Consider the following 54,637-nt stretch of genomic DNA (forward strand, 5'->3'; position numbering starts at 1 on the left):
TCTCCTCGTGTTGATTATTTTGGTTGGCTGACCAATATTTATTCTAGCACGTAGAGATGCATTTTTTGTGACAATGGTAGAACCTTTTCTGAACCATACGCATAGCGTATGGTTTTCTTTTTACAACAAAAACTTACCCGATTAAAATCAAGTAAGTTTTACATATATCCGTCACTTTTCAACTTTAAAATCAACAACTTGCGGGATGCGCATCAAATTATTATTTGATAAAAAATCAATAAGTAATTGTGCGCCTTCAACTTGAATATCTTTTACAACTGGCGCGTCGATATACATATCATACTGACCACCGCCAACTGCACGATAATTATTTACACAAATTGTATATGTCTGCTTTAAATCAACTGCGTGACCTTGAATCATCATATTACTCACACGTTGTCCCTTTGGTCTGCCAACATTAATGGTATAACTTACGCCACCATATATATCATAATTAAAGTGTTGTGGTTTGGGTTCAAGGAAGTCTGCGCTCACACTTACTTTATCATTTTTCACGTCAAAATATTCTGCTGATCGTTCAATGGCTTCTTTAAGTTTGGCACCACTTACAGCTAAAACTTTAAATGTATTTGGAAATGGGTAATTGTTAATCACATCTCGCATCGTCACGACTTGCTTGAAACCACTAGCAGAATCAAACAAAGCTGTACAGGCAACATCTGCGTCACTTTTTTCTAATAAAGCATAATTCATAAAATTTGTAAAAGGATGCGGTGCCACACGTGCCTCAAATGCATGATTAATCGTCATATCATATGGCAATGTAGTAATTTCGTAATCTAACCAGTCCTCTAACTGCTTTCGTAAATGTTGGTCATCTTCATCAATAGTAAATGTGGAATCATCTATAACAGGAAGTAATTCACATGATTCAACGGATAGATTTTCATATTCATCAGTACTCAAGACTACTTTGCCTACAGTTGTTCCTCTCGTACCAGGTTGAATCACAGCCGTTTGCTTAAACCTTTCAGCAATTTGTCGATGTTGGTGACCCGTAATAAAGATATCTATATCTTTAGAAAACGCTTCTAACATGGCATATCCTTCATTTTCACCCGTTAACACTTCGGTCGGCGTACCACTTTCTAAATCCTTTTCAAATCCACCATGGTAACAAACCACAATGATATCTGCATGTCGCTTCATTTCAGGCAAGTGTTGTTGAAGTGTTTCAAAAGCACTATGAAACGTAAGTGACTGAATATGCTCTGGTTGTTCCCAATGGGGAATAAATTGTGTCGTTAAACCTATCACACCAACCGTTTGATCTCCAACCTGAAAATACTGCACACCGTTATCAGTCAATGTACTATCATTTTCATAAATATTAGCGCACAAAACTGGATAATTGAGTCTGCGTAAAGTGTCTTTTAAGTATGGTAATCCATAATTAAATTCATGATTACCAAGCGTACCAAAGTCGAATGCCATTCGATTATAAAAATCAACTAAAGGCTGGCTACTGCCGCTATGCGCGATTAAGTAATTACAAAATGGTGACCCTTGCAAAAAATCACCATTATCTATTTTAAAACTTTGGTCATACTGCCTTCTGTCTTGTTCTATAACATGATTCGCTAGTAACAATCCCATAGGTTGATATTGATTTCTACTCGTAAAATCTGTTGGGAAAATATAACCGTGTACGTCACTCACGACATAAAATGCTATGTTTGACATCCTCACTCACTCCTTCAATCACAAACATCTTTCTTATTTCTATTATATATTTATTTGAAGTCTGTTGTAATCAAGGTTTTGTCACCGAGTTTTAAACGAATCTTTGAACCTTCCATACTTTCGAGTACTTTGGCATTGACCTTAATTGTGGCATTTCCGTTTTCATCTGCTTTAACTGTTGGCAAAGTACTGTAACCTGGCGGGTTATAATCGTTATCTTTACTTGAAAATTGTCCGATTTGACGTCCGCCTTCTTTGTAAATACCAACTCTAAGATTTTCAAGTGTTTGATTTGCTTCAAATCCTTTTAAATGTATTGTCACTTCAAATGGCTCATTTACAGAAACATTTTGCGGGATATCAAATGATACTTTTTCGTTCTGATTTGGTGGCGTATGATCATCTGGTGTGTTTGGCTGAGGATCTGCGCCTTTTTCGCTGCCATAACTACCTACTTTAAATGTTGTTGGATCATACCATTTATAACCACTCGGCGGTTGTGACCATGGCTCTTTTTCAGGCTCAGTTGAACGCTCTGGTCGTTCAAAATCAAGCAACTTAGTCTTTGTATCTAATGTTAGGCCACTCGCCTTAAGTGATTTCCCATCATTATCTTTAGACATCCAAACCGTTATATTATTTAACAGCTTACCGTTGTCTTGTTCTTTAAAACCATCATATGTTTTCTTCTTTTCTCCATTATCTTCTCTTACATATTTGGGCGAACTATCTTCCACAAGTGATGAATCACCGATAAATGCTGCTTTACCTTTTCCAACTTTAGAAATTGCTACATAGGGACCTTCTGCTTTACCGCCCCCATTATAAATACCTTGATCTACAGCATGTGACCATTTACTTTTCGCTGGCAATTGTTCTGGTGTATACACAATACCTTTTGCTTTCTCTGGATTAGTAATTGCTAATGTCGATCCGGCATGCATAGATACAGATTTCACACCTTCAGTAATACCGAAACTTTCTTTTGAAGAAACAATATTGCTCGTATTTAAATCACCTAGTGCATTATATCGAAAACGTACGCCAAAGTTTGTAGATAACCAATCTGAACTTTTCACACCTTGCATTGCAGTAGAACTTTTTTCTTCTGCATTCATACCTTTCGACATATCTTCATACGCTCCACGTCGATAACCATTCATTGCCTCTGATGAATCAATACGATTTAAATTTCGGTCAGCATTGTAATGATCTGAAATAAAGACAACATTGCCACCATGTTTCACATAGTTAACAATTGCTGCCTGTTCTGATTCTTTGAAAGGAATGTTAGCCTCAGGAATTACAAATATTTTGGAACTTTTCAAACTTGCTTCTGTTATGTTCGAATGACCATCAATAGCTTTAACGTCATAACCTTGTTTTTGTATTGAATCCGCATAATCTGAAAATGCACCATCACTAACCCAATCTGCAGCACCAGCTGTTTGACCATGAGAACGATCGAATAATACCGTTCGCTGTTGCTTTGTATGTTGCGATTCATGCGTTATAGCTAAAGATTGCGGTAGCACACTTAATGATATCGTTGCAACAATTGCAGAGACAGTTAATGACTTATATATTTTTTTCATTTTTTGAGGCTCCTTTTAAAATAAATTTGTTCTTGAATTATAAGATAAAAATTCATTGCATATGAGCAATTTAACGAAAAGTTTACAAAATCTTATCACACTCTTAAAGAAAGTTATTAAAATTCATTTTTATAAAATACTTTTTCGCATTTAAATGTGGTACGCTATAAGTGTAATTTCATTGCATACATATTACACGATTAAGAATGTGAAGGGGACAGTTATCAAATGAAAAATTTTAAGTGTTTATTTGTATTAATGTTAGCAGTCATTGTTTTTGCAGCAGCATGTGGAAACTCAAGTTCTTTAGATAATCAAAAGAACGCTAGTAATGATTCGGATTCTAAATCAGGAGGATACAAACCTAAAGAATTAACAGTACAATTTGTACCTTCGCAAAATGCTGGAACATTAGAGGCTAAAGCAAAACCATTAGAAAAATTACTATCTAAAGAATTAGGAATTCCAGTTAAAGTGTCTGTATCAACTAACTACAATACAATTGTTGAAGCTATGAAGTCTAAAAAAGTTGATGTTGGTTTCTTACCACCAACGGCATACACATTAGCACATGATCAAAAAGCAGCTGATTTATTATTACAAGCACAACGTTTTGGTGTAAAAGAAGATGGTTCAGCAAGTAAAGAACTTGTAGATAGTTATAAATCAGAAATTCTTGTTAAAAAAGACTCAAAAATTAAAAGCTTGAAAGATTTAAAAGGTAAGAAAATTGCCTTACAAGATGTAACATCAACTGCTGGATATACATTCCCACTTGCGATGTTAAAAAACGAAGCAGGTATTAATGCAACTAAAGATATGAAAATTGTGAATGTTAAAGGTCATGACCAAGCAGTTATCTCATTATTAAATGGAGATGTAGATGCTGCGGCTGTATTTAATGATGCACGTAATACTGTGAAAAAAGACCAACCAAATGTATTTAAAGACACACGAATTTTAAAATTAACACAAGCTATTCCGAATGACACAATTTCTGTAAGACCAGATATGGATAAAGATTTTCAAGAAAAATTGAAAAAAGCTTTTATAGACATTGCTAAATCAAAAGAAGGTCACAAAATTATTAGCGAAGTTTATTCACATGAAGGATACACAGAAACGAAAGATTCAAATTTCGACATTGTAAGAGAGTACGAAAAATTAGTTAAAGATATGAAATAATCATTATTTAACAAATGAATCATTAGCGAATTTGGTATTAAAAGCTTTCGTTCAATAGATATATTCTAGATTAATATTGAAAAGCTAGGCGCTAAACTGAAACAGATATAGAAAGGTGTCGCTGTACATTTGAAACCATTTGTACACAGAAACCCAATGTCTATGATATTTCAGTTTACCTTGGCTTTTCTTTATTAAAGAAAGGTGTCAAACATGAGTCAAATCGAATTTAAAAACGTCAGTAAAGTCTATCCTAACGGTCATGTAGGCTTGAAAAATATTAACTTAAATATTGAAAAAGGTGAATTTGCAGTTATTGTCGGACTATCTGGTGCTGGGAAATCCACGTTATTAAGATCTGTAAATCGTTTGCATGATATCACGTCAGGTGAAATTTTCATCCAAGGCAAATCCATCACTAAAGCCCATGGTAAAGCATTATTAGAAATGCGCCGAAATATAGGTATGATTTTCCAACATTTTAATTTAGTTAAACGGTCAAGTGTATTACGAAATGTACTAAGTGGACGTGTAGGTTATCACCCTACTTGGAAAATGGTATTAGGTTTATTCCCAAAAGAAGACAAAATTAAAGCAATGGATGCACTAGAACGCGTCAATATCTTAGATAAATATAATCAACGCTCTGATGAATTATCAGGTGGCCAACAACAACGTATATCTATTGCACGTGCGCTATGCCAAGAATCCGAAATTATTCTTGCAGATGAACCAGTTGCTTCATTAGACCCATTAACAACGAAACAGGTTATGGATGATTTAAGAAAAATCAACCAAGAATTAGGCATCACAATTTTAATTAATTTACATTTTGTTGACTTGGCAAAAGAATATGGCACACGCATCATTGGTTTACGTGATGGTGAAGTTGTCTATGATGGTCCTGCATCTGAAGCAACAGATGACGTATTTAGTGAAATATATGGACGTACAATTAAAGAAGATGAAAAGCTAGGAGTGAACTAACATGCCTTTAGAAATACCTACAAAGTATGACTCCCTTTTAAAGAAAAAGGTTTCTTTAAAAACGAGTTTTACCTTCATGTTAATCATTGTGCTTATCATTTGGAGCTTCATTTATACGGGGTTTAATTTTGGAGATTTAATGATAGGAATACCTCAAATAGGTGATCTATTCAAACAAATGATTCCACCTGATTTCGAGTATTTACAACAAATTACAACGCCAATGTTAGATACCATTCGAATGGCTATCGTAAGTACAGTATTAGGTAGCATCGTTTCAATACCAATTGCGTTATTATGTGCTAGCAATATCGTTCATCAAAAGTGGATTTCAATACCCTCGCGCTTTATTTTAAATATAGTTCGTACTATTCCAGATTTGTTATTAGCAGCAATCTTTGTGGCTGTATTTGGAATCGGTCAAATTCCAGGGATATTAGCATTGTTTATTTTAACTATCTGTATTATTGGAAAATTATTATATGAATCATTGGAAACGATAGATCCAGGTCCAATGGAAGCAATGACGGCTGTTGGCGCTAATAAAATAAAATGGATTGTTTTCGGTGTTGTACCACAAGCCATATCGTCATTTATGTCATACGTATTATATGCATTTGAAGTAAATATACGTGCTTCAGCTGTGCTTGGATTAGTCGGCGCTGGCGGTATTGGATTGTTTTATGATCAAACACTTGGTTTATTTCAATATCCAAAAACAGCAACGATTATTTTATTTACTTTAGTTATCGTCGTCGTCATTGATTACATCAGTACAAAAGTGAGGGCACATCTCGCATGACACAGGAAATAGCAAAATATAATGTTCACACAAAAGCACACAAACGAAAATTGATTAAAAGATGGCTTATTGCAATTGTCGTCTTAGCTATTATCATCTGGGCATTTGCAGGTGTACCAAGTTTAGAACTTAAAAGTAAATCATTAGAAATCTTAAAATCCATATTCAGCGGATTATTCCATCCAGATATTAGCTATATCTATATACCAGATGGCGAAGACTTATTACGTGGTTTACTTGAAACCTTTGCGATAGCCGTTGTAGGTACTTTCATCGCCGCAATTATCTGTATTCCATTAGCATTTTTAGGTGCAAATAATATGGTAAAGTTACGCCCGGTTTCAGGTGTTAGCAAATTTATTTTAAGTGTTATACGTGTCTTCCCAGAAATTGTAATGGCACTTATATTTATCAAAGCTGTTGGCCCAGGTTCATTTTCAGGTGTATTAGCTTTAGGTATCCATTCTGTAGGTATGCTTGGGAAACTTTTAGCTGAAGATATTGAAGGTCTAGATTTCAGTGCTGTAGAATCATTAAAGGCCAGTGGTGCGAATAAGATTAAAACACTCGTATTTGCAGTCATACCACAAATTATGCCTGCCTTTCTATCACTCATACTTTATCGCTTTGAACTAAACTTACGTTCAGCTTCTATACTGGGGCTAATTGGGGCTGGTGGTATCGGGACACCACTCATATTTGCCATTCAAACACGTTCTTGGGACCGTGTAGGTATTATATTAATCGGTTTAGTACTAATGGTCGCAATTGTCGATTTAATTTCCGGTTCAATCCGAAAACGTATTGTTTAACATTAAATCAGGATACTCCTAAATAAGAGGTCCTACCGTCTTACGTTTCTCTATTATAATAAAAACAGCAGTGAAGAAAACTATTGTTATAGTTAACTTCACTGCTGTTTTTATAATATCTAAATTTATTCTATTTCAATTCCTTTAAATAACTTTTACCGAACTCTGGTAATGTTACGTTGAAATTATCTGCTATAGTTGCACCGATAGAACTGAATGTAGTATCACTTTCTAGTGCATGACCACCTTTAAATTTCGGACTGTACATAATTACTGGGATATATTCTCTCGTATGGTCCGTACCTGGCGCTGTCGGGTCATTACCATGGTCTGCTGTAATAATTACTAAATCGTCTTCTTTTAAGTTGCTAAACAGTTCTGGCAAGCGATCATCGAAATCTTTAATTCCTTGTGCATAACCTGGTTTATCACGACGATGACCGTATAATGCATCAAAGTCTACTAAGTTTAAGAAGCTAATACCTGTGAAATCTTTCTTAACAATTTTCATCAATTGATCCATACCGTCCATGTTACTCTTCGTACGAACCGCTTCTGTTACACCTTCACCATCATAAATGTCATTAATTTTACCGATGGCAATAACATCATAACCACCGTCTTTCAAATGATCTAAGACAGTTTTACCAAAAGGTTTTAACGCATAGTCATGTCGATTAGATGTACGTGTAAAGTTTCCTGGTTCACCAACATATGGACGTGCGATAATACGACCAATTAAATATTTAGGGTCTTTTGTCAACTCACGAACCTTTTCACAAATATCATATAACTCTTCTAATGGGATAATGTCTTCATGTGCAGCAATTTGCAATACTGGGTCTGCACTTGTATAAACAATTAAGTCACCAGTTTTCATTTGGTGCTCGCCCCACTCATCGATAATTTGCGTACCCGATGCCGGTTTGTTAGCAACAACTTTACGACCTGTCATTTCTTCAATTTGTTGAATTAACTCTTCAGGGAATCCATTAGGGTATACTTTAAAAGGCTGCATAATATTTAATCCCATAATTTCCCAGTGACCAGTCATTGTATCTTTACCAACTGAAGCTTCACTCAATTTAGTATAGTATGCTTCTGGTTGTTCAACTGCATTTACTACTGGTAATTTATCGATGTTCCCTAGACCTAACTTTTCAAGGTTTGGTAAAGTTTGATCGAAGCCTTCTAAGGTATGTCTTAAAGTATGTGAACCTTCATCTTTAAAATCAGCTGCGTCTGGCGCTTCACCAATACCTACTGAATCCATTACGATTAAATGTACACGATTAAATGGTCTTGTCATAGCTATCACTCCCAAATTTTATATATATTAGTAATCTGAATCTGCTTCTAAACCTTGCATAATTTGAACACCTGCGCTCGCACCAATACGTGTCGCACCTGCTTCAACCATTTTATTGAAATCTTCTAAATTACGTACGCCACCTGATGCTTTTACTTCTACATCAGCACCTACTGTATCTTTCATTAATTTAACGTCTTCTGCAGTCGCACCGCCACCTGCAAAACCTGTTGAAGTTTTAACGAAGTCCGCACCAGCCGCTTTTGTTAATTCACTCGCTTTTACAATTTCGTCATGGTCCAACAATACCGTCTCAATAATCACTTTTACTGTGTGACCTTTCGCAGCTTTAACCACTGCTTCAATGTCTTGTTGTACATCATCAAAACGCCCATCTTTTAATGCGCCGATGTTGATGACCATGTCAATTTCATCTGCACCATTTTGAATTGCATCTTCTGTTTCAAATGTTTTCGTTGCAGTTGTCGACGCACCTAATGGGAATCCTATTACCGTACAAACTAGCACCTCTGAATCAGCTAGTCGCTCTGCTACATATTTAACATGCGTTGGATTCACACATACAGATTTAAAATTGTATGCTTTCGCTTCATCGATGATTTGATCGATTTGCGTACGTGTTGACTCAGGCTTCAATAAAGTGTGATCTATATATTTCTCAAATTTCATACTTACTACTCCTCGTGTTATATAATCTCTTTATTTAATTTTACTATAAATACGAATATATCTCGCGAATTTATATCTATTTATTTTTCAGATTGTGTCCAACGATTTAAGATGACGAATAAAACTAATCCGACAATACTCATTAAACCTAAAATAATTAAAATAATACCGAAATGTGAACTTAATGCATCATTGCCTGGGAAATTTAATGCTTTAAAATCGATTAGAGCCGCAGCAATTGCAATACCTACAGATACCGCCACATTAATAATTAAATTATAAAAACCAATAGCCACACCTGTCATATTAAGATCTATTGTTTTAATGGCTTCGTTAAGTAAAGGTGCATACATTAAAGCAAAGCTACCTGCAAAGAATATCATAGAAATGACGAAGATTGAAATGTGATTACCTACTGCAAATGCAGGTAAAATTAAGCTCAGTGCGATTAAAATAATTGCTGTGATAATCGCTTGTTTTGAATTAAGATATTCGCCGATTTTACCACTTAGTGCACCAACGATGACTGCTACAATATAACCCGGTACTAATAACAGTGATGTTGTGTCTAGTTGAAGATGATAAATTTGTTCCATTATGAATGGGAACGTAAAAATATAACCCAATTGGATAGCATACATTACGAATACTATAAATAAAAATGAAGCATAACGTTTATTTTGGAAAAATGATTTGTTTACTAATGGACGTTGCGCATTTTTAATATATAGCGCAAAAACGATAATCGCAATTAAAGCACCAATCATATATAACCAATTAAAGTTCGTAATAAACAGCATGACTGTTGTAGCAATAGTTGCCACTAGAATTAAGCCAACAAAATCTAAATGAGCTTTATTTGTATTATTTTCTTTTGGTAATAATTTAAATAGGAATGGCAACGTAAATACTACGATTAATGCAATTAAAAACATATTTGTCCAGTGTAAATACGTAGAAATAAATCCACCTGATAATGTACCGATAACTAATGACAAGGAATAACTGCTCGTACTTAAGCCAAGGTAAGTCTTCTGGTCCTCTTTAGAAAGATACTTTGCAACATATATCACATATAATGTCTCTGCAGCAGCTAAACCTGCAGTTTGAATAATACGTCCAACTAAAAGTAATGCGAATTGATGTTGGAAAATGTAACCAATAATTGATCCGATAATGATTAATATCACGCCATAAATAAATAGTGTGCGTATACTAATGGCATCAGATAATGAAGCGTATACTACAGCGCCAATACCAATTACTAAACCGGCTAATGTCGCTTGCCAACTTACTGTAGTTACAGAAATGTTTAAGTCATCAGCAATGGCTACAGAAATCAATTTGAATGAGTTGTCTATAACCAAACTGAATACAAATAAGAATAATAAAATAGGTACTGCTTTCTTTATTTTAGAATATTCAACATTCATAATCATCTACACCAATGACAGTGCAATTTCAATCATATCTGTAAATGCACGTTCCCTTTCCTCAGGTGTTGTTGACGTTTCATGAATTAAATGATCGCTCACTGTGAACACACCTAATGCTTCGACACCAGCGTAAATTGCATTCATGTATAATGCAGCTGATTCCATTTCTACACCTAAAATACCCATACGCATCCAACGTTCACTCGCTGTTGTATCCGCGTTATAGAAAATATCACTTGATAACACATTACCTACATGATGACGTACACCTTTGTCACGTGCTGTTTCAACTGCTTTTTCTAATAACTGATAAGAAGCAATTGGCGCAAAATGACCTGGTAATTGATATTGTTGAACGTAATTTGAATCAGTAGAGGCACCTTGTGCAATAATCACATCATATAAATCAATGTTTTCTTGCATCGCGCCACAAGAACCAACGCGAATTAATTTTTTACAACCAAATGTATGAATTAATTCATAAGAGTAAATGCCAATAGATGGCATACCCATACCTGAACCCATGACAGAAACTTTTTTACCTTTATATGTTCCGGTAAAACCAAACATGTTTCGCACTGTATTGAACTGTTCCACATCGTCCAAATATGTTTCTGCAATGAACTTAGCTCTTAACGGATCTCCTGGCAATAGCACCGTTTCTGCAATTTCGACGTCATTCATTGGCTTAATGTGTGGTGTTGATTTCATAAAATATTCCTCCCAATATTTGTATAGTGATTTGTCTATTTGTCTAACCATGTATATAATAATATTTTTTAAAAGCGCTTTCAAGCATTACATTTTGACAATATTAAGAACATTTTACAGTTATAGCTTCTAACCTTGTATAAAACTAATTTTCAAAGCCTATCTATGTTTAATTTTTATAATTTTTCCAATTCGAGTAAAAATTATTGTATGATGAGAGTGATTAAGTAACTTTATGGAGGTTGTCTACGTGACGCAAACACAACCAAAATTTTTAACGATTTATAATACGTTATATAAAGAAATTCAAATAGGAAAATATCCGAGTGGCCATGCATTACCTACTGAAAAGGAACTTTGTGCGCGCTTTGATGTCAGTCGTATGACTTTGCGCCAAGCTATAAAATTGTTGGCCGAAGATGGCATCGTAGAGAGTACAAGAGGGAAGGGACACTTCGTTATTCCACAAACAAATGCCCAACACGCTTCAAGTATGGATCAATTTAAGCATCCACTTGATCAAATATTGCTAGATCGTGTATCTATGTCATCAATTAATTATCGTGTTGATTTAGAAAGTGAATATACAAATCATTTGTTTGCAAACCATCCTTCTGCCGTCATTGCAATGGAACGCTATTATCAAAAAAAGGACAATCATTCTAAGCAAGCTGATGCATTTTGTTTTACCTTTATACCGTTAAATGTCATTGACACATTTAAAGTGAATACACAAAACGAAGACGACATGAAGACGTTCGTTGAGCAGACGATTTATAGCAATGCATATCAATCAGATTTAAAAATGTCTATTACCAAAGCGCCCCACTTCAAAAATCATAGTCACGTGTTTGATGGTGATACACATTGTTGGCTGATTATTGAAACATTGTACGCACAAACACCTTATCCAATTATGATTAATAAGTGGTATATTCCACAGGAAATATCTGAATTAACACTGACACGTATAAGACAATCGGATTATTAAAATTATTAAAATAAAAAATCATGTGATGACTGTTTAGCTATTGTTTAATCGACAATAACTTTCAGGTAATCACATGATTTTTTCTACTTTAAAACGTATGATGTTTATTTATTTGTTGAACGTTGTCTAAATAATTTTGTTATTCGATGTGCGCTCTTCTCGAAACATTGAGTTCACAAGCACAGAGAACACAAGTAAAGTATTCATCATTGTAAATGATTGTACTGTTTTACCTACATTTGATTCTCCAACCCATTATACAAAAAGCAAATTGATTACCTCATACATACAAAAAAGGTGAAACACCTTGTAGATGCTCCACCTCAATTATATTAAGTTATATTATTTTGCTGCTTGGTATAATTCATCAACTTTTTTCCAGTTAACAATATTCCAAAATGCAGTCATATAGTCTGGACGTTTATTTTGATATTTCAGATAGTAGGCATGCTCCCAAACATCAAATAGTAAGATTGGTGTTTTGCCTTCTGTTAATGGATTATCTTGGTTTGGCGTTGTCACAATTTCTAATTTTCCATCATTAACAACTAACCAAGTCCAACCTGATCCAAATAATGTTGTTGCTTTATTTGCAAATTCATTTTTAAATTCATCTAAAGTGCCCCACTGCGCTTTAATGTCGTCTATTACGCCACCTTTTTCTTCAGAATTAGGTGATAGTATTTCCCAGAATAATGAATGGTTAAAATGACCACCGCCATTATTACGGACTGACATCCTCATCGCTTCCGGTACCTTGTCTAAGTTAGCAATCATATCCGCTAGTGATTGATGCTCTAACTCTGTTCCTTCAACTGTTGCGTTTAATTTCGTCACGTACGTATTGTGATGTTTGTCGTGATGAAACTCCATTGTTCTTTGATCTATATATGGTTCCAATGCATCATATGCATATGGTAAATTTGGTAATTTAAATGCCATAAGTATATTCCTCCTTTTATGAATATACTTTTATAATAATTAATTTCGGGTGTGTTTTGCAATAATTATTATTTATTTGTTATATCCAATTATATAAAATTTAAATATTCGGAATTGATATAATATTTAATATTGAATGCAAAAAGGCATTTAACTGCTTTTGTTTCCCGCTTTTAAAAAGAATTAAAAAAGACAACTTCCATTTTTCAATAAGAAATTGCCTTTTCTTCTTAATCTTAAATTCCTAAAGTATAGCGTTACCGATACTTAAATTGTTTTATGTCGAAGATGCCTCAATATTTGCCATACGTATTGATTTTTCATAGTCATCATTAATAAAAGATAAACTACTATACCAATAGCAATTAATAGCAGCGTAGCGTACATTGTAGGAGGCAAATAATGATTGACCACACCAAGCACAATAAACATCATAACGGCAGCAATGACACATTGAATCGTACTTACAATATTCAACTTCACATTGATTTTAGTAATATCAATAAATCGCCAAATGAGCAAGAAAAACTCTGTAATTAAACGCGCAATAGCAGCACCGTAAATTCCATAAAAATATATCAAAACAAGACATAATACTAAATTCATTACCGCACCAATAGTGATTGACGCATTATATAATCTTATTTTATTCACTATTAATAAATATTGCCTGCTTATCAACATATTTAAAGGAATGATTAATACAAGTATCGCTAAAATGGTCATCAATGGGACAGTTGATGCGAATTCCTCACCAAAGAACCATAAATAAAATGATGGCATAATTGCAATCAAACCAAAGACCATAGGTATTGTTAATATCAATTGAATGTTCATATTATCTGCTAACGTCTTAGTTAAACTATGTGATTGATGTAAAGACATTTTAGTAATACGCGGAATCATTACAAGATCAAATGTATTAATCATTATGATTGCGACCGTTAAAATATTAAATGCGTTAGAAAAGATACCAACTTGTTGGTATGTGCCTACTAAACCAAGAACAACGCAAGAAATACTAGTATATAAGTTGAGCTGTCCATTTGGTAATAAGTATGCTAATGACGAACGAAACAATTGCCAGACGTGTATCCAATTAACCGAAACAAAGCTAATGTATCGTTTTAAATAGATAAACAAAGGTAATTGGTTTAATACCGTCACAATAGCAATAGTAAATACATACAATGATAAATCTGATTGATCTTTGACAAAGATAACAACGACACTTAATACAATACCAGACGCAACAATATTACTAAGGCTAGGTATTTTAAACTTTTCAGTTCCAGCATAAAACCATGAAATATCGAGTGCTGCACCTATAATATAGATACCTTGTAGTAGGAAAATAAGATAGTAATCATCTATAAAGATTGTAATCACAGCGATATACATCGCAAAAACTGTTAACGCTAATAATAATTTACTAACAAAGATATCCCAAAACTGCTGAGACAATTGCCGTTTGTCGTTAACGGACTTGGCGATAACTCTATTAAAATATAACTGAACGCCAACACTTGCAATCATCAAAAAGTATTGCACGATATTGAAAGAAAATGAAACAATACCCACACCACTGGGACCAAATGCACGTGAAATAATGGGTATTGTAATCAGTGGTGTCATCGTTCTAATCAATTGGTATAGCCCTTGATAAATAATATTTTCTTTTAGTGAATCACTCTTCATTACGATCCCTTTCCATCTTTTCATATTGAACAATAAAGACGATAATTCCTAAAATAAAAGCGACATATCTTGAGTTATTAAACGATACTGTTAAAAAGTAAATCAGCATCGTCAACATTACAACAATTGCTGTTACATTTTTACCAGAAATGTTAAATCTAAATAATTCAAACAGTAAATAAAGCATAAATATGATAAATAACGCACCGAATAAAATGCCCCATTCCGCAAAAATTTGCAAATATGTATTATGGGCAACAAGTAAAATACCATTAATTTGCGAGCCAATATGTACATAATCCACTAAGCCAACACCAAAACCTAATGTATATTTAATTACTGAAATGGCATTTATCCATACAACACTTCGCTCAGATCCACTATCATTTAATGATGCAAACCCCTCTTCAAAAATAGACGCCATTCGATCTAATGACGGTAAGGCATCAAGGTCGCTTAATTGGAATAAATAGTAGTTGATATTATAAAAGGTAAAACAAAGTAATATCAGCATAATCACTAACATACTCACAACACTTACCGCATTTCTGCTAAATAACTTTTTAATAAAGAAATAAATGGCTAAGACGATTAATATGATAAACGCAGTCTTAGATCCCGTTGTAGTTAAAGACCATAGCAGGATGCCACATGCAAGGACCTTGAATATGTAATTATGAATATACTTGTAAGCAAGTACCAATGTAATAATCTGTGTCATCGCGAAATAGTTAGGGTCATTCATTAATCCTTTTGAACGTATTTCATCAAAATATAACAATTTCATTAGTAAAGGGGACTTGTTCAAACCAGCTATAATACAAAATAGACCTATAGTCACACTGCTTATAATATAAGAGGTAACGATTACTTTTTTGCTATTACCTAACTTAAAGATGATCATCCCTAAATAGAAATAAATGACTACAAATGCATATTTAACTGTAGATGCAAGAACTTCCTTAACCGTAATAAATATCAAATCATCAAAAAATAGTAAACACAACGTAATAATCATACGGTATGTATACAAAATAATGAAAAACTGTAAAAAATGATTTGCCTTTAATAAATGGTTAGCAAAAAACAGTAAATAAACTAATATTAGTAATGTAATAAAGTCAGCTATAGATACATTCACACCAGCAACAACCGAAGATTGCTGAATAAAAACCGCTAAACCGATAAGTAACAATGTTAGATATTTACTATTGTGTTGATTTTCCATTATAAACGTCTTCCACTTCTTTAATCATTTTCTCCTCAGTAAAACATTCTAAATAACGTTTTCTAGATTGATTACTCATTTTGATGTAATCACTGTCTATTAAATATTTTTCCAGGACTTTGGCAATAGTTTCGGGTTGGTTGTTCATCATACATATACCATTATCAGTTACTAATTCTGAAATACCGCCAACATGACTGGCTATAACAGGCAAACCTGTAGCCATAGCTTCGATAATGCTAATTGGCAAACCTTCATGCTTACTTATTAAAATAAACGTATCGTATTGTGATAATAAATGACTCGCATTAATGACATTGCCCAAAAATGTGACATCATTTTCTAACCCAGCTTGTACAACTTGTTGCTGACAATCATTTAATGTAGGTCCATCGCCTATAAATGTAAAATGCGCATGATTACTGTTATGTAATTTCAATATCTCTATTGCCGCGATTAGATTTTGTGGCAATTTTGGATAAGCAAATCTTGCAATCATAACAAATTGATGCTTTGTCGGGGCATTAATCTGTAAATCTTGCTTATTAGGCAACATTCCAACTACTTCGCCAATATTGTTATGTGATTGGCTTTTTAGCGTTTGCTTAACAGCGGGAACATCTGCAATACCATTATGTATTGTGGTTAATTTCAATCGATTAAAGCGAGATTTTAACGCTAACTGTTTATCGAAATCTGAAACACAAATAATGCTATCTGTAATACGTGACATTAATTTTTCGATAACTAAATATAGAAATTTTTTAGCTGGTTTAACACCCTCTGTAAAAGCCCATCCATGTGCAGTAAAAACTACACGTGTGTCTTTCGATTTCGAAATGAACTTCGCAATTCGTCCGACCGTTCCAGCTTTGGAAGAATGTAAATGGATAACATCAGGTTTAATTTTCGAGAATAACTGTGCTAACACTTTGACAGCTAAAATATCTTGTTTAAAGTCAATTGGACCTACTAAATGTTCGAGAATAATTACATTAACTCTTGCATCTAGTTGTTCAATCATTGGTCCATGATTGCCTACAATGACATAAACATCATGGTGTACGCAAAAATGGTTGGCGAGTTGAATGAGATGTGTTTGTGCACCACCATTGTCTGCTTTAGTAATACAATATATAATTTTCAACTGTTACAAACCCCTTTAATGCTATACTTTCAATTTCTTAACATGGCTATCTCATCAGATGAATAGTATTTATAGCCACGCAAATCAATGATGGCACATATTTCTTAATGCCATTTGATACTGTCTCAAGGGATTCCTCGTTATACTGTAACAATTGGTCACAATCTTTAAAATGTAACTTTTATTTGAACTTATTAAGTAAATTAAGACTACCTTGAGCCTTCCCCTGTAATAACAACCATCAATGTTCTAATTGATATATATAGTTCCATCATTAAACTACCTTTATGTATATATTTCATGTCATATTTCAGTTTTTGTTGCGGTGTTAAGTCATATCCACCTTGAATTTGCGCAAGTCCTGTTAACCCTGGTGTAACAAGACATCTTTGCTCGAAACCTATCACTTCTGAACTAAATAATTCTACAAATTCCGGACGTTCCGGGCGTGGTCCAATAAAACTCATTTCCCCTTTAACAACATTAATTAGTTGTGGTAATTCATCAATGCGTGTTTTACGAATATACTTCCCGACATTTGTTATACGATCATCATCTTTATCAGCCCATTGCGCACCATTTTTCTCTGCGTTTTTACACATCGAACGTAATTTGTATATTTTAATTAATTTACCCATCTTCCCAACTCTAACCTGACTATAAATAGGGTTTCCTGGTGAGTCTATGACGATAGCAATGGCGAATATAACCATAATCGGTAAAGTTAAAAATAATAAAACAATGCTTAAAATTAAGTCAATCGCACGTTTAATTGGGTAATATCTTTTTCTCACTTCTTCTAGTTTGTCTAATTTTCTTTGATAGGCATAACCCTTATTATTATGGACAGCTTCAATGTTATTTTTTTGACATTTCCACTTCTTTAGCTGTAACTTCTTCAATATTATCTACCTCAAAATTAAAGTAATCCTTTAAACCTGTTTCTACTGTATATTTAGGAACAAATCCTAATGCCTTTAAGTTAGAAATATCTGCATAAGAATGCTTAATATCTCCTTTTCGTGCTTCTTTAAATTCATGCTCGACTGATTTTCCATATAATTCACCAATAATACGATAAACCTCTAATAAATTAGTAAAAGTGCCTGTACCAATGTTATAACCGTGTCCAATTGCATCTTTGTGTTCCATAATTAAGCGTACAGATTGAACAACATCATATACATATACAAAATCTCTAGTTTGCAGTCCGTCACCAAAAAATGTAAATGGCTTGTTATGCTCAAATGAATCGAACATCTTTGAAATCACACCTGAATATTGTGACTTAGGATCCTGTCTTGGCCCAAATACATTAAAAAATTTAACAACCGCTGTTGGTATGTTATATAACGAGCAATAATTTAATGTCGTCCGTTCGCCGTAATATTTATCTATTGCATATGGTGATAATGGTAGGATTAATGATTGATCACTTTTAGGTAAATCAGGAAGATCACCATAAACAGCTGCTGACGAAGCAAAGACAAAACGTTTTATATGACTATTATATTTTTTAATGATTTCTAACAATCTTAATGTTGCTACAACGTTTATTTCTTGAGATAAGATAGGTTTCTCAACCGACTCAGCAACACTAACTAATGCTGCTAAATGAATAACATAATCAAATTGATATGTCTTCATGATTTGTTCAACTGCATCATATTCACGAATATCTAATTCAAACACATGATCGTCAGCCAAATTTTTAATATTTTCTCGTTTACCTGTTCTATAGTTATCTAGAACATAAACATCATAATCTTGTTGTAAATCATCTACTAAATGCGACCCAATAAAACCAGCCCCACCAGTTATCAAAACTCTTTCCAAATCTTCCACCTCATTTATACATTAAAAATATATCATAAAAACATAAAGTATTGTAAGCTTTTTATCGATATTTTTTATTTATAAAAATAAAATGAGATAACTTTGTGAATTTTTATTGAGATAAATTAGATAGTGGCGTTTTTGTGTTGTTTTATAATATCTTGGGTGTGTTAATACTAGTAATGCTTTCAACTGATGCATTAGACTGTGACATCATAACTCACTTAAGAACTTCGCTTATTAATTTTCTACCAATACAATCCCTTCTAAGTGCACTAAAAAATCCTTACTGCTAAGTGATTAAACTTAACAATAAGGATTTATTTATCATTAGTGGATGATTATTAACGGAATCTCATACCACCATCTACAATAATTGTTTGTCCAGTAATGTAATCAGAGTCTTTACCGGCTAAGAAGCTCACTACATTTGAAACATCTTCTGGTTGAGAAACTCTGCCCAAAGCAATCTGACTTGTAAATTGTTCCCAGCCCCATGCTTCAGGTTTACCTGCTTCTTCGGCTGTTGCCACTGCGATACTTTCCATCATTGGTGTTTGAACGATACCAGGTGCGAATGCATTCACAGTAATACCTTCAGACGCTAAATCTTGTGCGGCTACTTGTGTTAAACCTCGCACTGCGAATTTTGTACTGCAATATAAAGACAATCCTGGGTTACCCTCAACGCCTGCTTGAGATGTTGCATTGATAATTTTACCACCATGATTGAATTTTTTAAATTGTTCATGTGCGGCTTGAATACCCCATAGCACACCTGCAACGTTCACGCCATATACTGTTTTAAACTGTTCTTCAGTAATTGTATCGATTGGTGTTGTTGGTCCAAGGCCGGCATTGTTAACCATGACATGGAAATCACCAAATTGCGCTGCAGTTTGTCTTACTGCGTTAAATACATCATCACGGTTTGATACATCTGCTTTGATAGCAATAGCTTTTGTACCATCACTTGATAATTTAAGTGCAGCTGCTTTTGCCCCTTCTTCATTAAAATCAACAACTGCTACTTTGAAACCATCTTCCACTAAACGTTCTGCAATTTTAAAACCAATCCCTTGTGCACCGCCAGTTACTAACGCTACTTTGTTGTTTGTCATAAAGATCACTCCTCAAATTACTTTCCTTTAATTACATTTTACTCCTCTTCATTTGAATAGTACAACAAAGATAACTCCATTTAACAAAATATTCAGATATTTAAGGTATAGTTAAACGCACTACCATTAGTGATTGGCAATGCGTTTAAATGTCGCTTTAAAAGTGCTTATGTTGAATATTATTTTTTAAGTCTCTCGATTAGTTTGTCATCAATCTTTTTTCGAGACATGGTCTTTTGATTCAATCGGCGGTTGCGTGTTATCACTGTCAACTTTAGTTGTAGCTTCATCTTTATGTATTTCTTCGTTTAATCCTTCTAGGTTTTTAGTCGTGGGATTTTTAAACTCAGGATGTTCCATCATGTCTTGACTATCAAGTTCCTTTTTACCCGTGTCTTTATGTGATGCTTGATTTGCGTTCCCTTTACTTTTTTGAATAGTGGTAGTATCTGCTGCAGCTACTAATTTTTTTCTACCTAAAATAGATATGGCTGAAACAAACCAGAGTATTGCAGATACAAAGTTGCATAATACTAAAGCGATAATAGCCAATACAATTAATATGACACCTTTTGAAATCCTTTCTTTAAATAAGTCAGATGCCAATACGATGACAGGTACGATTGAAAGTATAATTACAAATATAGAAATTATTGCCGATATAACTATTGTTACTATTAAATAATCAGCTCTGCTACCTGATAATAAATAGAAAAGGCCGAAAATTAGTCCATAGCAAATTACAAACCCACATAAAGTTATAGCCATGAGTACTATATAAGCTATTTGAAAATATAAACCTATCTTTATGAATGATTTTTCTACATTTTTTTCCATGTCTATTCCCCATTTATTTAATATTTATACTCCGCCTTAAATATTCTCTTTATTCTTTAGTGATTTTATCTTTAGATTCAAATTGATTCTCTGTACTTTCAATATCAACTTTTTCATTTTCGTCTGTCGATTCATCTTTTGAGTATTTATTCCAAATCAGCAAAATACCACCAATCAGCCATAAAATTGCCGAAAGGAAATTATATAAACACAGTGCAATAATCGCATAAACAATAAAAAGTGCACCTCCGATTACAGAGTAACTTTCCATATAAATCGCAGTAAAGATGGTTGGTAAAACAGTGAAAAGAGTCAATATTAATCCTAATAAAAAAATTGTTTCGTAATCAGAGCCTCCAGCAATATTAATAGATATCATCCTAACAAAAACGACACTAAAATATATTTGAGCTACGATGCCTATCCAAATTGTTATTCTTCCTATAATTGAGCTCATGCTCATTCCCCATTTATTTAAAATTTATACTTTACCTTAATATACCTTATTTTATTTAATTTTTATATGCAAAATACAAAAATGGAGAACTCCAATATTTATAAAATATCAAAAGTTCTCCACACTATATTGTTTTATTATATTTTCGCTATCAATACGCTAAATCATCATATTTCCCTCAACATCACAGTAAAACTATTGCTCCACCAAGTATACTTTTTCAGTATAGCATCTCATATTGGCAAACTTATCTGCTAAAAACTGCTTCCAATTGCGCAGTTGTTCAACATCATCATCTTGTTTAAGCAATGCCAGTGGTACTTGAAGATTAAGACATCGTCCTGAAATATTAAAGCGTGTCACACCTGCTGGCACAGTTTCCCCTTTATGAACAACCGCTTCAATTTCCTTATAACTCAATGGCTGATACTTCATGAGTACATCTTGTTGAGAAAGACAAGGATATGTACCTTGTGCAATTCTCTCTACAGAACAACAACCACTATAACTTGCGACAACCTTTTCCCATACTTGAAAATGTGCTTCGCCTAAATCTTTTGTATACAAATATTGTTCTGTATCACCATGACACATCGTAATAAATGGCGCTTCTTGTCTTGTCTCAGTAGTCCATGGCAAGCGATGTTCTTGTTGTAACGTTTCCCACCACACACCAAATGGAACTTTATGTTGCCACGTACTAATTGAATATTGTGTTTCATGGATTTCTTGCACTGGAACTTTCTTACATCCTAACGCTTTCAAACTTGTATACCGATGCACACCATCTATAACCATATATCTACCATGTTGCATCGCTGTCACTAAAATAGGATGACGTATAAAATCATCTGCTTCAATACTACTTTTCGTCTTTTCCAATCTTAAAGGTTCGAATGTTTCGTGAAGATCAATCTTATCTACTGGTACCAATTTTAAATGTTCATGAATATGATTCAATAGTTATTCATCCTCCTTTGTTTGCGTTAAATAAATAAATTCAGGATGTGGATGGCTTAAGAAATCGTGATGTGAAATAGACCATCCGTATGCACCTGCATATTTGAAAACAATAACGTCGCCTGTACTGATTGCGTCTATCTTTACTTCTCTAGCAAAGACATCTTTCGGTGTACATAATTGACCGACTAACGTTGTGTCCTGTCTCGAAATTGAAACTTTTTCAAATGAATATGGATTGTCCTTATAGCGATAAATTTCAAAAGGATGGTTATGCTGCCAAGATACCGGCAGTCTAAATTGTTGCGTACCTCCTCTTAAAATGGCATACCAAGCACCATGCACTTTCTTAATATCTAGCACTTCTGTCACATAGTAACCAATATGTGCCACAATAAAGCGCCCACATTCAAAGTTCAATGTCACATCTTCCATTTCTTGCTCAACGATAAGTGTTTTAAAACGTTCTACAAAATTATCCCACTCAAATTGGCTAGTTAAATCTGCATAGTTAACCCCTATACCACCACCAAGATTGATATGTTTGAGTGGAAATCGATGTTTTTCAGACCATGCCTTTGCTTTTTTAAAATAAAGTTTCACTACATCGACATGTAAATTCGAGTCTAAATTGTTAGAAATAGAATGAAAATGAAATCCATCTAGATGAATATTTGGCATTGCGAGCGCAGCTTCAATGACATCATCAACTTCGTCTTCAGAAATACCAAATTGTGTAGGGCGTCCTGCCATATGCAACGTTGCATTGGGAAATGGTCCTGCTAAATTAACACGCAATAAAATGTGTTGTGTCTTATCTTCATCTTCTAAGATGGCATTTAGCCTTTGTAATTCATGCATACTTTCAACATGAATACGCTGAACACCTTCACTTACTGCATATCTTAGTTCCTCGTCTGTCTTACCAGGGCCACCAAAAATAATATGATTTGCTGGTTTAAAAGCAAGACCTTTTGCTATTTCACCTTGAGATGCAACTTCGAATCCTTCAACATACTGACTAATTGTATCTAGGATTGTTCGTTCACTATTTGCTTTCATTGCATAGTACATTTGACAATTACTCGGCAATGACGATGTAATATGTTGCAAATGATGTTCCAGTCCGACTAAATCATAGATATAATGACAAACTGGATGAGATTGTGCTTTTAATTGTTCAATAACAGGTTGAACTATACGCATTAGCCTTCATCCCCTTTCTGTTTAGACGTCGCTAGAGATGCACTTAAATGGCGATATATTTTTCCGCGATCATCACCTAAAATAAATGTTTGTACACCTTGTGCCTGCCATTTTGCAATATCTTCATCTTCACGTGGTAATGCACAAAAATGTTTACCATGTGCATTCACAATTTCAAAAATATGTTGAACATGTGATGTTACTTGATCATCACGCGTTTGCCATGGTATGCCAAGTGACTGGGATAAATCTGCGGCACCTTCGACTATCATGTCTAAACCTTCGACTTGAGCTATATCGTCAATGGCCATAACCCCTTCAACATCTTCTATCATGGCAATCACCATAATATGCTCATTAGCCATCTCCATTGCATCAAGTAATGGTGTACGTCCAAATCTTGCCATGCGACCACCATTCAAACTTCTTAATCCTTGCGGGTAATAACGACTTAATTTCACAATATGCTCAACTGTCTCACGATCTTTAACGTGTGGCACAATAATACCTCTCGCACCCATATCCAACACTTTAATGATATCTCTATCTATCACTGCAGTGACACGTACAATTGGTATAATATGCGCTGCTTCAGCTGCACGAATTAAATGCGCTAGTGTCTCATCATTAATCGCCACGTGTTCTGTATCAATCACAACAAAGTCATACCCGCTTGCTGCGATAACCTCGATCATCAATGGGTCCGGTATAGAATTAAAAATGCCATAAACTGAATCACCATTGTTTAATCTATGTTTCAGAGATAGTTGTTGCATCATTTATACCTCCTACACCTAATGGATTTGTAACATGATGAATTCTTAACTCGGAGTCACTTAATAATCGACGTGTCGTTAACTTTTCAACTTGAATCGTAGGTTCAAACAAATCGAAATGTTGATAGTTATTCAACTCTGGAAATGCTTCTTGATACGCCTCGATAATGTCTTTAACCCATTTCCATTGTCGCTGCTCATCGATACCATATTGCTTTTCAATAAATAAGATGATTTCGGCGATATTAATAAAGAAAAATGCATCATGTAAAAAGTCGCGTACTAAACGTTCGTCATCTGTTTCAATAAATGAATTACTATTCACTTTTTTATGTGCTTCTGGCATTGGCTTTAATGTCAGGTGTGAAGCAGCTTCACTTAAATGCTCACGCTTAAAACGAACACCATCATGAAAATCTTTTAAGGCAATACGTGTAGGCCAACCATTTTCATGAATGAGCATCATATTTTGTGCATGCGATTCAAAGGCAATACCGTGATAATAAAGCATATGAATCATTGGACGAATCGCTACAGCTAAAAATTGCTTTGTCCAAGCTTCAGAACCATATTGTTTAATCCACTTTTCAATGAATGGTACACCATCCTTATCACTCGCATAAAGTGCATTAAATGGTATCGCATCCTCTTCATCGATTAACATATGATATATATTTTCACGCCATATAACACCTAACGCACCATAAACTTGAGTTTGTTTATAAGGCGAAAGTTGTGTATTTAAATAAGACTGTCCTAAGACTTCCCCTAGAAAAGCTGTCTTTAATTCATCTTTTAAATACGTATCTTGTTGCTGTATCTGCTTTAACCAATCCGTAATTTGCGCTGCATTTTCAATTGTATGAGGCGCCAACACTCGTTTCGTTGAAGTATTCGTTATACTTATTGGTACCTTTAAATAATATTTTGTCGTGTCTATTGGCGACATCGTACGAATCGATTGTTGAGGGTGATATAGCTCATCACTTTCCCCTAACCATAGTACTGTGCCATTAAGCCTTTCTTCAGCCAAATCAACTTGGATGACATGTTCAAACTGCCATGGGTGTACAGGTATCATCTCAACATCATTTACATGTTTGCCAGACGCTTCAATTTGCTGTACAAAATGTTCATAAGTCTTATCACCAACTTGTTGACGTAACATTTCTTTAACTACAACATTTCTTGATACCGTCGTTTCTACTTTATCTTTGTCGATAGCTAACCACTGCAGTTTAACGTTTGGTACAAAATCAGGTCCAAATTTCAAATTATCACTCAACGTAAATCCTAAACGTGATTTGTAACTTGGATGATACTGATGCCCTTCCATCGCATAAAATTCATAGTCGTTAAATGTCTCAGGTGTTGCTGGTGGGTTTGATTCTCGATACTGCATACTTTGTGTATCTTTTAATTCTGTCTGTAATAACTCAACAATAAATTGTTCTAGCTTTTCATCATTTTTAGGAAATGTAAATACAGCTTCTCTCAATAATTGTGTATAGTCTGTTGTTGTATCTGCCTCATCTCCTACGACACGCTCAATTGGTGATGTGATACGTATACGATCAAAGCTATGTGTCTTTTCAGCAGTAAAACGATACTCTGAATCATGTCCTTCTATTGTAAAATGACCGACACCGTCTTGATATGACGCTTTATACACAACAATATTCTCATAAATAAGTGATGATACCAGTTGGTGCATCACTCTAGTCTTTACACGATTAAGAATTGTTTGATTCACAATACGATACCTCCTTGTTATGACAAATTGGATTTGGTATATGTGTATAAATAGGGTTTGCACCACAATCATTCAATTTACTCATCAAATTCGCTTTAGCCGCAATGGTCGGCGTTTGATATAAATCTTCTACACAGTCAACAAATACTGCGTTATTCGCGTATTCTTTTTTCCATGTCATAAGACGATGCGCTACAAGTTGCCATAACACAACTTCATTTCTAGTCGCTTTACCAATAGTTGATACTAAATGTCCTAAGTGATTTACTACAACATAATATTTAAGACGATGCCATGCTTCATCGTGTGCATATACAACAGGGCTTGATGCTGCCACAACATTTGGCACAAGTTGTTTTTCAGTAGCAATCGTTCTAGATAGACAAATGCCTTCAAGATCTCTGACAAAGCATACGTCGGGTATGCCATCTTTTAATTCAATTAATGTATTTTGTACATGTGCTTCTAGACTAATGCCTGTGTTACTAAACAGCTTTAATATCGGCAATAATGTACGATCCAAATAACATTCAAGCCATGGTTCTGGTGCTAAACCACTTTGCTCAATCACTTGTGATAACTTAGACATCGATGAATCAGGCATCGTTTCAAATAATGACGCCAATACATGAATATCTTTATCAGCATGGTAATTCGGTATCCCTTCACGAACAATCATGGCACTATTTGTTAATAAATCCATTTCAGGTTCAACTGTTTGCCCTAATGGATTCGGTAACAATGCACGATATCCTTCTTCAAACATCAATTTAAAATGGGGTGTTTCAACCTCATCTTTGACTGATGCGATAACTTGCGCGGCATCAATTGTCCGTTCAATCTGTTCAAGGTCATTCGTACGTATAAAATTAGTAATTTTAACGTGTATCGGTAATTTTAAATAAATGTTTAATGCTTTTGAAAATACAGTTCTAACCGAAGACGTCGGGTACACTAAATCACCGGAAACGCCAAGGTCTTTTATTAAACCTTGTTCACTATATTGCATATACTGTGGATGCTGTCGCAACACATTGATTTGATAAGGATGTATTGGTAATAAAATAAAATCTTTAGGTATCTCTGATATATTTATATCTGCTAATTGATACAACACTTTCTCAACCTGATCTTCTTTACCTTCTACATAGCGCGTGAGCAGAACATTTTTATGCACAGCTAAATAATGCAATTGGAATGATGTATGACATTCGGGTGCATATTTCTCTAAATCTGCTTCTGAAAACCCACTTGCACTCTTAGGAGTCGGATGAAATGGATGACCTAAGTATAAAGATTGTTCTGAAACGATATAGCGATCCTCTACGTAGTCTATTGTGTTACTTTGCAAATAACGCGCCGTGCGATGAATGCTATTATCGATGTCAGACATAATTTGCGCCATATGTTGTTGCACTGCCGTTTGATTATCTGCACTTTGAGCCATATATTGCAAAATACGCGCAATTGCTTCTTTATAAGTTGTTATTTTTTTACTTTTTCCATCAATAAGCCATACCTCTGGATGATACATATGATGCCCCATCGCAGACCAATAGCGAAATTCACCCGTTAACGTTTCGAGATCTGATAATTGTATAGACCATTGATGATTTTGAGGTGGCACTTGATATAAATTTTCTTCTCTAAAATATTCATTTAAAATGCGTTCGATAGCCGCATACGCTGCATGTTGTATTAATTCTTTATTTTGCACTTTTTTGTTTCAACTCCCATAATTTCATTAATGTGTGCTCGTTGATTTGATTAGTGATGGTTGAACAAATTAAAAATAAACTACTTACTGCAAATACTACGCCCATAACGATAAACGTAGTAGCTGGTGTAGTATAACTAGTAATGGCAGCGCCACTAAGACTACCAATAATTTGGCCAATAACTAACATACTATTTGTCGTACCAACAAATGTGCCTTTAAGTTGTTGATGACACGCATTCACGACAACAAACATGACACTTTGAATCAATGCACTATATGTTAATCCTTGAAGTATCCTTGCAGCCATTAAAAACTCTATATTCGTCGCTAAACCTTGCAGTATCGCACTACAACCACATGCAATCGTTGCAAATATATATACTGATTTAACATATGATTTATCATTAAAGCGACCCCATAAAGGCGCGCTTAATATCGAAGCCGTCCAAAATGCGGACTGTAAAAATCCAATCACACTACGGTCATCTATCGCTGTATGATTCACTGATGAAGCAAGTGGTGATAATGCAGTTAGCATGCCATACATAGCAAAGTTTGCTAAAACGCCAACGATAATAAATCGACATGTTTGTTGTGTGCATAATAGACATTGAAATGAACGGCGAATACCTTTATTAATATTTGGTGTTTGTGATTTTGACATATGTGTCGTTTCAATCAATTTTAATGCACCGAAAATACAGACAATAAAAGTAATAACGGCAATACTCATCAGTAACGCACTAAAACCTAATATCGAAGCTGTAACACCGCCAATTAATGGCCCCACAAGAGACCCTGCGCTGACTGAACTTTGCAGTCTTCCTAATACCTTGCCACGATCTTCAGCTGGCGCCTCTGCACTCGCAAACGCACTTGATGCATCAACAACACCACCAAATAGTCCCTGCAATAACCTCACAAGTACAAACTGTAATGGTGTCGTACACAATGCCATTAAAAATAAGCATACCGCCAAACCAAGTAACGCTCTTAACACCATCCATTTTCGACTGATCTTATCACCTAGCTTCCCCCATATCGGCGAAGCTATCATCGTCGTTACAGCAGGAGCAGCAATCGCTATACCACTCCACAACTGTATTTCTACGACTGATAGATTTTGTAGTGATGCCATATAAATTGGCAATAATGGCACAAGTACTGTCAGTCCAGCAATCGCTATAAACTGACTGAGCCATAAAATGCGAAAGTTACTGCGCCATATAGACTGATTAATCATATGTCACCATTGGATTTGGTACGGTAGTTAAACCTGAAGGCATACTACCTCCACCACTATCACGTTGATATAGCAATGGTAATAAAATTTGTTTGAATGGCCACGTCTGTTTATCAAATAAAATGTGTCTGACAGCTAGCTGATCAGTTGTAACCCAGGAAATAGTTGCCACTTCATTTTTTAAAATTTGTTTTAACAACGACATAAGTTCATGCTCACTTACACCAAATAAATCTTGAATTGCATCAATAATGGCATATAGATTTACCGATACAGCTAATGTTTGAAAATAAGCAAAGAATGTTTCCAAATCTTCATTAATTAGCGTATTAGGTGTATCTTCTCTGACGACATACTTCGGCAATGAAAGCTGATGTGCTGTTAGCCATGGTTTATAAATTCTGACAGTATCATGATCACGTAACACGCATTTTTGTACACGTCCATCTTCAAATGACAACAATATATTTTGACCATGCAACTCTGGTAATGCGCCGTATTGCATAAATGATAGTGTTACCTTTAAAAAGACTTGCGCGATATCTTCAAATAACGTCATGACATCATTTTTAGAAATATTATCTTTTCCACAAATCATTTGATATAAGGTGCGATTATTTGCCGCGAGTGCTGCCATTGACACTAGCTGTTGCGTATCATTTTTGGCTAGCACTTCTGGATATTTCCTTAGCTGAACAGTTAAATGACCTAATTGATCTTTGAAAATATCATTGTCTTGACCCATATATGACCACCAAGCTGTCTCATCGCAAACTGTGACATACTTAGCTAGTGCTTCATCTTTTTCTATAAGCTGACGTAATAATTGTTCTGCTTGTTCTCCGTTTTTCATGTAACGCGTAGGCGTTAGTCTTAATGCGCCTAATGACTGCATTGCAAATGGTACTTTGACATGGTTATACGGTGCGCCAATATCAATTAATGAACGCATACTTGAAGACGACAGATAATCTCCAAATTTTAACGGTAATAGTACAACCAATTTTTCACTAATCTCTTTCGCAAAGACGTTCGGCAAAATATGTTGATATTGCCAAGGATGTACAGGAAATAGTACATAGTCATCTATTGATAACCCTTGATCATGTAACATATCTGTCGCTTGTTCTTTTATAGGGGCTGTCAAATTTTCTAATTCATCAATATTTGCAGTATCGCCATGAATCATATGTGTCTTTTTAACTGCTGCAACCATTAAAGGAAATGATTGATTTAATTCAGCTTGATACACTTGATAATCCGCTTCTCTTAATCCTCTTTTTTCTTTAGCTAATGGATGAAATGGACGATCTTTTAAACTTGCAAACTGCTCTGACATCACAAAAGGATGTGACGCTAAATCTAATTCTGATAATTGTTTAGCAAGCTGTGTGGCAGCAGTAGTCAGTCCTTCTTCAACGCGAGCCACTTCCCATTCATGACTTAAATCACAATTCATATTAGCAATTGTTTGCCAAAATTCATCTGCAGTTAGTGGTTGCTTAGACGCCCTTCCCTCTATCGTAATTGGTTGTGAACTTTCATAACGAAACATATTTAAAGCACTAAAATAAACAGGTATCTTTATTTGTTGTGTTTCACGTTCGTATATCAAAAGCGTTTGTCCATTTTCTTTAGTAATATCACTATTCGATACAATTCCGGCTATATCTTCAAATAATAATGCATCAACTAAATCCCTTAATATTATCGTTTGTGCTGTATTGACTGCTGTATGATTCTGCAATGTTCAGACACCTCGCATTCTTAATATAGGTTCAATGTTGTCCCAATATTTTGTTGTTGTGCCTGTTGATAAATAAAATAAGCACTTGAAATATCTTCGATAGCCATACCCATCGGATTAAGTAATATGATTTCATCATCGTCTTCACGTCCTGGTATGTCACCTGTCACAAGTTGCCCTAGTTCAGCATGAAGTGCTTCTTTGCTGAATTTACCTTCTAACACCAATTGGTTAATAGTTTTCTTTTCTCGATTACATTGTGACCAGTCATCTACTACGACTTTGTCAGCTTTAATAAAGACTTCTTTATGCACATCCATGATAGAAATGTTGCTAATAAATGCACCCTTTTGTAACCAATCATATTCAATGTATGGTTGATCCGTTACGGTACATGTAATGACTACTTCACCATTTGATACTGCTTCTTTAGCATTTTCTGTCGCAATAAAATTAATTTCCGGACGCTGTTGTTGCCATCTATCAACAAAGCGTGCACATGCTTCAGAGAATTGATCGTAAACAAACACGCGTTCAATATGATCGAATTGCTCTAACATACTTTGTAATTGCTTGTCTCCGATTAGCCCGCATCCAATGATTGTTAAGTCTTTAAATCCTTTTTTAGCCAAATGCTTAGCTGCAATCACTGAAACTGCTGCAGTACGCATACTACTAATTAAACTTGCTTCCATAACTGCAATTGGATAATTCGTTTCCGGATCATTCAAAATAATGACACCACTTGCACGCTCCATATTACGTTTCGATGGATTGTCGTGCTTACTACCTATCCACTTAATACCTGAAATTGCGTGTTCTCCACCGATATGGCTTGGCATTGCAATAATTCGATCTGCGATGTGTCCATTTTCAGGATCCTGTCTTAAATACGGCTTAAGCGGTTGTACAAAATCATTGTGCGCATGCGCTGTTAATGCTTCTGTTAATGCGTCCACATAAACTTGTGAATGATTTCCTCCCGCTTGTTCAATATCTGATCTATTTAAATACAACATCTCTCTATTCATTCTGATTTAACTCCTTGTCTTGATTTCATTTTTTCTAACCATGTATCTGAATAAACTAAATCTAAGTAACGATCGCCTCGATCTGGTAAAATCGTGACAATTGTTGCACCTTCTTCAATTGACGTTATCAACTGCTCAATCGCTGCAATAATCGAACCTGTTGAACCTCCGGCAAATATGCCTTCATAATCAATCAGTTTTCGACAGCCCAAAGCAGATTGATAATCATCTACATGGATCACTTGATTAATTTCTGATCTATTCAATATTTCGGGTACACGACTAGCACCGATACCAGGTAATTCTCTATTAATAGGTTTGTCACCAAAAATGACTGACCCTTTCGCATCAACAGCAACAATTTGTGCGTTTGGATGCACTTCTTTTATTTTTCTACTCATACCCATAATGCTACCTGTCGTGCTGACTGGCGCGACAAAATAATCTATAGGTTGCTTAATTGTTTCAACAATCTCTGTGCCTGCACCATGATAATGGGATTGCCAATTTAACTCATTCGCATATTGATTAATCCAATATGCATCGTCAATAGTGGCTAACAGTTCTTGCACCTTTGCAATACGAGTCATTAAATAACCCCCATGTGCATCAGGTTCTTCAACCATTTCTACATTGGCACCATAACTTTTAATAATTTTCAAATTTGTTGGTGATATTTTAGGATCAACAACACACGTGAGTTTTAATCCCTTGATTTTAGCTATCATTGCCAACGCAATGCCTAAATTACCAGAAGTACTTTCAATTAAATGTGTATTCTCAGTGATTAAACCATGTTTAATACCATGTTCAATGATGTACTTGGCAGGTCGATCTTTCATGCTGCCTCCAGGATTCATATACTCTAACTTTGCAAACACTTCATGTTTCGGAAATAGTTGATGAAGTTGAACCATAGGTGTTTGCCCTACAGAATCTAACAATGAATCGTGACATGCTTGACTTTTTTCAATCAAAAGCGCTTCCTCCTCAAATTTAAAATTCTATAATATTGTGTGTTACCTAATTGATAATGATTCTCACTATCAAGTAATTAGGATTATATTTTTTATGCATTTATATGTCAAATAATTATAAGTTGCATGTAAATCATAAATATTTTATTGACTTAGGAAAAATTTTAATTCATACTAAATCGTGATAATGATTCTCATTGTCATACATCACGAAGGAGGCTAATTAGTCAATGAATAAAGTAATTAAAATGCTTGTTGTTACGCTTGCTTTCCTACTTGTTTTAGCAGGATGTAGTGGGAATTCAAATAAGCAATCATCTGATAACAAAGATAAGGAAACAACTTCAATTAAACATGCAATGGGTACAACTGAAATTAAAGGGAAACCAAAGCGTGTTGTTACGCTATATCAAGGTGCCACTGACGTCGCTGTATCTTTAGGTGTTAAACCTGTAGGTGCTGTAGAATCATGGACACAAAAACCGAAATTCGAATACATAAAAAATGATTTAAAAGATACTAAGATTGTAGGTCAAGAACCTGCACCTAACTTAGAAGAAATCTCTAAATTAAAACCGGACTTAATTGTCGCGTCAAAAGTTAGAAATGAAAAAGTTTACGATCAATTATCTAAAATCGCACCAACAGTTTCTACTGATACAGTTTTCAAATTCAAAGATACAACTAAGTTAATGGGGAAAGCTTTAGGGAAAGAAAAAGAAGCTGAAGATTTACTTAAAAAGTACGATGATAAAGTAGCTGCATTCCAAAAAGATGCAAAAGCAAAGTATAAAGATGCATGGCCATTGAAAGCTTCAGTTGTTAACTTCCGTGCTGATCATACAAGAATTTATGCTGGTGGATATGCTGGTGAAATCTTAAATGATTTAGGATTCAAACGTAATAAAGACTTACAAAAACAAGTTGATAATGGTAAAGATATTATCCAACTTACATCTAAAGAAAGCATTCCGTTAATGAACGCTGATCATATTTTTGTAGTAAAATCAGATCCAAATGCGAAAGATGCTGCATTAGTTAAAAAGACTGAAAGCGAATGGACTTCAAGTAAAGAGTGGAAAAATTTAGACGCAGTTAAAAACAACCAAGTATCTGATGATTTAGATGAAATCACTTGGAACTTAGCTGGCGGATATAAATCATCATTAAAATTGATTGACGATTTATATGAAAAGTTAAATATTGAAAAACAATCAAAATAATTAAGGAGTTTTACGATGCTACTTAAACCAAAATACCAAATCGTTATTGCTGGTTTATGTCTTGCAATAGTAGCTATCTTAAGTTTAATGATTGGAAATACGCTTGTGTCACCAGGTACGGTGATACAGGCGTTATTCAACTTTGATAGTGAAAACGATTTACATGATGTTGTCACTGGTGCACGGGCGTCGAGAACAATCATTGCGTTATTGACTGGTGCTGCCCTTGCTGTCTCAGGTTTGTTGATGCAAGCACTTACACGAAACCCAATAGCATCACCAGGCCTTTTCGGTGTCAATGCAGGCGCAGTATTTTTTGTCATCTTTAGTATTACATTTATCCAAATTCAATCTTTTAAAATGATTGTTGTCATCGCATTTTTGGGGGCTATTGTTGTTACAGTCTTAGTCGTTGCGCTAGGTATGTTTAGACAAACACTATTCTCACCTCACCGTGTCATTTTGGCAGGTGCTGCGATTGCGATGCTATTTACAGCCTTTACTCAAGGCATACTTATTATGAACGAAACAGACTTACAAGGCCTATTATTTTGGTTGAGTGGCTCCGTTTCATTACGTAACATTTGGGATATCCCATGGATTATTCCGCTTGTATTGATACTTATTTTAATTGCATTTAGCATGGCTGCACACATCAACATCTTGATGACAAGTGACGACATTGCAACCGGCCTCGGTCAAAACATAAAATTAATCAAATGGATGATTATTATGCTCATCAGTATGTTAGCCGGTATTTCGGTAGCCGTAGCTGGATCAATCGTCTTTGTGGGTCTTATCGTACCGAATATTAGCAAACGATTATTACCACCAAACTATAAGTATTTAATTCCTTTTACTGCATTAGCTGGAGCAATCCTAATGATCATTTCAGACATTGTTGCTCGTATAATAATTAAGCCACTAGAGTCGCCTATCGGTGTCGTTACCGCTGTCATTGGCGCTATTGTCTTAATCTATATTATGAAGAAAGGACGTCAACGCTTATGACCGAAAAGATTAATAAAAAAGACAATTACCATCTCATCTTCGCGTTAATCTTTTTAGCCATCGTTTCAGTGGTAAGTATGATGATTGGTTCAAGCTTTATACCATTACAACGCGTACTGATGTACTTTATAAATCCAAATGACAGTATGGATCAATTCACTTTAGAAGTATTACGCTTACCTCGCATTACACTTGCGATTTTAGCAGGTGCCGCACTAGGAATGAGTGGTTTAATGTTGCAAAATGTATTAAAAAATCCAATTGCCTCACCTGATATTATCGGTATCACAGGTGGTGCTAGCTTAAGTGCTGTTGTCTTTATTGCATTTTTCAGCCATTTAACGATACATTTACTTCCACTATTCGCTGTATTAGGTGGCACAATTGCAATGATGATACTATTAGTGTTTCAAACGAAAGGACAAATACGCCCGACAACACTCATAATCATCGGTATTTCGATGCAAACGTTGTTTATTGCGCTTGTCCAAGGATTACTCATTACAACGAAGCAATTATCTGCTGCCAAAGCTTATACATGGCTAGTCGGAAGTCTTTACGGTGCTACGTTTAAAGATACAATCATTTTGGGTATGGTTATTTTAGCTGTTGTGCCGTTGTTATTTCTTGTTATACCAAAAATGAAAATATCTATACTTGATGACCCTGTAGCGATTGGCTTAGGCTTACATGTACAACGTATGAAACTAATCCAATTAATCACTTCTACTATACTCGTATCTATGGCAATCAGTTTAGTAGGTAACATTGGGTTTGTCGGTTTAATCGCACCACATATCGCGAAAACAATCGTTCGCGGAAGTTATGCTAAAAAGTTACTAATGTCAGCAATGATTGGTGCCATATCAATTGTTATTGCAGACTTAATTGGGCGTACCTTATTCTTGCCTAAAGAAGTGCCAGCAGGTGTATTTATTGCTGCTTTTGGTGCCCCATTCTTCATATACTTATTATTAACCGTGAAAAAGTTATAAAGATATTATCAAAACAAAATGACCTCACAACGAAGTTAGCTAAATGATTCAGTTAACTAACAGTTGCGAGGTTTTTTTATACATATAGTTGTTGTTAATGTTAACAAGCGTCGACTTTCTTAATTACATATTAATACTTTATATACAAATAACACCGACTCATATTCTATAATATCAATCAATATTCTTCGATTTTTCAAATATCGATAACTATTTCTTATTTAAATATAGTGTTTGATAATGTCATTTATTCAAAAACACAAATTTTAATAAAAATATCATATTATTTTTAATTGTAAATTATGGATTATTTTTCTTATTATATTGTGTTATATTAAAATAAAGTGCATATACAAGGAGATAAAACAATGAAATATAATAACCATGACAAAATTAGAGATTTTATAATCATTGAAGCATATATGTTTCGTTTTAAGAAAAAAGTCAAGCCTGAAGTCGATATGACTATAAAAGAATTTATATTACTGACTTATTTATTTCATCAGCAAGAAAACACACTTCCATTTAAGAAGATTGTTTCAGATTTATGTTATAAACAATCGGATTTAGTACAGCATATAAAAGTACTTGTGAAACATTCATATATTAGTAAAGTTCGAAGTAAAATTGATGAGCGTAATACTTACATTTCAATATCTGAAGAACAACGAGAGAAAATTGCAGAACGTGTTACATTGTTTGATCAAATCATTAAACAATTTAATCTTGCAGATCAAAGTGAATCACAGATGATACCAAAAGATAGTAAAGAATTTCTAAACTTGATGATGTATACAATGTATTTCAAGAATATTATCAAAAAGCATCTAACATTAAGTTTTGTAGAATTTACAATTCTAGCTATTATCACTTCTCAAAATAAAAACATCGTTCTTCTTAAAGATTTAATTGAAACAATCCACCATAAATACCCTCAAACTGTTAGAGCTCTCAATAATTTAAAAAAGCAAGGCTATCTAATAAAAGAACGCTCAACTGAAGATGAAAGAAAAATTTTAATTCATATGGATGACGCGCAGCAAGACCATGCTGAACAATTATTAGCTCAAGTGAATCAATTATTAGCAGATAAAGATCATTTACATCTTGTTTTTGAATAATATCTCTATTACGCAAGTGTGCTGTATTCTAAAGTACACTTGTGTTTTCTATTTTTTAATAAAACCTCAGCACATTATGAACAACTTTCTATTTTCTATATCTCTTAAAACCATTTCCGAAATTAAACCTCAGCACATTCAAAGCCCCACTTTATTCTTAAAAATATTTTTTAACTTATACGTATTAAACCGCTTTCATTATAAAAAATATCTCTATATTTTATCTGTTTTTATTAATCGAAATAGCGTGATTTTGCGGTTTTAAGCCTTTTACTTCCCGAATAAATCTTTGAGCAAAATATTTATTTTATAAGTTGTAAAACTTACATTTAAATTTAATTATAAATATAGATTTTAGTATTGCAATACATAATTCGTTATATTATGATGACTTTACAAATACATACAGGGGGTATTAATTTGAAAAAGAAAAACATTTATTCAATTCGTAAACTAGGTGTAGGTATTGCATCTGTAACTTTAGGTACATTACTTATATCTGGTGGCGTAACACCTGCTGCAAATGCTGCGCAACACGATGAAGCTCAACAAAATGCTTTTTATCAAGTCTTAAATATGCCTAACTTAAATGCTGATCAACGCAATGGTTTTATCCAAAGCCTTAAAGATGATCCAAGCCAAAGTGCTAACGTTTTAGGTGAAGCTCAAAAACTTAATGACTCTCAAGCTCCAAAAGCTGATGCGCAACAAAATAACTTCAACAAAGATCAACAAAGCGCCTTCTATGAAATTTTGAACATGCCTAACTTAAACGAAGCGCAACGCAATGGTTTCATTCAAAGTCTTAAAGACGATCCAAGCCAAAGCACTAACGTTTTAGGTGAAGCTAAAAAATTAAACGAATCTCAAGCACCGAAAGCTGACAACAATTTCAACAAAAAACAACAAAATGCTTTCTATGAAATCTTGAACATGCCTAACTTGAACGAAGAACAACGCAATGGTTTCATCCAAAGCTTAAAAGATGACCCAAGTCAAAGTGCTAACCTATTGTCAGAAGCTAAAAAGTTAAATGAATCTCAAGCACCGAAAGCGGATAACAAATTCAACAAAGAACAACAAAATGCTTTCTATGAAATCTTACATTTACCTAACTTAAACGAAGAACAACGCAATGGTTTCATCCAAAGCCTAAAAGATGACCCAAGCCAAAGCGCTAACCTTTTAGCAGAAGCTAAAAAGCTAAATGATGCACAAGCACCAAAAGCTGACAACAAATTCAACAAAGAACAACAAAATGCTTTCTATGAAATTTTACATTTACCTAACTTAACTGAAGAACAACGTAACGGCTTCATCCAAAGCCTTAAAGACGATCCTTCAGTGAGCAAAGAAATTTTAGCAGAAGCTAAAAAGCTAAACGATGCTCAAGCACCAAAAGAGGAAGACAACAAAAAACCTGGTAAAGAAGACGGCAACAAACCTGGCAAAGAAGACAACAACAAACCTGGTAAAGAAGACGGCAACAAACCTGGCAAAGAAGACAACAAAAAGCCTGGCAAAGAAGACGGCAACAAGCCTGGTAAAGAAGATGGCAACAAACCTGGTGAAGAAGACGGCAACAAGCCTGGTAAAGAAGATGGCAACAAACCTGGTAAAGAAGACGGCAACAAACCTGGTAAAGAAGATGGTAACAAACCTGGCAAAGAAGACGGCAACGGGGTACATGTCGTTAAACCTGGTGATACAGTAAATGACATTGCAAAAGCAAACGGCACTACTGCTGACAAAATTGCTGCAGATAACAAATTAGCTGACAAAAACATAATCAAACCTGGTCAAGAACTTGTTGTTGATAAGAAGCAACCAGCAAACCATGCAGATGCTAACAAAGCTCAAGCATTACCAGAAACTGGTGAAGAAAATCCATTCATCGGTACAACTGTATTTGGTGGATTATCATTAGCGTTAGGTGCAGCGTTATTAGCTGGACGTCGTCGCGAACTATAAAAACAAACAATACACAACGATAGATATCATTTTATCCAAACCAATTTTAACTTATATACGTTGATTAACACATTCTTATTTGAAATGATAAGAATCATCTAAATGCACTAGCAACATCTTTTGTTGCTCAGTGCATTTTTTATTTTACTTACTTTTCTAAACAACTTCTGAAACGCCTCAACACTTTCTACTCTAATTACATATACGACATTTTTAGACATTAAAAAATCGAACTAGACAAGATGCTCAATGCATTTCGTACTAGTTCGATTCATGAATAATTAGATTTAAAATGTCATTTGAATCCAAGTGACAACATTATTTATATTTAGAATATTAACGTTAGTATAAACGTCCAAATACAAATAAAGGCAACAAATATAATACTGTATTTTAGCGTCATTTTTAATAATGCTGATTCTTCACCAACTTTTTTAACAGCTGCAGTCGCAATGGCAATTGATTGTGGTGAAATAAGTTTCGCTGCTACACCACCTGCAGTGTTAGCTGCCACAAGTAATGAACCGCTTGTTGAAATTTGTTGTGCCACTGTCGCTTGAATAGGTGCGAATAAAGTATTGTTATTTACAACTGAACCAGTCATAAACACACCAATCCAACCTAATACTGGAGAGAATAATGGGAAAATTGCTCCAGCTTTAGCAATACCTTGTCCAATTGCTACAGTCAAACCACCGTATGTCATAACTTTAGCAATAGCTAGGATAGCTGAAATTGTAAGGATCGGTAACCATAATTCTTTAATTGCTTCGACCAATAAAGCACCTGCACTTTTCCATTTTAACTTCGTAATTAAAATTGTAATAATTACTGTTAATAAAATCGCTGTCCCAGTTGCACCAATTAAATCGAGACGCAACGCAATTCCTTTAGGCGATAAATCACTCACAGTATTTGGAATTGGCATTTTTAATACTAAACTTTCAAGCGCACCTCCAGGTTGGAATAATTTTTTAAAGAATGGTGCACTCCATACTAATACAAAGGCAGTTAAAATTACGAACGGACTCCAAGCAAAGACAATTTCTTTAGGCGTTCGTTTTTGAATTTTATGTTCAGACGCTTCCAATCTGAAAATGTTTTTCGGTTTAAATTTACGACAAACAAATGCTAACACCACCATTGTTGCTAGTGATGGAATAATGTCTGCTAGTTCTGGACCATGGAATATTGTTAATAATAATTGTAATCCAGTATATGTACCACTCACTGTTAAAATGACAGGTAAAATTTCTTTAATACCTTTCATACCATCTACAATGAATACTAAAACAAATGGAATAATAAAGTTTAAAATTGGAAGTGTTAATGCTGAGTATCTCGCAACATCTAATGTTGTAACGCCTCCACTTAAGTTAAACGTATCAATAATACTAACTGGTAAACCAATTGCACCAAAGGCACCCGCCGCACCATTAGCAATTAAACATAACATCGCTGCTTTTAATGGTTCAAATCCAAGTTGAATTAATAATACTGCACAAATCGCAATTGGCACACCAAATCCTGCTGCACCTTCTAAAAATGCGTTGAAACAAAATCCAATTAATAATAGTTGGATTCTTTGGTCCTCTGAAATACTAGCAATACTATCTTGAATAATAGAAAATTGTCCTGTTTTAATAGAAACTTTATATAACCAAACTGCCATTAAAACGATATATCCTATTGGAAAAATACCGGCAACAACGCCTTCTGTAATCGCACCTGCTGATACACGCGCTGGTAATTCAAATACAAATAAAGCCACAATCAATGTAACAACCAAAGTTGTCAATGCTGCATAAATGCCTTTCATTTTAAAAACGGTTAAGCATAATAAAAATAAAATAATAGGTACTGCTGCAACTAAGGCTGATAATCCAACATTATCGAATGGATTTACAGTAAGTAGTGTCATAATGACTCCCTCTCTTTATATAAAATATTTATCATTCTGATTAATCTACAACCTATTTCAACTTATATTTTGCGATGATCACATATTTAAAATGTAACACTCCTATATGTGACAGGCAATCGAATTTTTACAAAAAGTTCACAAAATATACACAATATTTAACTATAATAAATAATATATCATTTTAATTATAAATACTAGATATTATTTATAATAATTTCAGGAATCCGCTTCAAAACTGCATCATGACAGTTTATATTTTTATTGAGAATCTCTCATTTTATGAATTGTAGGAAGTAAACAAAATATGACAAGCGTCAAACCAATGATAATGATAAATATCATATTAAACCATAGTAAATTGAATTGATGATGGTGTTGTATTTGCCAAATTTCTAATACTGTGAAGATAGACATATAGCTCATAATCTCTAAATTTAACGTACTTAAAAATAATTTAATCGCTCGAATTTCACGTGGTGTATGATTATAATGTGACCATTTGGCAAATCGTTCATAGTATCTACCTGCAATGAAAAATATAAGCCAAATCACTATAAATGCACTATTAATCAAAAGCAGTACCCATTTATCAGCAAAGTTATCAGCATCCCCTGCTAAATTATAATGAATAGGCACTTTGGTTGGTAATTTTGGATAGGTCACTACTGTATAGCACGTCATAGCTAAGTAAATAAGTAGACTTAATATTGTAAAAGACCTGATTTTAGACATTCTATCGCCTCTTTCTTTACATTTTATGTATAACACTCTGCCTATTTTACCTTTTAATTACATTACCCCAAACGATTAAACAATATGTAATGATACTATAATTGCGTCAGGAGTATCCGCTTGTTAAATGTGCATAGCTTATATTTAGCTGTTTAACATGCCACATAATGATTCGAATTATTCCAAGTCCCGCACCTCAGAATCCAAAAACATTCGAGTGATAAAATTTTTAAAATCAAAAATATAAAAATGATCTAATTTCGTCAAATTTACCAATATAAATACTAATATTTGCAATTCACAAAGGGGTATAGTCTGAGTGTATTCTAATACGAAAGGACTTGGTGGATATGTATTACAGTTATGGAAATTATGAAGCATTTGCGCGCCCTAAAAAACCTGAAAATGTAGAAAACAAATCTGCTTATTTAATCGGGTCTGGGTTAGCTTCACTTGCGGCAGCTTGTTTCTTAATTAGGGATGGTCAAATGGAAGGTTCGAAGATTCATATTTTAGAAGAGTTACCTAAAGCAGGTGGTAGTCTTGATGGTGAAAATATGCCTTTAAAAGGCTATGTTGTCCGAGGTGGTCGTGAAATGGAGAACCACTTTGAATGTTTGTGGGACTTATTCAGATCTATCCCTTCATTAGAAATCGATAACGCGTCTGTATTAGATGAGTTCTATTGGCTAAACAAAGAAGACCCTAACTATTCTCGCTGTCGAGTTATTGAAAAACAGGGTCAACGTTTAGTTACCGATGGAGACTTCACTTTGACCAAAAAAGCGATTAAAGAAATTTTAGATTTATGCTTAACGAATGAAGAAGATTTAGATGATGTCAAAATAACAGATGTATTTTCCGATGACTTCTTTAATTCAAACTTTTGGATTTACTGGAAAACGATGTTTGCATTTGAACCGTGGCATTCTGCAATGGAAATGCGTCGCTATCTAATGCGATTCGTTCATCATATTGGTGGTCTCGCAGACTTTTCAGCTTTAAAATTCACTAAATATAATCAATATGAATCTTTAGTATTACCTATGGTTGAATATTTAAAATCGCATGGGGTTCAATTTGAATACGATGTAAAAGTAGAAGATATTAAAGTAGATGTTACGACAAGTCAAAAAATTGCCCGAGAAATATTAATTCACCGACATGGCAAAGCAGAGTCAATTAAACTGACTGTAGATGATCTTGTCTTTGTGACAAACGGTAGTATTACGGAAAGCTCTACGTATGGTGATAATGATACACCAGCACCACCAACTGACGAATTAGGTGGTAGTTGGACACTATGGAAAAATTTAGCGCGACAAAGTCCTGAATTTGGTAATCCTGATAAGTTTTGCCAAAATATTCCTCAAAAAAGTTGGTTTGTTTCTGCAACATCGACAACTAACAATAAAGATATTATCGATACAATAGAAAGCATTTGTAAACGTGATCCACTTGCAGGCAAAACGGTTACTGGTGGAATTATTACAATCAATGATTCTGCATGGCAAATCAGTTTTACAATCAATCGTCAGCAACAGTTTAAAGACCAACCTAAAAATGAAATATCTACATGGATTTATGCCTTATATTCAGATGTAAATGGCGATTATATTAAAAAGCCAATCACAGAATGTAGTGGTAATGAAATATGTCAAGAATGGCTGTATCACTTAGGTGTACCAACTGACAAAATTGAAGACTTAGCAAAACATGCATCTAATACGATTCCTGTTTATATGCCATATATTACCTCTTATTTCATGACGCGTGCTATCGGCGACAGACCTTTAGTCGTTCCGCATCAATCACAAAATTTAGCATTTATTGGTAACTTTGCAGAAACAGAGCGAGATACTGTATTTACAACAGAATATTCGGTTCGTACTGCCATGGAAGCTGTTTATCAATTACTAAATATAAATCGTGGTATTCCAGAGGTCATCAATAGTACATTTGATCTTCGTGTCTTAATGGATGCCATATACGAACTGAATGACCATCAAGATTTGCGCGAGATTACTAAAGATTCGAAAATGCAAAAACTCGCATTAGCAGGATTCCTTAAAAAGATAAAAGGTACGTACATTGAGACATTATTAAAAGAACACAAATTGTTATAACGAGGCACATTAAATAATTTTATTTGGTGATTTCGAATCATGAGACTGGGACAGAAATGATGTTTTCATAAAAATTATTTCGTTGTTCCACTCTCATGATTTTTTATTGCCAAAACATTGTCACATGATTGATTGCATCATTTTGTTAAACAAGTGATTGCAAACCTGCCATTTCACACTGAAAATTTACATAATAAGTGATGATATTTTACAAGTCATATACAAATAACATATATTGTTAAATAATTTTACCTAATCTTAACATTAAATTTACAATTATAAGCGATAATCTAAATATAAAGCTTATTTGAGGTGAAATAATGGAAATGTCGGTTACAGAAGTCATTTTCTCCTTTTTAGGTGGTTTAGGTATTTTCCTTTACGGCTTAAAAATCATGGGAGACGGGCTTCAAGCATCAGCAGGAGACAGGCTACGAGATATTTTAAACAAATTTACATCAAATCCAGTATTAGGTGTTATTGCAGGTATCGTTGTAACTATTTTAATACAAAGTAGTTCAGGTACGACAGTTATCACAATCGGACTGGTAACAGCTGGATTTATGACATTGAAACAAGCCATTGGAGTGATAATGGGTGCTAATATCGGAACAACGGTAACTGCATTTATTATCGGTATAGATTTAGGCGAATATGCAATGCCAATTTTAGCATTAGGTGCATTTTTAATCTTTTTCTTTAAGCGCTCTAAAATCAATAACATTGGCCGCATACTATTCGGTTTCGGTTCTCTATTCTTCGGTCTAGAATTTATGGGTGATGCCGTTAAACCTTTAGCATCATTAGATGGATTTAAGCAATTAATGCTTGATATGTCTACAAATCCAATACTTGCTGTCATTGTCGGCGCAGGGTTAACAGCACTAGTTCAAAGTTCAAGTGCGACGATTGGTATTTTACAAGAATTTTATCAACAAGATTTAATCAGCTTAAACGCAGCAATCCCTGTGTTACTAGGCGATAATATTGGTACAACGATTACAGCTATCTTAGCTAGTTTAGCCGGCTCAATCGCTGCAAAACGTGCGGCGCTTGTACACGTCATCTTTAACTTAATCGGGGTAATTATCTTCACAATTTTCTTGCCAGTTGTGATTCATTTGATTAGTTTGTTACAAGATGTATGGCACTTAAAACCAGCGATGACGATTGCAGTATCACATGGTATCTTCAACATAACAAATACTTTGATTCAATTACCATTTGTAGCAGGTTTAGCATGGATAGTTACAAAGCTTGTCCCAGGTAAAGATATTGCTGATGACTATAAACCTCAGCACTTAAACAAAGATCTTGTTTATCACGCACCTGGTGTTGCATTACAAGAAACTCAAAAAGAATTACAAAATGTTGGTCAGATTGTCTTATCAATGTTTGAAGACATTCGCGAAATTACAAAAGACGATAAAAAATTGATCAAAAAGCTTGAACAAAAGCACCAAGCTGTTGAAACAATCAATGATAGTATTCGAAATTATTTAGTTAGAATTTCTACAAAAGCCATTACGAAGGCAGACGTTGAGCGTTTAGCAGTTATGTTTGATGTCAATCGCTCTATTTTAAAAGTAGCAGAGCTAACAGAAGAGTATGTCGCTCAATTAAAACGCCAACATGATGAAGATATTCGCATTACAGAAGATGCACAACGCGGTATGGATAAATTATTCAACCATGTTGCCGAATCATTTGATAAAGCCATCGACATGTTAGATGTTTATGACAAAACGAAAAAAGATGAAATTGTAGAACGTAGTAGAGAATCATTTAATATTGAACATAAACTACGCAAAGGTCATATTAAACGCCTTAATCGTGGTGAATGTACAACAAAAGGCGGATTACTATATATCGACATGATTGGTGTTCTTGAACGTATCGGTTATCATTCACGAAATGTTTCTGAAGCACTTGTTGGCCTTAACGATGATGTACCTACAGATGAAGAAATTGCAACAACTGAAATTTAATTTTTACTGTCTTATTTATATTCATATTTTTTTAAAATTAGAGATTCAGATGCATGTAAAAAGCCAATCCAACATTCATGGGTTGGCTTTTTTGTTTAGCAAAATTTATTATCTTAAATCGGCTATAAACACTGATATAATGATGCTTCATTAGTATGCGGTAAGCATGACGGACACTGTTCTCGGAGTCTGACCTCGAATCATTTAATATACACTTTTACACGTCGCCTTCATTGAAGCGAATTGCCATAACCTTCACATTATATATATTTCTTTCCATATAAGTGTCAAAATTTTTAGAACAACGCAATAAATAACCATCCACCTAACTTATTAAAAGTTTAAGTGGATGGTTTTTCATTTATATTTATATTAGTGTTAATCCAATCATAGATTTATCTATATGCACTGCTCTATACATTTCCTCATTTAATTTGCTTTACTTTCATTTAAATTATTATCAAAACACTGGGCGTGTCATCGTTATTATTTCGCATCTTTGACACGTTTATCATCATTAGGAATCGCGAATAAAATTGCGATAAATGCCATGATCCCCATTAATACGTTAACCCAAAGTGCAATCATCGCACCTGTATGAATGCTCGTTGCAGCAACTGCACCGGCATATACTGCACCACTAATTGCGACACCGAATGCACCACCAAGTGATGAAGCCATTTTATAAATACCTGAAGCAACGCCAACTTTATCTAACGGTGCATTCGAAATAGCTGTATCTGTAGAAGGTGTTGCATAAATACCTAAGCCTAGTCCGAAACATAAATATCCTACGACACAACTGATAACATAAAATATGCCTGGTAAGAATACTAATGAAATAAGTGCAATACCAATGACCACAATGAATGTACCTAATAACATTGGTCGCTTAGAACCCATTTTTTGTAATAATTTTTCACCAACTCGAATCATCAATAACACCATAATTAAATAAGTGATTGATAAGTATCCTGCCTGCAATGCTGTATAACCTAAACCTTGTTGCACGAATGTATTCGCTACAATTAATGTACCTGCAACACCGTTTAATAAGAAGTTCGAAATCGTTGCACCTGTATATGGTTTATTTTCAAATAATTTAAAATCAATAAGCGGATTATCTACTTTTTTCTCAACTTTTAAGAAAATAAAGAATGCTACAATTACGATTGCAATCAAACCAAAGAACCATAATGATGTGTAACCAAGTGCTGCACCTTTAGTAATGACAACGTTTAAACTTAGCAACATAACTACTAGAACAATTAGCCCTGCAACGTCAAATTTATGTGTATTGGTAACTTCTGATTTCGTTTCAGGCGTCCCTTTGATGAGTAACATTGAAAGTACGGCAACGATAATTGAGAAGATGAAAATCCATCTCCAACCCATAGTTGTCGCAACTGCCCCACCGAAGAGTGAACAGATACCACTTCCACCCCAAGAACCGATAGACCAGTAGCTTAAGGCGCGCTGACGTTCAGCACCCTCATAATAAGTTTTCATAATGGCCAATGTGGAAGGCATAATACACGCTGCTGATACGCCTTGTATAATACGACCTAAAATTAACAATGCTGGTAAATTTGTAATAATAATTAATGCTGAACCAATAATACTTAATAATAAGCCGATATTTGTCATTTTCACGCGTCCAATTTTATCTGCTAGGCCGCCTGCTCCAACAACAAACATGCCTGAAAATAGTGCGGTTAGACTTACCGCAATACTAATTGTTCCCATGTCTGCACCAAAACTTTGTTGTAAATTTGGTACAACATTTACAAGTGATTGTGCAAACAACCAAAATGTAATAACACCTAATACAATACCTAAGATTAACTTGTTGCCCCCGCGATACGTTTCATTCATGTTAGTTATCTCCTTTAAGGTAATCTAAAACAACTGTCCCTACAGCTTCTGCCGAAATAAGTAATGATTTTTCTGAAATGTTAAATTTAGGATGATGATGTGGGTAAATTTCACCATCTTCCACCGCTGCACCTGTATAAATAAAGGCACTTGGACGTTCTTTAGCATAGTATGCAAAGTCTTCTGAAGGTGGTTGTGGTTCACATATTTCGACACCAAATTCAAGGTCTGCTTCTTTTAACGTCTTAGCCACGTACTCAGTAAACTCTGGATCATTATATAATGCAGGATAATCATCGTTATATTCTAAGGTGCAAGTTACACCATACATATCCTCTAAGCCTTTTGATAAACGGTTAATTTCTTTTTCAATTGTTGCTTTTGTAGCATCTGTTAATCCACGTACATCACCTTCAATTTCAACAACATCTTTAATGACATTGAATTGACCTTTACCGTCAAATGAACCGATTGTGACAACACCGGTTTCAAATGGACTTAGTCGTCTAGATACAACTGTTTGTAACGCTGTGACGAAGTAGCTACCTGCAACAATGGCATCATTGGCCATATGTGGTGATGAACCATGACCACCTTTACCTTGAACTTTCAATTTGAAGAATGCGCGTCCTGTTTGAACATAACCAGGTCTGTAATACACATTACCTGTTTTCATTGTGCTCATGACGTGTACACCTAATACATGATCAACACCGTCTAATGCACCATTTTCAATCATTGCTTTAGCACCACCTGGTGGTACTTCTTCAGCTGGTTGATGTATCACAACGACTTTTCCTGTAAAACTATCTTTCATTTCAGCAAGCGTCTCTGCTAATACAAGCATGTATGCTGTATGTGCATCGTGACCACATGCGTGCATAACACCTTTATTTTGTGATGCAAAAGATAATCCTGTATCTTCAGTAATAGGTAATGCATCAAAGTCTGCACGGATTGCTAATGTTTTACCAGGTTTCCCTGAATCAATCGTTACTTTAATTCCACGTGGTCCGACATTCGTTTCTACTTCCACATCTTTACCTTTGTAAAATTCAGCGATGTATTTCGCCGTTTCATCTTCATGAAAAGATAATTCTGGATGCTGATGTAAATAACGTCTGATCTCAATCATTTTGCCTTCTTTAGATTTTAAAGTTTCAATTAATTGTTGATTCATATCCTTCATCTCCTTAGTTACATCATAAATGATTAATCATTATTTATATTGACAACAACAGAGATGTTAACCATTAATTTTTTGCAATTTTAGCTTTGAATATAAAAAATCACAAATTATGTATATCAAAATTTGTGATTTGTGATCATTTTATGAACTTGGGTAACGTTTTACTTCAATTAAGTGAATCCCATTCGTAATCATTTTAATGTTTAATGCCAGTGTCTCCGTGATATCTATATCATATACTTCTAATTTCGGAAAACTCATTCGATTAACGTAATCTATAGAGTCCTTGTCCATGCCATGTATCGTATGATGTTTGCGCCAAAGATTAAATAACGCACCATTTTCTTTATCTAAGGTAAAATGTTTAATCTTATACATACCGTCTTCTAGGGCGTTAATGTTCAAATGGATCATTTCCGTTGCACGCATATTCATTTGATTGTCCAACGCTAAGTACGGATTAAAATGCTTTGCATCATATAACAATATTTGAAAATTTGAATCAGTCCCCGTGACAATACATGTATCATCAGAATACAAAATATTGCTTGTTAATTTATTAAATAGCAATGCCGTGAAATAGACCGGACGTTTTCCATTATATTGATGAAACAGTTCAATAGAATTCATATAATCCCGTTCATTTCTACAATGACTGACGTGCAAATCATAATTCAACCAATACCCGATACCCTCTACTTTAGAACTTAATTTTAATAATTGCTCAATGATGATACCACCTCTAAAATATTCGCCGTTTGTAATAAATGTATCACCCGTCAATGTATTCCAATTGAGTAAAATAAGTGGTCTCTTTAGGTTATGGCGATGCATTAAGTCGATAAGGTAATTCGTTTTATTAATAATTATTTGACTCGCGGTTTTAAATTCATCATCATTCATTTTATTAAAATCAACAGCATCATTTGAATTGGCATCAAATACAAAATGGTTGATGTGTGGCTCAAGTCGTTTCAACAATGGTAGATGTCTTTCCGTAGCTTGATCTAAGTGAATGTACAAGCCACCATTAGGGAATAACGCTTTAAAATAATCAATCATTTCAATCAAAGAAGTGTGCAATGTCGTCACATACAAGTTGAACTTCAAATCTTTTCTATGACTGACATGCAGGGCAACGTGATGGATAAATACTTTGAATGCATCGATATAATCACGTGAGTCATACTGATCCAAATGCATTGTCAAACTAAAGTTATGATCTAATAAAAAGTCTAAACACAAATCGATATCATAAAATATATTCGAAATCTCTGCATCATACGTGAATGGCGCATTGAGCTTTTTCATAATATATGGCATCACATCATATGCTAATACTTCATTGACATGAAAATCATGATGGCATGTAAGTAACTGTGATTGATACTGTGTATTGAGCAAATTCCTCAAATAGCCCACTTGAATAATATGATTAAATTGATTTAGTTGTTGATTAGTTGGTTTAAAGGCAATCTCTTTATAGTTCATCTTTTCAATATCTTCAATGAAATGATTCATTTCTTCAATGTAGTCATTTAAAAGTAATATCAATTCACGGTCGTGATAATTATGTTGTGCCGATTGTTGATTTTCAGTGATTGCCGGACGATCACCTCGATATTGTTTAGGCGTTTGATGCGTAAAGTGTTTAAATGTTCTCGCAAAGCTCGCTGCACTTGAAAAGCCATTTTGCAATGCAATATCAGTAATCGTTTCATCTGTGTATGTCAAATCGAGTTTCGCATGCTCAATTCGCGTCGTATTTAAGAAATGCTGGAATCCTACACCTAGCGATTCTGCAAACTTTTTAGACAGATGGCTCTCTGACCACCCAACATATTCGCTTAATTCCGAAAGGCTTAAGTCTTCATGAAAATGTAACTCGATATAGTCGCATACTTGATTCACTTTATCATCATTTAAGATACTTTGGTTCGAATGATATGTACGCGGGACATAATGAATCATATGCATAAGCAACTGAATCACAAGTTGTTGCTCAGTCAATTTAGACAACTCATTATGTCGAATATGTGTTGAAACCAGTCTTGCCATTATATTTCTCAGTTGATGTATATTTTTGGTTGTGGTCGCATCTGTTAAGTGAAAATATAGACAATGCACATCATCAAACTTGTCTGCTAAATATTTCATTTGGAATTGGATATAACATATGATGCCATCTTGTTGAAGTTGAAATCGATACAAGTCGCGGTGGTTAATGATGAAAATGTCGCCACTGTTGCATTGCGTCATATTATTTTCATCATAAATGTGCGCCTCACCTTTAATAACAAAACCAATCATTAAACCATTGAGCCTTTTGAAATCTGACATACTCTCAGTTTCTACTCGAATTAAATAATCACGTTGCATACTATCCCTCAATTCAGTAATATGAATACGTTTATTTTACATTATTTTACAGCAACATATTTGAATTTCATATTGAATCGTGTGGGAGGCAGTGAGGTTATTTATCCTCACTTGGGTTAAATTGTAGCCCATCACTAAAATATATATTTTCTCCCTTTTTCTCTACGAAAGTAAATTCAATTTTTTTGTATCCGACTGATGAACCTTTTAAATTTCCAGAGCCTTTCAACAATAACTTTGGTGCTTTATTCGTCGGTATATCATATCTTTTCCGTAATTGCTTTACGTTATAATCATTATTAGTTAATTGATATTTAGCTGAATAAATCGGCGCTTCTGGATTATATGAAATGTCTCCATCTTTGTACTTCGACAAATCTTTAAAGTTGCCATATTGCGCGAAGAACTTAAAGTTTTCGATTTCTTTTTTTATGTTTTCGTCTTTGATACCTTTAGTTGGAATGATTTTATTGTCTACCATTTTAACGGGATATTCTTTATCTTTACTCTTAGGTCTACCATCTTCATCATGAAGTGTTTCACTCACTATATACTTCCCGGTTGTAGTCTTAGTGTTTCTATTCATATATAGAACCATACCTTTTGATTTCATACGTTCCCCTTTAGGTTGAACAACCATTTCAGAATTAATAATCCATGTGCCTTTATCATTTTTATCAAACTGATCATCACGATAGCCTTCTTTATCGTATAAATCCTCTAGATTTTTAATTGGATACATACTCAATGTCTTTTCAAAACTTTTCTTTATTTCCGCTTCTTTACCTATGCCACAACCAGCAGTAATACTAATGACTAAAAATAAGAAACTAATACCTAACACTAATTTATTTAAACGTTTCATCACCTTACAACTCTCTTCTTTTTATTTTGTTTCCTTGAATCGATTTCATACTCTTTATTAGTCACGATTATTCATCCTCACTCGGTTTAAAATGTAGGTTAGCTGTAAAGTAAGTGTTTTCTCCTTTTTTCTCTACGAAAGTAAATTCAATTTTTTTGTAGCCAACTGATGAACCATCTAAATTTCCTGAACCTTTCAATAATAACTCCGGCGCTTTATTCGTTGGTATATTATATCTTTTACGTAATTGCTTTACATTATAATCATCATTAGTTAATTGATATTTGGCTGAATAACTCGGCACCTCTGGATTATATGAAATATCTCCATCTTTGTACTTCGATAAATCTTTAAAGTTGCCATACTGCGCGAAAAACTTAAAGTTTTCTATTTCTTTTTTTATTTTTTCATCTTTGATATCTTTAGTTGGAATGATTTTATTGTCAATCATTTTAACGGGATATTCTATTTGATTATCCAGAGGTCTGCCATTTTCATCCTTCTTTATCGCATTAACATAGTAAAATCCTTTTGCACTTCTTGCATTTCTATTTAACTTCAAAACCATACCTTTTATATTTAAGGCTTCTCCCTTTTTCTGAATTGCCATTTCAGAACTAATAGTCCATGTTCCTTTATCATTTTTATCAAATTCGTCATCACGATAGCCTTCTTTATCGTATAAATCCTCTAGATTTTTAATCGGATACATACTCAACGTTTTTTCAAAACTTTTCTTAATTTCCGCTTCTTTACCCATGCCACAACCAGCAGTGATACTAATGACTAAAAACAGAAGACTAATACCAAGCACTAATTTGTTTAATCGTTTCATCATCTTACAACTCTCTTCTTTTAAAATGATTTACTTTTGCAAATTACACATTAATTTCAATTTATAACACTTTTTCACTTTAATATTATCAAAAATTCCATAAACAATCTGTTCAATTTATAATATTGTTGAATTATTACTTATTTTCAAAATAAAAACGAGTAGTGAAAATAATTAGAATCTAACTATTTTCATACTCGTCTTAATATCATTATTGAATCCTTATTTATTACTATCTATAATTTCGCTTACGATATCATCATATCCAGACCACGTATATCCTGCATAGTCAACAATCAGCCAACCCGTTCTAGCTTTCCCATTTGCTTTAATCGTTTTTGCAATTTCAGGATTTATATGTGATGCATAGTTATAAGTACTATTAAATGCGCTGCCTCCAGACGCTACACTCAAGAAATTCACATATACATTGTCTTTGTTACTATCCGTTTTAGCTTTAGCCAATAAATTTTTAACAGCTTCAACTTTTTTATCATAGTAATCTTTATACTCATCTTGTACTTTTAAATTTAAGCTACCATTATTAATTTTCGTTTCAAATGTCGCATTGTCTGCCCATTGAATGCCAGACGTGTCAGCACCATAACCACTCTTTATGTATGTACCACCCATTCTATTGAATAGGACAATTTTACCTTTTGTCTCTTTTAAAGTAGGATTCGCGTTACTTCCTGTGTAAAAAAGATTCTGATATTGTGGGTTATTATAATAATATTCTCTAAAAATCTCTTCAAATGTCTTCGTAACTTTAGAATCGCTATCGTAGTCCTTTTTCATAGACATCACAATTGTTTCGTTTGGATAAGCACTCAAGTAATATTTAGCATCATCTAAAAATTTCCCTAGTTCATGATGCAGATAAACCATGCCGTGATGAACTGAAATCATATTATCAGCACTTGCTCTGCCTCTAATATCAAAAAACCTGACTCCTGACTTCATTTGGGTAAGGTAATCTTTATCTTGAGTCTTTGCCCAAACTGATTTTACTGGATCAGTTAAAGTGAATGAGCCACTATCATGTGAACCCGGTATATTAATCTCAGTTAAATGTTTTCCATCATCAAGTTTACTCATCCAATTTTCCGGACTTTTACTCAACGAATCTGACGCATGTGCTGAATGATATAAACCACTCATCACTACTAAAATGATACTTAAAAACAAAGTCTTAATACACTTTTTCATAATATCAACTTCTTTCTATATTTAATACATTAATTATACATCTTTTTTAAATAAAAATATGTGTAAAATTTTAAAACTTATTTAAACAATATTTAAGTGTATTAATTATAGAAATTATTGACATATGATTAAAAACCCTTAGGATAGTGCTTTACATATATAAGTTGTCAATAGCGGTTTAAAAATGCTGTTTTATGGCGGTTTGAAAATGTCGTTTTTTAGCGGTTTAAGATTGTCGTATATTTAATGATTTTTCGGTTTTATAATCTTTTAATCGATATGATTCTCCA

Annotated in this window: 45 protein-coding genes; 12 read left to right on the forward strand and 33 right to left on the reverse strand. The window is 34.2% G+C overall.

Annotation, left to right across the window (positions count from 1 at the left end):
* Window positions 1-171 precede the first annotated feature (171 nt).
* Window positions 172-1,707, reverse strand: a complete 1,536-nt coding sequence (locus IDG65_RS08880; protein ID WP_000065047.1) for a bifunctional metallophosphatase/5'-nucleotidase — start codon at window positions 1,705-1,707, stop codon at window positions 172-174.
* A gap of 50 nt (window positions 1,708-1,757) precedes the next feature.
* On the reverse strand, window positions 1,758-3,302 hold the full coding sequence (locus IDG65_RS08885; protein WP_000725582.1) for a hypothetical protein: 1,545 nt from the start codon (window positions 3,300-3,302) through the stop codon (window positions 1,758-1,760).
* Between the two features lie 228 nt (window positions 3,303-3,530).
* On the opposite strand from IDG65_RS08885, the gene IDG65_RS08890 reads away from it, so the two are divergent.
* From IDG65_RS08890 to phnE (IDG65_RS08905), 4 genes are all read left to right on the forward strand, one after another.
* On the forward strand, window positions 3,531-4,487 hold the full coding sequence (locus IDG65_RS08890) for a phosphate/phosphite/phosphonate ABC transporter substrate-binding protein (protein ID WP_000787672.1): 957 nt from the start codon (window positions 3,531-3,533) through the stop codon (window positions 4,485-4,487).
* Between the two features lie 213 nt (window positions 4,488-4,700).
* Entirely contained in the window at window positions 4,701-5,474 is a 774-nt protein-coding gene (gene phnC / locus IDG65_RS08895; protein WP_000078092.1) for a phosphonate ABC transporter ATP-binding protein, read from the forward strand.
* Window position 5,475: 1 nt separating this feature from the next.
* On the forward strand, window positions 5,476-6,276 hold the full coding sequence (phnE, locus tag IDG65_RS08900; RefSeq protein WP_001127689.1) for a phosphonate ABC transporter, permease protein PhnE: 801 nt from the start codon (window positions 5,476-5,478) through the stop codon (window positions 6,274-6,276).
* The gene (phnE, locus tag IDG65_RS08905; protein WP_000191092.1) at window positions 6,273-7,088 is read left to right on the forward strand and encodes a phosphonate ABC transporter, permease protein PhnE; all 816 of its coding nucleotides are present in this window, start codon (window positions 6,273-6,275) and stop codon (window positions 7,086-7,088) included. The genes phnE (IDG65_RS08900) and phnE (IDG65_RS08905) overlap by 4 nt, the downstream gene beginning before the upstream one ends.
* 130 nt (window positions 7,089-7,218) lie before the next feature.
* On the opposite strand, the gene deoB is transcribed toward phnE (IDG65_RS08905), so the two are convergent.
* The 4 genes from deoB to deoD form a co-directional block, all read right to left on the reverse strand.
* Window positions 7,219-8,397, reverse strand: coding sequence for a phosphopentomutase (gene deoB / locus IDG65_RS08910; RefSeq protein ID WP_206174070.1), 1,179 nt, complete (start codon window positions 8,395-8,397; stop codon window positions 7,219-7,221).
* A 27-nt stretch (window positions 8,398-8,424) separates the two neighbouring features.
* The gene (deoC, locus tag IDG65_RS08915; RefSeq protein ID WP_000667291.1) at window positions 8,425-9,087 is read right to left on the reverse strand and encodes a deoxyribose-phosphate aldolase; all 663 of its coding nucleotides are present in this window, start codon (window positions 9,085-9,087) and stop codon (window positions 8,425-8,427) included.
* Window positions 9,088-9,167: 80 nt separating this feature from the next.
* Window positions 9,168-10,520 carry a tetracycline efflux MFS transporter Tet(38) gene (gene tet(38) / locus IDG65_RS08920; RefSeq protein ID WP_001100293.1) on the reverse strand — a complete coding sequence of 451 codons (1,353 nt, stop codon included), beginning with the start codon at window positions 10,518-10,520 and terminating at the stop codon, window positions 9,168-9,170.
* 6 nt (window positions 10,521-10,526) lie between these two features.
* Window positions 10,527-11,234, reverse strand: a complete 708-nt coding sequence (gene deoD, locus IDG65_RS08925; protein WP_000843292.1) for a purine-nucleoside phosphorylase — start codon at window positions 11,232-11,234, stop codon at window positions 10,527-10,529.
* Window positions 11,235-11,469: 235 nt separating this feature from the next.
* Here deoD and IDG65_RS08930 point away from each other — a divergent pair, with 235 nt between their 5' ends.
* On the forward strand, window positions 11,470-12,225 hold the full coding sequence (locus tag IDG65_RS08930; protein WP_001793808.1) for a GntR family transcriptional regulator: 756 nt from the start codon (window positions 11,470-11,472) through the stop codon (window positions 12,223-12,225).
* Between the two features lie 342 nt (window positions 12,226-12,567).
* Here IDG65_RS08930 and IDG65_RS08935 read toward each other — a convergent pair whose 3' ends face one another.
* The 19 genes from IDG65_RS08935 to sbnA form a co-directional block, all read right to left on the reverse strand.
* Entirely contained in the window at window positions 12,568-13,167 is a 600-nt protein-coding gene (locus IDG65_RS08935) for a superoxide dismutase (protein ID WP_000874681.1), read from the reverse strand.
* Between the two features lie 267 nt (window positions 13,168-13,434).
* The gene (locus IDG65_RS08940; protein WP_000834099.1) at window positions 13,435-14,865 is read right to left on the reverse strand and encodes an oligosaccharide flippase family protein; all 1,431 of its coding nucleotides are present in this window, start codon (window positions 14,863-14,865) and stop codon (window positions 13,435-13,437) included.
* Window positions 14,855-16,093: an O-antigen ligase family protein gene (locus IDG65_RS08945; RefSeq protein ID WP_000431248.1), complete on the reverse strand. Its 1,239-nt coding sequence runs from the start codon at window positions 16,091-16,093 to the stop codon at window positions 14,855-14,857. Before IDG65_RS08945 ends, IDG65_RS08940 begins: the two co-directional genes overlap by 11 nt.
* Entirely contained in the window at window positions 16,074-17,240 is a 1,167-nt protein-coding gene (locus IDG65_RS08950; RefSeq protein WP_000692506.1) for a glycosyltransferase family 4 protein, read from the reverse strand. The genes IDG65_RS08945 and IDG65_RS08950 overlap by 20 nt, the downstream gene beginning before the upstream one ends.
* A 209-nt stretch (window positions 17,241-17,449) precedes the next feature.
* Complete coding sequence (locus tag IDG65_RS08955; RefSeq protein ID WP_000736081.1) at window positions 17,450-18,142, reverse strand: sugar transferase; 693 nt, start codon at window positions 18,140-18,142, stop codon at window positions 17,450-17,452.
* Window positions 18,099-19,085 carry an NAD-dependent epimerase/dehydratase family protein gene (locus IDG65_RS08960; RefSeq protein WP_075583741.1) on the reverse strand — a complete coding sequence of 329 codons (987 nt, stop codon included), beginning with the start codon at window positions 19,083-19,085 and terminating at the stop codon, window positions 18,099-18,101. The genes IDG65_RS08955 and IDG65_RS08960 overlap by 44 nt, the downstream gene beginning before the upstream one ends.
* Before the next feature lie 69 nt (window positions 19,086-19,154).
* Entirely contained in the window at window positions 19,155-19,277 is a 123-nt protein-coding gene (locus IDG65_RS08965) for a hypothetical protein (RefSeq protein WP_001805695.1), read from the reverse strand.
* 143 nt (window positions 19,278-19,420) lie between these two features.
* Window positions 19,421-20,197, reverse strand: coding sequence for a (S)-acetoin forming diacetyl reductase (locus IDG65_RS08970; protein WP_000183771.1), 777 nt, complete (start codon window positions 20,195-20,197; stop codon window positions 19,421-19,423).
* 210 nt (window positions 20,198-20,407) lie between these two features.
* On the reverse strand, window positions 20,408-21,034 hold the full coding sequence (locus IDG65_RS08975; RefSeq protein WP_000414630.1) for an MFS transporter: 627 nt from the start codon (window positions 21,032-21,034) through the stop codon (window positions 20,408-20,410).
* A gap of 49 nt (window positions 21,035-21,083) precedes the next feature.
* Window positions 21,084-21,491 (reverse strand): hypothetical protein, encoded by a 408-nt coding sequence (locus IDG65_RS08980; RefSeq protein ID WP_000094900.1) that lies wholly within the window; start codon window positions 21,489-21,491, stop codon window positions 21,084-21,086.
* Between the two features lie 195 nt (window positions 21,492-21,686).
* Window positions 21,687-22,451 (reverse strand): bifunctional transcriptional regulator/O-phospho-L-serine synthase SbnI, encoded by a 765-nt coding sequence (gene sbnI, locus IDG65_RS08985; protein ID WP_001015549.1) that lies wholly within the window; start codon window positions 22,449-22,451, stop codon window positions 21,687-21,689.
* Window positions 22,452-22,454: 3 nt separating this feature from the next.
* Entirely contained in the window at window positions 22,455-23,657 is a 1,203-nt protein-coding gene (gene sbnH / locus IDG65_RS08990) for a staphyloferrin B biosynthesis decarboxylase SbnH (protein ID WP_001223706.1), read from the reverse strand.
* On the reverse strand, window positions 23,657-24,433 hold the full coding sequence (gene sbnG, locus IDG65_RS08995) for a staphyloferrin B biosynthesis citrate synthase SbnG (RefSeq protein ID WP_001186801.1): 777 nt from the start codon (window positions 24,431-24,433) through the stop codon (window positions 23,657-23,659). Before sbnG ends, sbnH begins: the two co-directional genes overlap by 1 nt.
* Entirely contained in the window at window positions 24,408-26,258 is a 1,851-nt protein-coding gene (sbnF, locus tag IDG65_RS09000; RefSeq protein ID WP_078064733.1) for a 3-(L-alanin-3-ylcarbamoyl)-2-[(2-aminoethylcarbamoyl)methyl]-2-hydroxypropanoate synthase SbnF, read from the reverse strand. The genes sbnG and sbnF overlap by 26 nt, the downstream gene beginning before the upstream one ends.
* Window positions 26,167-27,903, reverse strand: a complete 1,737-nt coding sequence (gene sbnE, locus IDG65_RS09005; protein WP_001179873.1) for an L-2,3-diaminopropanoate--citrate ligase SbnE — start codon at window positions 27,901-27,903, stop codon at window positions 26,167-26,169. Before sbnE ends, sbnF begins: the two co-directional genes overlap by 92 nt.
* Window positions 27,893-29,149, reverse strand: a complete 1,257-nt coding sequence (sbnD, locus tag IDG65_RS09010) for a staphyloferrin B export MFS transporter (RefSeq protein ID WP_000610056.1) — start codon at window positions 29,147-29,149, stop codon at window positions 27,893-27,895. Before sbnD ends, sbnE begins: the two co-directional genes overlap by 11 nt.
* On the reverse strand, window positions 29,142-30,896 hold the full coding sequence (gene sbnC, locus IDG65_RS09015; protein ID WP_001179389.1) for a staphyloferrin B biosynthesis protein SbnC: 1,755 nt from the start codon (window positions 30,894-30,896) through the stop codon (window positions 29,142-29,144). The genes sbnD and sbnC overlap by 8 nt, the downstream gene beginning before the upstream one ends.
* 20 nt (window positions 30,897-30,916) lie before the next feature.
* Window positions 30,917-31,927 carry an N-[(2S)-2-amino-2-carboxyethyl]-L-glutamate dehydrogenase SbnB gene (gene sbnB / locus IDG65_RS09020; RefSeq protein WP_001078456.1) on the reverse strand — a complete coding sequence of 337 codons (1,011 nt, stop codon included), beginning with the start codon at window positions 31,925-31,927 and terminating at the stop codon, window positions 30,917-30,919.
* Window positions 31,924-32,904 carry a 2,3-diaminopropionate biosynthesis protein SbnA gene (sbnA, locus tag IDG65_RS09025; protein ID WP_000570808.1) on the reverse strand — a complete coding sequence of 327 codons (981 nt, stop codon included), beginning with the start codon at window positions 32,902-32,904 and terminating at the stop codon, window positions 31,924-31,926. Before sbnA ends, sbnB begins: the two co-directional genes overlap by 4 nt.
* A 230-nt stretch (window positions 32,905-33,134) precedes the next feature.
* On the opposite strand from sbnA, the gene sirA reads away from it, so the two are divergent.
* The 5 genes from sirA (at window position 33,135) to spa (ending at window position 39,225) form a co-directional block, all read left to right on the forward strand.
* Window positions 33,135-34,127: a staphyloferrin B ABC transporter substrate-binding protein SirA gene (gene sirA / locus IDG65_RS09030; protein WP_001045111.1), complete on the forward strand. Its 993-nt coding sequence runs from the start codon at window positions 33,135-33,137 to the stop codon at window positions 34,125-34,127.
* A gap of 15 nt (window positions 34,128-34,142) precedes the next feature.
* A complete protein-coding gene (sirB, locus tag IDG65_RS09035) occupies window positions 34,143-35,138 on the forward strand; it encodes a staphyloferrin B ABC transporter permease subunit SirB (RefSeq protein WP_000924999.1) in 996 nt (331 codons plus the stop codon).
* Window positions 35,135-36,133: a staphyloferrin B ABC transporter permease subunit SirC gene (gene sirC / locus IDG65_RS09040; RefSeq protein WP_000136638.1), complete on the forward strand. Its 999-nt coding sequence runs from the start codon at window positions 35,135-35,137 to the stop codon at window positions 36,131-36,133. Before sirB ends, sirC begins: the two co-directional genes overlap by 4 nt.
* 368 nt (window positions 36,134-36,501) lie before the next feature.
* Window positions 36,502-37,254, forward strand: a complete 753-nt coding sequence (gene sarS / locus IDG65_RS09045) for an HTH-type transcriptional regulator SarS (RefSeq protein WP_000876756.1) — start codon at window positions 36,502-36,504, stop codon at window positions 37,252-37,254.
* 420 nt (window positions 37,255-37,674) lie between these two features.
* Window positions 37,675-39,225: a staphylococcal protein A gene (gene spa / locus IDG65_RS09050; protein ID WP_206174073.1), complete on the forward strand. Its 1,551-nt coding sequence runs from the start codon at window positions 37,675-37,677 to the stop codon at window positions 39,223-39,225.
* Between the two features lie 328 nt (window positions 39,226-39,553).
* On the opposite strand, the gene IDG65_RS09055 is transcribed toward spa, so the two are convergent.
* The gene (locus tag IDG65_RS09055; RefSeq protein ID WP_000173894.1) at window positions 39,554-41,146 is read right to left on the reverse strand and encodes an L-lactate permease; all 1,593 of its coding nucleotides are present in this window, start codon (window positions 41,144-41,146) and stop codon (window positions 39,554-39,556) included.
* 261 nt (window positions 41,147-41,407) lie between these two features.
* Window positions 41,408-41,881, reverse strand: coding sequence for a DUF1648 domain-containing protein (locus tag IDG65_RS09060; RefSeq protein WP_000036335.1), 474 nt, complete (start codon window positions 41,879-41,881; stop codon window positions 41,408-41,410).
* A gap of 350 nt (window positions 41,882-42,231) precedes the next feature.
* On the opposite strand from IDG65_RS09060, the gene IDG65_RS09065 reads away from it, so the two are divergent.
* On the forward strand, window positions 42,232-44,007 hold the full coding sequence (locus IDG65_RS09065; protein WP_001670226.1) for an oleate hydratase: 1,776 nt from the start codon (window positions 42,232-42,234) through the stop codon (window positions 44,005-44,007).
* A gap of 326 nt (window positions 44,008-44,333) precedes the next feature.
* Window positions 44,334-45,995: a Na/Pi cotransporter family protein gene (locus IDG65_RS09070; protein ID WP_001791319.1), complete on the forward strand. Its 1,662-nt coding sequence runs from the start codon at window positions 44,334-44,336 to the stop codon at window positions 45,993-45,995.
* Window positions 45,996-46,481: 486 nt separating this feature from the next.
* Here IDG65_RS09070 and norC read toward each other — a convergent pair whose 3' ends face one another.
* The 6 genes from norC to IDG65_RS09100 all read right to left on the reverse strand — a co-directional run bounded on the left by norC (window position 46,482) and on the right by IDG65_RS09100 (window position 54,347).
* Window positions 46,482-47,870 carry a multidrug efflux MFS transporter NorC gene (gene norC, locus IDG65_RS09075; protein WP_001006425.1) on the reverse strand — a complete coding sequence of 463 codons (1,389 nt, stop codon included), beginning with the start codon at window positions 47,868-47,870 and terminating at the stop codon, window positions 46,482-46,484.
* Between the two features lies 1 nt (window position 47,871).
* Window positions 47,872-49,050: a M20 family metallopeptidase gene (locus IDG65_RS09080; protein ID WP_001075821.1), complete on the reverse strand. Its 1,179-nt coding sequence runs from the start codon at window positions 49,048-49,050 to the stop codon at window positions 47,872-47,874.
* Window positions 49,051-49,200: 150 nt separating this feature from the next.
* Window positions 49,201-51,438 carry a transcriptional regulator AryK gene (aryK, locus tag IDG65_RS09085; protein ID WP_001188482.1) on the reverse strand — a complete coding sequence of 746 codons (2,238 nt, stop codon included), beginning with the start codon at window positions 51,436-51,438 and terminating at the stop codon, window positions 49,201-49,203.
* Window positions 51,439-51,535: 97 nt separating this feature from the next.
* Window positions 51,536-52,306, reverse strand: coding sequence for a tandem-type lipoprotein (locus IDG65_RS09090; RefSeq protein WP_000977793.1), 771 nt, complete (start codon window positions 52,304-52,306; stop codon window positions 51,536-51,538).
* 64 nt (window positions 52,307-52,370) lie between these two features.
* Window positions 52,371-53,141, reverse strand: a complete 771-nt coding sequence (locus tag IDG65_RS09095; protein WP_000977806.1) for a tandem-type lipoprotein — start codon at window positions 53,139-53,141, stop codon at window positions 52,371-52,373.
* Between the two features lie 219 nt (window positions 53,142-53,360).
* Entirely contained in the window at window positions 53,361-54,347 is a 987-nt protein-coding gene (locus IDG65_RS09100) for a phosphatidylinositol-specific phospholipase C (RefSeq protein ID WP_000710558.1), read from the reverse strand.
* Window positions 54,348-54,637: the final 290 nt, after the last annotated feature.

Origin of the sequence: Staphylococcus sp. EG-SA-17 (genome assembly GCF_017151845.1) — a bacterium.
Taxonomy (GTDB): Bacteria; Bacillota; Bacilli; order Staphylococcales; family Staphylococcaceae; genus Staphylococcus; species Staphylococcus aureus.

What these genes read in the sequence shown, in the direction of transcription:
- sirA (WP_001045111.1), top strand. Translation starts at nt 33,135, where the DNA reads ATGAATAAAGTAATTAAAATGCTTGTTGTTACGCTTGCTTTCCTACTT.
- sirB (WP_000924999.1), top strand. Translation starts at nt 34,143, where the DNA reads ATGCTACTTAAACCAAAATACCAAATCGTTATTGCTGGTTTATGTCTT.
- sbnF (WP_078064733.1), bottom strand. Translation starts at nt 26,258, where the DNA reads ATGATTGTGGTGCAAACCCTATTTATACACATATACCAAATCCAATTT.
- norC (WP_001006425.1), bottom strand. Translation starts at nt 47,870, where the DNA reads ATGAATGAAACGTATCGCGGGGGCAACAAGTTAATCTTAGGTATTGTA.
- IDG65_RS08890 (WP_000787672.1), top strand. Translation starts at nt 3,531, where the DNA reads ATGAAAAATTTTAAGTGTTTATTTGTATTAATGTTAGCAGTCATTGTT.
- IDG65_RS09080 (WP_001075821.1), bottom strand. Translation starts at nt 49,050, where the DNA reads ATGAATCAACAATTAATTGAAACTTTAAAATCTAAAGAAGGCAAAATG.
- IDG65_RS08935 (WP_000874681.1), bottom strand. Translation starts at nt 13,167, where the DNA reads ATGGCATTTAAATTACCAAATTTACCATATGCATATGATGCATTGGAA.
- sbnG (WP_001186801.1), bottom strand. Translation starts at nt 24,433, where the DNA reads ATGCAACAACTATCTCTGAAACATAGATTAAACAATGGTGATTCAGTT.
- IDG65_RS08880 (WP_000065047.1), bottom strand. Translation starts at nt 1,707, where the DNA reads ATGTCAAACATAGCATTTTATGTCGTGAGTGACGTACACGGTTATATT.
- IDG65_RS08930 (WP_001793808.1), top strand. Translation starts at nt 11,470, where the DNA reads ATGGAGGTTGTCTACGTGACGCAAACACAACCAAAATTTTTAACGATT.
- phnE (WP_000191092.1), top strand. Translation starts at nt 6,273, where the DNA reads ATGACACAGGAAATAGCAAAATATAATGTTCACACAAAAGCACACAAA.
- sarS (WP_000876756.1), top strand. Translation starts at nt 36,502, where the DNA reads ATGAAATATAATAACCATGACAAAATTAGAGATTTTATAATCATTGAA.
- IDG65_RS09100 (WP_000710558.1), bottom strand. Translation starts at nt 54,347, where the DNA reads ATGAAAAAGTGTATTAAGACTTTGTTTTTAAGTATCATTTTAGTAGTG.
- IDG65_RS09070 (WP_001791319.1), top strand. Translation starts at nt 44,334, where the DNA reads ATGTCGGTTACAGAAGTCATTTTCTCCTTTTTAGGTGGTTTAGGTATT.
- phnE (WP_001127689.1), top strand. Translation starts at nt 5,476, where the DNA reads ATGCCTTTAGAAATACCTACAAAGTATGACTCCCTTTTAAAGAAAAAG.
- deoD (WP_000843292.1), bottom strand. Translation starts at nt 11,234, where the DNA reads ATGAAATCAACACCACACATTAAGCCAATGAATGACGTCGAAATTGCA.
- IDG65_RS08885 (WP_000725582.1), bottom strand. Translation starts at nt 3,302, where the DNA reads ATGAAAAAAATATATAAGTCATTAACTGTCTCTGCAATTGTTGCAACG.
- IDG65_RS09060 (WP_000036335.1), bottom strand. Translation starts at nt 41,881, where the DNA reads ATGTCTAAAATCAGGTCTTTTACAATATTAAGTCTACTTATTTACTTA.
- IDG65_RS08965 (WP_001805695.1), bottom strand. Translation starts at nt 19,277, where the DNA reads ATGCATCAGTTGAAAGCATTACTAGTATTAACACACCCAAGATATTAT.
- phnC (WP_000078092.1), top strand. Translation starts at nt 4,701, where the DNA reads ATGAGTCAAATCGAATTTAAAAACGTCAGTAAAGTCTATCCTAACGGT.
- IDG65_RS08940 (WP_000834099.1), bottom strand. Translation starts at nt 14,865, where the DNA reads ATGAAGAGTGATTCACTAAAAGAAAATATTATTTATCAAGGGCTATAC.
- deoC (WP_000667291.1), bottom strand. Translation starts at nt 9,087, where the DNA reads ATGAAATTTGAGAAATATATAGATCACACTTTATTGAAGCCTGAGTCA.
- IDG65_RS08945 (WP_000431248.1), bottom strand. Translation starts at nt 16,093, where the DNA reads ATGGAAAATCAACACAATAGTAAATATCTAACATTGTTACTTATCGGT.
- IDG65_RS08980 (WP_000094900.1), bottom strand. Translation starts at nt 21,491, where the DNA reads ATGAGCTCAATTATAGGAAGAATAACAATTTGGATAGGCATCGTAGCT.
- IDG65_RS09095 (WP_000977806.1), bottom strand. Translation starts at nt 53,141, where the DNA reads ATGATGAAACGATTAAACAAATTAGTGCTTGGTATTAGTCTTCTGTTT.
- IDG65_RS09065 (WP_001670226.1), top strand. Translation starts at nt 42,232, where the DNA reads ATGTATTACAGTTATGGAAATTATGAAGCATTTGCGCGCCCTAAAAAA.
- sbnD (WP_000610056.1), bottom strand. Translation starts at nt 29,149, where the DNA reads ATGATTAATCAGTCTATATGGCGCAGTAACTTTCGCATTTTATGGCTC.
- IDG65_RS08970 (WP_000183771.1), bottom strand. Translation starts at nt 20,197, where the DNA reads ATGACAAACAACAAAGTAGCGTTAGTAACTGGCGGTGCACAAGGGATT.
- sbnH (WP_001223706.1), bottom strand. Translation starts at nt 23,657, where the DNA reads ATGCGTATAGTTCAACCTGTTATTGAACAATTAAAAGCACAATCTCAT.
- sirC (WP_000136638.1), top strand. Translation starts at nt 35,135, where the DNA reads ATGACCGAAAAGATTAATAAAAAAGACAATTACCATCTCATCTTCGCG.
- sbnB (WP_001078456.1), bottom strand. Translation starts at nt 31,927, where the DNA reads ATGAATAGAGAGATGTTGTATTTAAATAGATCAGATATTGAACAAGCG.
- IDG65_RS09055 (WP_000173894.1), bottom strand. Translation starts at nt 41,146, where the DNA reads ATGACACTACTTACTGTAAATCCATTCGATAATGTTGGATTATCAGCC.
- deoB (WP_206174070.1), bottom strand. Translation starts at nt 8,397, where the DNA reads ATGACAAGACCATTTAATCGTGTACATTTAATCGTAATGGATTCAGTA.
- IDG65_RS08975 (WP_000414630.1), bottom strand. Translation starts at nt 21,034, where the DNA reads ATGGAAAAAAATGTAGAAAAATCATTCATAAAGATAGGTTTATATTTT.
- aryK (WP_001188482.1), bottom strand. Translation starts at nt 51,438, where the DNA reads ATGCAACGTGATTATTTAATTCGAGTAGAAACTGAGAGTATGTCAGAT.